Annotated in this window: 42 protein-coding genes and 3 pseudogenes; 23 read left to right on the top strand and 22 right to left on the bottom strand. The window is 72.7% G+C overall.

Translation table 11 applies throughout. From position 1 onward, the window contains the following. Positions 1-71 precede the first annotated feature (71 nt). Both ABZ453_RS04080 and ABZ453_RS04075 read left to right on the top strand, forming a co-directional pair. Positions 72-1,670: a peptide-N4-asparagine amidase gene (locus ABZ453_RS04080; RefSeq protein WP_359011329.1), complete on the top strand. Its 1,599-nt coding sequence runs from the start codon at positions 72-74 to the stop codon at positions 1,668-1,670. 169 nt (positions 1,671-1,839) lie between these two features. Next, positions 1,840-3,189, top strand: coding sequence for a cation:dicarboxylase symporter family transporter (locus tag ABZ453_RS04075; RefSeq protein WP_359011327.1), 1,350 nt, complete (start codon positions 1,840-1,842; stop codon positions 3,187-3,189). A gap of 172 nt (positions 3,190-3,361) precedes the next feature. On the opposite strand, the gene ABZ453_RS04070 is transcribed toward ABZ453_RS04075, so the two are convergent. After that, entirely contained in the window at positions 3,362-3,820 is a 459-nt protein-coding gene (locus ABZ453_RS04070; protein ID WP_359011325.1) for a MarR family transcriptional regulator, read from the bottom strand. 111 nt (positions 3,821-3,931) lie between these two features. Between ABZ453_RS04070 and ABZ453_RS04065 the strand changes: the two genes are divergently transcribed. Together ABZ453_RS04065 and mltG are read left to right on the top strand one after the other, a co-directional pair. Next, positions 3,932-5,734 carry an ABC transporter ATP-binding protein gene (locus tag ABZ453_RS04065; protein ID WP_359011323.1) on the top strand — a complete coding sequence of 601 codons (1,803 nt, stop codon included), beginning with the start codon at positions 3,932-3,934 and terminating at the stop codon, positions 5,732-5,734. A gap of 43 nt (positions 5,735-5,777) precedes the next feature. Further along, positions 5,778-6,635, top strand: a complete 858-nt coding sequence (gene mltG / locus ABZ453_RS04060) for an endolytic transglycosylase MltG (protein ID WP_359011321.1) — start codon at positions 5,778-5,780, stop codon at positions 6,633-6,635. A 12-nt stretch (positions 6,636-6,647) separates the two neighbouring features. Here the strand turns inward: mltG and ABZ453_RS04055 are convergent, their stop codons facing one another. Continuing rightward, complete coding sequence (locus ABZ453_RS04055) at positions 6,648-7,733, bottom strand: NAD(P)-binding domain-containing protein (protein WP_359011319.1); 1,086 nt, start codon at positions 7,731-7,733, stop codon at positions 6,648-6,650. 101 nt (positions 7,734-7,834) lie between these two features. Here ABZ453_RS04055 and ABZ453_RS04050 point away from each other — a divergent pair, with 101 nt between their 5' ends. The 6 genes from ABZ453_RS04050 to ABZ453_RS04025 all read left to right on the top strand — a co-directional run bounded on the left by ABZ453_RS04050 (position 7,835) and on the right by ABZ453_RS04025 (position 16,233). Continuing rightward, positions 7,835-8,263, top strand: coding sequence for a YjbQ family protein (locus ABZ453_RS04050; protein ID WP_359011317.1), 429 nt, complete (start codon positions 7,835-7,837; stop codon positions 8,261-8,263). Positions 8,264-8,288: 25 nt separating this feature from the next. Continuing rightward, a complete protein-coding gene (locus ABZ453_RS04045) occupies positions 8,289-9,224 on the top strand; it encodes a cyclase family protein (protein ID WP_359011315.1) in 936 nt (311 codons plus the stop codon). Between the two features lie 128 nt (positions 9,225-9,352). After that, positions 9,353-12,229, top strand: a complete 2,877-nt coding sequence (locus tag ABZ453_RS04040) for a SpoIIE family protein phosphatase (protein WP_359011313.1) — start codon at positions 9,353-9,355, stop codon at positions 12,227-12,229. 133 nt (positions 12,230-12,362) lie between these two features. Continuing rightward, a complete protein-coding gene (locus ABZ453_RS04035) occupies positions 12,363-13,910 on the top strand; it encodes a sugar ABC transporter ATP-binding protein (protein WP_359011311.1) in 1,548 nt (515 codons plus the stop codon). Continuing rightward, positions 13,907-15,013, top strand: a complete 1,107-nt coding sequence (locus ABZ453_RS04030) for an ABC transporter permease (protein WP_359011309.1) — start codon at positions 13,907-13,909, stop codon at positions 15,011-15,013. The genes ABZ453_RS04035 and ABZ453_RS04030 overlap by 4 nt, the downstream gene beginning before the upstream one ends. A 56-nt stretch (positions 15,014-15,069) precedes the next feature. Beyond that, positions 15,070-16,233 carry a substrate-binding domain-containing protein gene (locus tag ABZ453_RS04025; RefSeq protein ID WP_359011307.1) on the top strand — a complete coding sequence of 388 codons (1,164 nt, stop codon included), beginning with the start codon at positions 15,070-15,072 and terminating at the stop codon, positions 16,231-16,233. An 18-nt stretch (positions 16,234-16,251) separates the two neighbouring features. Here the strand turns inward: ABZ453_RS04025 and ABZ453_RS04020 are convergent, their stop codons facing one another. After that, the gene (locus ABZ453_RS04020; protein WP_359011305.1) at positions 16,252-18,780 is read right to left on the bottom strand and encodes a SpoIIE family protein phosphatase; all 2,529 of its coding nucleotides are present in this window, start codon (positions 18,778-18,780) and stop codon (positions 16,252-16,254) included. Between the two features lie 311 nt (positions 18,781-19,091). On the opposite strand from ABZ453_RS04020, the gene ABZ453_RS04015 reads away from it, so the two are divergent. Beyond that, complete coding sequence (locus tag ABZ453_RS04015; protein WP_359011303.1) at positions 19,092-19,997, top strand: helix-turn-helix transcriptional regulator; 906 nt, start codon at positions 19,092-19,094, stop codon at positions 19,995-19,997. A gap of 20 nt (positions 19,998-20,017) precedes the next feature. On the opposite strand, the gene ABZ453_RS04010 is transcribed toward ABZ453_RS04015, so the two are convergent. After that, entirely contained in the window at positions 20,018-20,833 is an 816-nt protein-coding gene (locus tag ABZ453_RS04010) for an SAM-dependent methyltransferase (RefSeq protein WP_356773429.1), read from the bottom strand. Between the two features lie 258 nt (positions 20,834-21,091). Here ABZ453_RS04010 and ABZ453_RS04005 point away from each other — a divergent pair, with 258 nt between their 5' ends. Next, on the top strand, positions 21,092-22,354 hold the full coding sequence (locus tag ABZ453_RS04005; RefSeq protein WP_359011300.1) for an MFS transporter: 1,263 nt from the start codon (positions 21,092-21,094) through the stop codon (positions 22,352-22,354). An 86-nt stretch (positions 22,355-22,440) separates the two neighbouring features. Next, the gene (locus tag ABZ453_RS04000) at positions 22,441-22,869 is read left to right on the top strand and encodes an OsmC family protein (RefSeq protein ID WP_359011298.1); all 429 of its coding nucleotides are present in this window, start codon (positions 22,441-22,443) and stop codon (positions 22,867-22,869) included. 39 nt (positions 22,870-22,908) lie between these two features. Here ABZ453_RS04000 and ABZ453_RS03995 read toward each other — a convergent pair. Beyond that, a pseudogene (locus tag ABZ453_RS03995) lies at positions 22,909-23,122 on the bottom strand (VOC family protein); the annotation flags it as partial. 109 nt (positions 23,123-23,231) lie between these two features. On the opposite strand from ABZ453_RS03995, the gene ABZ453_RS03990 reads away from it, so the two are divergent. After that, the gene (locus ABZ453_RS03990; RefSeq protein WP_359011296.1) at positions 23,232-24,956 is read left to right on the top strand and encodes a hypothetical protein; all 1,725 of its coding nucleotides are present in this window, start codon (positions 23,232-23,234) and stop codon (positions 24,954-24,956) included. Positions 24,957-25,025: 69 nt separating this feature from the next. Here the strand turns inward: ABZ453_RS03990 and ABZ453_RS03985 are convergent, their stop codons facing one another. The 7 genes and pseudogenes from ABZ453_RS03985 to ABZ453_RS03955 form a co-directional block, all read right to left on the bottom strand. Continuing rightward, complete coding sequence (locus tag ABZ453_RS03985; protein WP_359011294.1) at positions 25,026-25,667, bottom strand: cutinase family protein; 642 nt, start codon at positions 25,665-25,667, stop codon at positions 25,026-25,028. Positions 25,668-25,825: 158 nt separating this feature from the next. Next, a pseudogene (locus ABZ453_RS03980) lies at positions 25,826-27,053 on the bottom strand (helix-turn-helix domain-containing protein); the annotation flags it as partial. A 119-nt stretch (positions 27,054-27,172) separates the two neighbouring features. Then, a complete protein-coding gene (locus ABZ453_RS03975; RefSeq protein WP_359011292.1) occupies positions 27,173-28,120 on the bottom strand; it encodes an alpha/beta hydrolase family protein in 948 nt (315 codons plus the stop codon). A 9-nt stretch (positions 28,121-28,129) separates the two neighbouring features. Then, positions 28,130-32,062, bottom strand: a complete 3,933-nt coding sequence (locus ABZ453_RS03970; RefSeq protein WP_359011290.1) for an acyltransferase domain-containing protein — start codon at positions 32,060-32,062, stop codon at positions 28,130-28,132. Beyond that, positions 32,059-33,801 (bottom strand): fatty acyl-AMP ligase, encoded by a 1,743-nt coding sequence (locus ABZ453_RS03965; RefSeq protein WP_359011288.1) that lies wholly within the window; start codon positions 33,799-33,801, stop codon positions 32,059-32,061. The genes ABZ453_RS03970 and ABZ453_RS03965 overlap by 4 nt, the downstream gene beginning before the upstream one ends. A 122-nt stretch (positions 33,802-33,923) precedes the next feature. After that, complete coding sequence (locus ABZ453_RS03960; protein ID WP_359011755.1) at positions 33,924-35,426, bottom strand: acyl-CoA carboxylase subunit beta; 1,503 nt, start codon at positions 35,424-35,426, stop codon at positions 33,924-33,926. A gap of 224 nt (positions 35,427-35,650) precedes the next feature. Beyond that, positions 35,651-36,172: a CGNR zinc finger domain-containing protein gene (locus tag ABZ453_RS03955; RefSeq protein ID WP_359011286.1), complete on the bottom strand. Its 522-nt coding sequence runs from the start codon at positions 36,170-36,172 to the stop codon at positions 35,651-35,653. A gap of 26 nt (positions 36,173-36,198) precedes the next feature. Here ABZ453_RS03955 and ABZ453_RS03950 point away from each other — a divergent pair, with 26 nt between their 5' ends. Next, complete coding sequence (locus tag ABZ453_RS03950; RefSeq protein WP_359011284.1) at positions 36,199-36,693, top strand: GNAT family N-acetyltransferase; 495 nt, start codon at positions 36,199-36,201, stop codon at positions 36,691-36,693. 147 nt (positions 36,694-36,840) lie between these two features. On the opposite strand, the gene ABZ453_RS03945 is transcribed toward ABZ453_RS03950, so the two are convergent. Then, positions 36,841-37,740: an amidohydrolase gene (locus tag ABZ453_RS03945; protein WP_359011282.1), complete on the bottom strand. Its 900-nt coding sequence runs from the start codon at positions 37,738-37,740 to the stop codon at positions 36,841-36,843. Between the two features lie 112 nt (positions 37,741-37,852). Between ABZ453_RS03945 and ABZ453_RS03940 the strand changes: the two genes are divergently transcribed. Next, complete coding sequence (locus ABZ453_RS03940) at positions 37,853-39,019, top strand: cytochrome P450 (RefSeq protein WP_359011280.1); 1,167 nt, start codon at positions 37,853-37,855, stop codon at positions 39,017-39,019. 52 nt (positions 39,020-39,071) lie between these two features. Beyond that, a complete protein-coding gene (locus tag ABZ453_RS03935; RefSeq protein ID WP_359011278.1) occupies positions 39,072-40,277 on the top strand; it encodes a cysteine desulfurase-like protein in 1,206 nt (401 codons plus the stop codon). 5 nt (positions 40,278-40,282) lie between these two features. Here ABZ453_RS03935 and ABZ453_RS03930 read toward each other — a convergent pair whose 3' ends face one another. Together ABZ453_RS03930 and ABZ453_RS03925 are read right to left on the bottom strand one after the other, a co-directional pair. Next, the gene (locus ABZ453_RS03930; RefSeq protein ID WP_359011276.1) at positions 40,283-41,104 is read right to left on the bottom strand and encodes a DUF1684 domain-containing protein; all 822 of its coding nucleotides are present in this window, start codon (positions 41,102-41,104) and stop codon (positions 40,283-40,285) included. A 96-nt stretch (positions 41,105-41,200) separates the two neighbouring features. After that, positions 41,201-41,809: a nucleoside deaminase gene (locus ABZ453_RS03925; protein ID WP_359011274.1), complete on the bottom strand. Its 609-nt coding sequence runs from the start codon at positions 41,807-41,809 to the stop codon at positions 41,201-41,203. A 184-nt stretch (positions 41,810-41,993) separates the two neighbouring features. Between ABZ453_RS03925 and ABZ453_RS03920 the strand changes: the two genes are divergently transcribed. Then, positions 41,994-45,164 (top strand): amidohydrolase family protein, encoded by a 3,171-nt coding sequence (locus ABZ453_RS03920; RefSeq protein ID WP_359011272.1) that lies wholly within the window; start codon positions 41,994-41,996, stop codon positions 45,162-45,164. 214 nt (positions 45,165-45,378) lie between these two features. Here the strand turns inward: ABZ453_RS03920 and ABZ453_RS03915 are convergent. The 3 genes and pseudogenes from ABZ453_RS03915 to manD all read right to left on the bottom strand — a co-directional run. Beyond that, positions 45,379-45,492 (bottom strand): annotated as a pseudogene (locus ABZ453_RS03915) (L-idonate 5-dehydrogenase); the annotation flags it as partial. A 116-nt stretch (positions 45,493-45,608) separates the two neighbouring features. Further along, on the bottom strand, positions 45,609-46,961 hold the full coding sequence (locus ABZ453_RS03910) for a mannitol dehydrogenase family protein (protein ID WP_359011270.1): 1,353 nt from the start codon (positions 46,959-46,961) through the stop codon (positions 45,609-45,611). Next, positions 46,958-48,166: a D-mannonate dehydratase ManD gene (gene manD, locus ABZ453_RS03905; RefSeq protein WP_359011268.1), complete on the bottom strand. Its 1,209-nt coding sequence runs from the start codon at positions 48,164-48,166 to the stop codon at positions 46,958-46,960. The genes ABZ453_RS03910 and manD overlap by 4 nt, the downstream gene beginning before the upstream one ends. A 111-nt stretch (positions 48,167-48,277) precedes the next feature. Between manD and ABZ453_RS03900 the strand changes: the two genes are divergently transcribed. After that, complete coding sequence (locus ABZ453_RS03900; protein WP_359011266.1) at positions 48,278-48,991, top strand: GntR family transcriptional regulator; 714 nt, start codon at positions 48,278-48,280, stop codon at positions 48,989-48,991. 10 nt (positions 48,992-49,001) lie between these two features. On the opposite strand, the gene ABZ453_RS03895 is transcribed toward ABZ453_RS03900, so the two are convergent. The 3 genes from ABZ453_RS03895 to ABZ453_RS03885 all read right to left on the bottom strand — a co-directional run bounded on the left by ABZ453_RS03895 (position 49,002) and on the right by ABZ453_RS03885 (position 52,953). Further along, the gene (locus ABZ453_RS03895) at positions 49,002-50,261 is read right to left on the bottom strand and encodes a VWA-like domain-containing protein (RefSeq protein ID WP_359011264.1); all 1,260 of its coding nucleotides are present in this window, start codon (positions 50,259-50,261) and stop codon (positions 49,002-49,004) included. After that, a complete protein-coding gene (locus tag ABZ453_RS03890; protein WP_359011262.1) occupies positions 50,258-51,481 on the bottom strand; it encodes an AAA family ATPase in 1,224 nt (407 codons plus the stop codon). The genes ABZ453_RS03895 and ABZ453_RS03890 overlap by 4 nt, the downstream gene beginning before the upstream one ends. A 68-nt stretch (positions 51,482-51,549) precedes the next feature. Continuing rightward, on the bottom strand, positions 51,550-52,953 hold the full coding sequence (locus ABZ453_RS03885; RefSeq protein WP_359011260.1) for a hypothetical protein: 1,404 nt from the start codon (positions 52,951-52,953) through the stop codon (positions 51,550-51,552). Between the two features lie 179 nt (positions 52,954-53,132). Here ABZ453_RS03885 and ABZ453_RS03880 point away from each other — a divergent pair, with 179 nt between their 5' ends. From ABZ453_RS03880 to ABZ453_RS03870, 3 genes are all read left to right on the top strand, one after another. Beyond that, positions 53,133-54,035 carry a TIGR01777 family oxidoreductase gene (locus tag ABZ453_RS03880; protein WP_359011258.1) on the top strand — a complete coding sequence of 301 codons (903 nt, stop codon included), beginning with the start codon at positions 53,133-53,135 and terminating at the stop codon, positions 54,033-54,035. Positions 54,036-54,140: 105 nt separating this feature from the next. Then, positions 54,141-54,350, top strand: a complete 210-nt coding sequence (locus ABZ453_RS03875) for a hypothetical protein (protein WP_359011256.1) — start codon at positions 54,141-54,143, stop codon at positions 54,348-54,350. Between the two features lie 13 nt (positions 54,351-54,363). Then, the gene (locus ABZ453_RS03870) at positions 54,364-55,743 is read left to right on the top strand and encodes a VOC family protein (protein WP_359011254.1); all 1,380 of its coding nucleotides are present in this window, start codon (positions 54,364-54,366) and stop codon (positions 55,741-55,743) included. Between the two features lie 6 nt (positions 55,744-55,749). Here ABZ453_RS03870 and ABZ453_RS03865 read toward each other — a convergent pair whose 3' ends face one another. Continuing rightward, positions 55,750-56,553, bottom strand: coding sequence for an EamA family transporter (locus tag ABZ453_RS03865; protein ID WP_359011753.1), 804 nt, complete (start codon positions 56,551-56,553; stop codon positions 55,750-55,752). Positions 56,554-56,708: 155 nt separating this feature from the next. On the opposite strand from ABZ453_RS03865, the gene ABZ453_RS03860 reads away from it, so the two are divergent. Continuing rightward, positions 56,709-57,566, top strand: a complete 858-nt coding sequence (locus ABZ453_RS03860) for a LysR family transcriptional regulator (RefSeq protein ID WP_359011252.1) — start codon at positions 56,709-56,711, stop codon at positions 57,564-57,566. The last annotated feature ends 105 nt before the right edge of the window (positions 57,567-57,671 follow it).

Genomic DNA, 57,671 nt, shown 5'->3' with positions numbered 1-57,671 from the left:
CGGGGGAGCTCCGGCCCTTCGGGCGGCGGCCTCATTGCCATGAGGGGGTGACTCGCCGTAGAACACCGGCCATGAAGAGACGGATCGTCATGTTCATGCTCGCCTGGGTGACCCTCCTGGCGAGTGTCCTCCTCGGGGCGGGCCCGGCCCAGTCCGCCGACGTACCCGCCGAGTTCGGCACCGACTGGCACGACCCGGTCACCGCGGCCCCGCCCGTGGCGAAGCCGCACGGCACGTCCTGCCAGGTCACCCTCGCCGAGGCGCAGTTCCGGGACTTCACCCCCTACAAGGGCACCTACACCCCGCCGTCGGGGTGCGGCGACCGCTGGAGCAAGGTCGTGCTGCGCCTCGACGGCAAGGTCAAGGGGCGGCAGTACGACCGGCTCGGCTATCTGCACGTCGGCGGCGTCGAGATCCTCCGTACCTCGACCCCCGAGCCCTCGCCCGACGGCATCGCCTGGTCCGTGGAGAAGGACGTCACGCGGTACAGCGACACCTTCCGCCGCAGCCAGGACGTCGAGATGCTCATCGGGAACGTCGTCGACGACACCTACACCGGCGTGATCGACGTCAAGGTCACGCTCACCTTCTACGCCGGGAGACCGACCGCCGCCGCGACCCCCGACAAGGTCCTCACCCTCGGCGACGGCAACACCCTCACCACCCCGCGCAACAGCGAACGCGTCCTCGCCGAGGTCTACGCCACCGGATCGGGCGGCGGCTGCGAGGAGTTCTGGTACCTGGCGGTGCCCGACAAGGCGCCGTACTCCTGCCAGGCCGACGGCGGCCCCTACCGGGAGGTCCAGATCAAGGTCGACGGCCAACTGGCCGGAATCGCCGCGCCGTTCCCGCACGTGTGGACGGGAGGCTGGTCCAACCCCTTCCTCTGGTACGTGATTCCGGGCCCCCGCGCCTTCGACGTCACGCCGATCGAGTACGACCTGACCCCCTTCACCGGCCTTCTCGACGACGGCCGTCCGCACAAGCTCGAGGTCTCGGTCGTGGGCGTGCCCGAGGGGCAGGGCGGCTGGAGCGCACCGGTCAACGTGCTGGTGTGGCAGGACGTCAAGAGGGCGCAGGTGACGGGCAGGCTGATCGAGAGCCGGTCGGGGACTCCCACGAACTCCTCCACCTACACCGCCGGTTCGCCGGAACGGGTGGACACCGTGGCCGGCCACGCGCTGACCGTCTCCGGATATGTCGACACCTCGCACGGCCGGGTGACGACCACCGTCCGCCGCACGCTGGCCAACACCTCCGTGCACCGCTGGACCGACGGCGAGAACGTCGACGGCCTCGACGCCACCTGGACCGACGACGAGTCCGTCACCGTCGACGGGCGCGGACCGGCCCGGACAACGGCCACGCACCGGACGTACACGATGGGCGGCTCGACCACGATCGGCGACGACGCCCGGCTGCGCACCGTGCTGACCCTCGGCGACCGGGCCGCGGTGAGCGAGGCGCGGGGCGGCCGGCGCACCGGCTGGTCGCGGCTGGACGACACGGTCACCGGTGACGCCACGTACACGACCGGGGTTCCGCGCGACCAGCGGCACGCGGTCGGTACGACGAGCGAGCGGTACCGGCTGTACGGGTCCGGAGGGTGCTACGACCGCTCCCTGACGACCGTTCAGGGGGTGCTCACGGGGGACCGCTCGCGCTGCTGAGGCGAGTATGTGCGATGGGTCACATGGGACGGGATTTACATGTGCGCAACACGGAGGTTTCTGGCGGGATCAACGGCGCCCCGAAAGTGATCGTCACGGAAACCGCTTTCCGTATCGCAGAAGTCTCCCCGGCTGCTGCGAGGTTGACGTCCCCCCACAAGGAGTGCCCATGCCGTCGTCCGTCCCGTCCGCCCCGCGACGCGTCGCACACATACTGCGTACCTCTCTGTTCGCGCAGGTCCTCTGCGCGCTCGTGCTCGGAATCGTCGTCGGGAGGCTGTGGCCCGGCTTCGCCGCCGATCTGCAGCCGCTCGGCGACGGTTTCACCCGGCTCATCAAGACGATCATCTCCCCGCTCGTGTTCTGTGTGGTCGTCGTCGGCATCGCCAAGGCCGGTGACCTCAAGGCGTTCGGCCGGATCGGTCTGAAGGCTCTGGTCTGGTTCGAGGTGGCGAGCACGTTCGCCCTGCTCATCGGGCTCCTCGCGGCCAATGTCGTGCGGCCCGGTGCCGGGATGCACGTGGACCCCGCCATGCTCAGTGCGAAGGCGGTCGACGCGAAGACGGGCGGCGGTTCGCTGCCGTCGACCACGGAGTTCGTCCTGAACGCGCTGCCGACCAGTTTCATGGGCGCCTTCGCCGAGAACTCCCTGCTCCAAGTCCTCGTCCTGGCCTGTCTGGTGGGCGCCGCACTGCTGCACCTCGGGCACACGAAGGTGCCGCAGGTGATGCCCGCCGTCGAACAGGCGCAGGAGATCATCTTCACGGTCGTCGGCTTCGTGATGCGGCTGGCCCTGATCGCGGTGTTCGGCGCGATGGCCGTCCTGATCGGCCAGTACGGGCTGGGCGTGATCGAGACGTACGCCAAGCTGATCGTCCTGTGCTACGTCGCCGCCGCGCTGTTCATCGTGCTGCTGGCCGTCGCCCTGCGGATCGTCACCGGGCTGAGCCTGTGGAAGTTCCTGCGCTACATCCGGGAGGAGATGCTGCTCGCCCTCGGTACCGCGTCGACGGAGTCCGTGATGCCGCGCGTGATGCAGAAGCTGCGCGGAGCCGGGGCGCGGGACGACGCGGTGGGGCTGGTGCTGCCCACCGGGTACTCCTTCAACCTGGACGGCGCCTCCCTCTACCTCTCCATCGGCACGCTGTTCATCGCGCAGGCGGTGGGCGTCGACCTCGGTGTGGGGCAGCAGATCACCGTGGTCCTGGTGCTGATGCTGACCAGCAAGGGCATGGCGGGCATCCCCGGCTCCGCCTTCCTCGCGCTGTCCGCGACGGCTTCCTCGCTGGGGGCGATCCCCGCCGGGGCAGTCGCGCTGCTGCTGGGCGTGGACCGGATCATGGACTCGATGCGGGTCGTCACGAACCTGCTCGGCAACTGTGTCGCGGTGTTCGCCGTGTCCCGCTGGGAGGGGGCGCTGGATCTGGAGCGGGCGAGGCGGGTGCTGGGCGGGGAGACGGCAGTGGAGGTGGCCGTGGAGGTGGAGACCCCGCAGCGGCAGGGTTCTGTCGCCCAGTAGCTCGGTGGGTTTCTGATGCGTGGGCGGCTGCGGGTGATGCGTGGCTGGTCGCGCCCACGGACACAGCCCCGCGCCCCTGAAGGTGGGTCCACTGATCCGACCCGAAGGGGCGCGGGGAACTGCGCGAACAGCCCCCACGCCCCCGCAGCCGCCCAACGAACCGCACCGCCCCCTACCCGCAGCGCGTCCCCGGCTCCGTTCCCCCGTCCACCAACGTGTCCAACAACCCGCCCAGAACCTCCCGCTGCTCAGCAGTCAACGGCGCCAGAATCTCCGCAGCGGCCGCGCGTCGAGCGCCCCGAACCTCGCTCAGCGCCTTGCGGCCCTCGTCCGTGAGTTCGATCCGGATCACCCGGCGATTCGTCGGATCCGGTACCCGGCGCACCTTGCCGTTCGCCTCCAGTCCGTCGACCAGGGAGGTCACGGCCCGCGGGACCACTTCCAGGCGCTCGGCGAGATCGGCCATGCGCGGTGGTGAGCCGTAGTGCGCCAGGGTGCGCAACAGCCGGGACTGGGCCGGGGTGACCCCCAGGCCGCACTGCTCGATGTGCCGCTTCTGGATGCGGTGCACACGGCGGGTGAACCGCAGCAACTGCTCGGCGAGCAGGCCGTCTGGATCGGGCGTGGTCATACGGGAACAATATCAGGACGACATTCATTGTGAGTATAGGTAACAATGAGCTAGGCTCCGCCAGTCTTCGCCGTCCCACACTCTTTGTCGTCCCACTCCCGTAGGAGTCCATTGCATCCCGATCGTCAACCCAGTTGGACACCGCCGGCCGACGCCAAGCAGCAGCCCCGGCAGGTGCGCCGCATCCTGAAGCTCTTCCGTCCCTACCGCGGCCGCCTCGCGGTCGTCGGACTGCTGGTCGGTGCCGCGTCCCTGGTGTCCGTGGCCACGCCCTTCCTCCTCAAGGAGACCCTGGACGTCGCCATCCCCCAGGGCCGCACCGGCCTGCTCAGCCTGCTCGCGCTGGGCATGATCGTCAGCGCGGTCCTGACCAGCGTCTTCGGAGTGCTGCAGACCCTGATCTCCACCACCGTCGGCCAGCGCGTCATGCACGACCTGCGCACCGCGGTCTACGGCCGTCTGCAGCGCATGTCGCTGGCGTTCTTCACGCGCACCCGCACCGGTGAGGTCCAGTCCCGCATTGCCAACGACATCGGTGGCATGCAGGCCACCGTCACCTCCACCGCCACCTCCCTGGTCTCCAACCTGACCAGCGTGGTCGCCACCATCGTCGCGATGATCGCCCTCGACTGGCGGCTGACCGTCGTCTCCCTGCTGCTGCTCCCGGTGTTCGTGTGGATCAGCCGCCGCGTCGGCAACGAACGCAAGAAGATCACCACCCAGCGCCAGAAGCAGATGGCCGCGATGGCCGCGACCGTCACCGAGTCGCTGTCCGTCAGCGGGATCCTGCTCGGCCGCACCATGGGCCGTTCCGACTCGCTGACCAAGTCCTTCGCCGAGGAGTCCGAGGGCCTGGTCGACCTCGAGGTGCGCTCCAACATGGCCGGGCGCTGGCGGATGGCCGTCATCACCATCGTCATGGCCGCCATGCCGGCGATCATCTACTGGACCGCGGGCATGGCCCTGCAACTCGGCGGCCCCAAGGTCTCCATCGGCACGATCGTCGCCTTCGTCTCGCTCCAGCAGGGCCTGTTCCGCCCGGCCGTGAGCCTGCTGGCCACCGGTGTCCAGATCCAGACCTCGCTCGCGCTCTTCCAGCGCATCTTCGAGTACCTCGACCTGCCCATCGACATCACCGAGCGGGAGAACCCGGTGCACCTCGACCAGATCAAGGGCGAGGTCCGCTTCGAGGACGTCGAGTTCCGCTACGACGACAAGGGCGGGCCCATCCTCGACGGCATCGACGTCATCGTCCCGGCCGGCAGCAGCCTCGCCGTCGTCGGTCCGACCGGCGCCGGAAAGTCGACGCTCGGCTATCTCGTCCCGCGCCTCTACGACGTCACCGGCGGCCGTGTCACCCTCGACGGCGTCGACGTCCGCGACCTCGACTTCGACACCCTCGCCCGCGCGGTCGGCGTCGTCTCCCAGGAGACGTACCTCTTCCATGCCTCGGTCGCCGAGAACCTGCGCTTCGCCAAGCCGGACGCCACCGACGCGGAACTCGAGGCGGCGGCCAGGGCGGCCCAGATCCACGAGCACATCGCGTCCCTGCCCGACGGCTACGACACGGTCGTCGGTGAGCGCGGCCACCGCTTCTCCGGCGGTGAGAAGCAGCGCCTGGCCATCGCCCGCACCATCCTGCGCGACCCGCCGGTCCTCATCCTCGACGAGGCGACCAGCGCCCTGGACACCCGTACCGAGGCGGCCGTCCAGGACGCCATCGACGCCCTGTCGGCCAACCGCACCACGCTCACCATCGCCCACCGCCTGTCCACCGTCCGGGGTGCCGACCAGATCGTGGTCCTCGACTCCGGGCGGGTGGCCGAGCGGGGCACCCACGAGGAACTCCTGGAGCACGACGGGCGGTACGCGGCCCTCGTACGCCGGGATGCCCAACTGGAACCGACAAGCTGAAAATATGCCGGGTTTGTGGTGATATGCGGGTTACCGTGCCCGCATGGACCAGAACACTCCGCCACGGAGCACTCGGAGCGCGATTCGACTGACGCGCAGGGGCCGGTTCGCCCTCATCGCGACCGGCGCCCTCGTGGCCGGCACCGCCGTGGCGGTGCCGCTGCTGACCCTGGAGAGGGAGCAGCACGCCAGGCCGACATCCCTGGTCATCCCGGAGGGCTGGCGCGCGGGGCAGGTCTACGCCGCCGTCGACAAGGCCCTGGCGCTGCCCGCGGGCAGTACTCGAAGGTCGATCGCCAAGGCCGGCCTGAAGCTGCCGAACGACGCCGACGGCAACCCGGAGGGCTATCTCTTCCCGGCGACGTATCCGCTGGAGAGCAACGGGAAGAAGGCGACTCCCGAGTCGCTGCTGGCGTACATGGTCGACACCGCGAACAAGAAGTTCAACGGCGCCCCGGTCGCGGCCGGCGCCCAGCGCAACGCCATGAACGTGTACCAGGCGGTCACCATCGCGAGCATCGTGCAGGCCGAGGCCGCCACGAAGGCGGACATGGGCAAGGTGGCACGGGTCATCTTCAACCGGCTGGAACACGGGATGCCGCTGCAGATGGACTCCACCGTCAACTACGCCCTCAACCGCGCCTCGCTCAGGACCGGCGCCGGCGACACGCGCATCGACAGCCCCTACAACTCGTACCAGCGCATGGGGCTGCCACCCACGCCGATCGACAACCCGGGCGAGGACGCGATGCGCGCCGCGATCAGCCCGCCGCCCGGGGACTGGCTGTACTTCGTCACCGTGAAGCCGGGCGACACCCGGTTCACCGCCGACTTCGCCCAACACCAGCGCAACGTCGCGGAGTTCAACGCCAACCAGAAGAGCGCGAGCCCGGCCAGGTGACCCGACGGGGCCTCACGCGGCGACCGGCTCGGCCGGCCGCGTGGCCAGCAGACGCCTGATGTCCCGTACGGCCGCCCGGCCGGCCCGGTTGGCGCCGATGGTGCTGGCCGACGGGCCGTAGCCGACCAGATGGATGCGCGGATCGGCGACCGCTCGGGTGCCGTCCACCCGGATCCCGCCGCCGGGCTCACGCAGCCGCAGCGGCGCGAGATGGTCGATGGCCGCCCGGAAGCCGGTGGCCCACAGGATGACGTCGGCGTCGACGCGCCGCCCGTCGTTCCACTCCACGCCGTCGGGGGTGATCCGGTCGAACATGGGCCGCCGGTCGAGGATCCCGTCCTCGATGCCCCGCCGGATCACGTCGTTGAGCGGCAGTCCGGTCACGGTCACGACGCTCTGCGGCGGCAGCCCCTGCCGCACCCGCTCCTCCACCAGCGCGACGGCCGCCCGGCCGTACTCCTCGGTGAAGGGGCCCTCGTGGTAGACGGGCGGGCGCCGGGTGACCCAGGTGGTGGCGGCCGCGTACCGGGCGATCTCCAGCAGGTGCTGCGTACCGGAGGCGCCCCCGCCCACCACGACCACGCGCTGCCCCGCGAACGCCTCGGGCCCGGGGTACCGCGCGGTGTGCAACTGCCGCCCCCGGAAGGTCTCCTGACCGGGATAGCGCGGCCAGAACGGCCGGTCCCAGGTGCCGGTGGCGTTGATCAGCGCCCGGGGCGACCAGGTGCCGTCCGAGGTCTCGACGAGCAGCCGCCCGCCGTCCCCCTCCCGCACCGCACGGACGTCGACGGGCCGCCGTACGCGCAGGCCGAAGGTGCGCTCGTAGGTGGCGAAGTACTCGGCGATCACCTCCGACGAGGGCCGTTCGGGGTCGGCGTCCGTCAGCTCCATGCCGGGCAGGGAGTGCATGCCGTGGACCTTGCCGTACGTCAGTGAGGGCCAGCGGAACTGCCAGGCGCCGCCCGGGCCGGGGGAGTGGTCGAGGACCACGAAGTCACGCTCCGGCTCGAAACCGGTGCGGTGCAGGTGATAGGCGCTGGACAGACCCGCCTGACCGGCGCCTATGACGACTACCTCGACCTCGCGCGTGTTGTTCACGTTTCCACTAACGGCGGCCAGGCCGTGGATCTTCCCATCAGCGTGCGGCGGACGGGTCGTGCCACACGTGTGAGACCCGGCGCAGGGGTCAGGATGGGGTCATGTCAGATGCCTTCACCACCCGAGTCCTGAACGTCACCACCGGCTCCACGGAGAGGGTGGTCGACCTGACCCGCGACTGCGAGGCCTTCCTGCGGGAGGCGGCCGCCGGCCGTGACGGCCTGCTCAACATCTTCGTCCCGCACGCGACCGCCGGAATCGCCGTCATCGAAACGGGGGCGGGCAGCGACGACGACCTCCTCGCCGCCCTCCACACCCTTCTCCCGGCCGACGACCGCTGGCAGCACCGCCACGGCAGCCCCGGGCACGGCCGGGACCACGTGCTGCCGGCTTTCGTGCCTCCGCATGCCACGCTGCCGGTGGTCGGCGGGGAGCTGGAGCTGGGGACATGGCAGTCGGTGTGCCTGGTGGACACGAACAGGGACAATGCTCATCGGAAGGTGCGCCTGTCCTTCCTCGGGGGCTCCTGACCGCCCAGTGATCAAGGAGGGCCGGATGAGTCCGATTTCCGGCGACGGGCCCGCCGTCTCCCGTCGGGAGTTCGACGCGCTCTTCGATGCGGTCCGCACGTGGGGGCGCTGGTCCCCGGCCGACCGCGGCGCCTTCAACCGGGTCACCCCGGACCACGTGCTGCGGGCCGCGGCGCGGGTGCGGACGGGCACGGTCGTCCCGCTGGGGCTGCCCTGGAACACCCGGCCGGGCCCCGACAACCCCAAGCCCGCGCTGCACCACATGACCGATCTCGGTGACGTGGAGGCGCCGGAACCCTCCACCCACAAGGACTTCATCGCCGCCGACTACCACGGCAAGGGCATCAGCCATCTCGACGCCCTGTGCCACATCGCCTACCGGGGGCGGCTCTACGACGGCCGCACGGCGCACGAGGTCGTCGATGCCGCGGGCGCCCGCTTCGGCGCGGTGTCGGCGCTCGGACCCCTCGTCACGAGGGGGGTCCTCCTCGATCTGCCCGCCGTCCTCCAAACCCGTTGGCTGGAGCCGGGGCGAGCGGTGCATGCCGAGGAGATCGTCGCCGCGGAGAAGGCGCTCGGTGTGACGATCGGGGAGGGCGACGCGGTACTGCTGCGCTCCGGACACGTCAGGCGCCGCGAGGAACTCGGTGCCTGGGACCCGGAGACGGCCAGCGCGGGCTTTCATGTGGACGCCCTGCCGCTGCTGGCCGAGCGGGGCATCGCGCTGCTCGGTTCGGACGGCGACAGTGACGTACGGCCCTCCCCTGTGGACGGTGTGCACTCGCCGGTCCATGCCCTGGCCGTCGCCGCCATGGGGGTGCCGCTGCTGGACAACCTCGACCTGGAAGCGCTGTCCGCCGCGACCGCGAAGGCGGGGCGGCATGATTTCCTGCTCGTCGTGGCGCCGCTGAACGTCCCGGGCGGGACGGGCTCGCCCGTCAACCCGGTCGCGGTCCTCTGAACCGATCAGGTCCGGTCGGTGGTTGAAGAGACCTTGCGCACCGTGACTCGCGCTTCCGATGCTCGTATCCTCGTCCATATCCGACATGTCGGAAGATCTGACTGTCGACGGCGCGAGTGAGGCGGAGCGTGGTTCGGGACGGCGGAGATCCGATACCGACAGGGCGTGCGTCAGGCGGCACGGGGCCCGCAGGTTTCCGTGAGCGCTTCCTGCAGGGTGAGCCGGTCGAGACGGGGGTGCGCGCGTCCATCCTGGCTTCCTGGCGGCGCTGCCGGCTGCTGGGGCTGCCGCCGGACCAGACCGACCTTCCTTTCCGGGAGGACTTCGAGCCGGACGGACGGATCGTCCGCGCGGCCGCTCCGGTGCTCGACCGGCTGCAGGCGACGTTCGCCGGCAGCGCGATGAACATCTCCCTCGCCGATGCCGACGGGACGGTGCTTCTGCGCCGTTTCGGAGAGGCGTCGCTGGCCAGAGCCCTTCCGCCGATCCAGACCGTCCCCGGATTCGTGTTCGCCGAGCAGGTCGCCGGCACCAACGGCATCGGTCTCGCCCTGGCGGAGCGCCGGCCCATCCGGGTCTACGGCGCCGAGCACTTCGCCGAGCGCTCCCAGGCAAGTGCCTGTCGCGCGCTGCCCGTCCGCGACCCGCTCAGTGGCCGCATCGAGGGCGTCCTGTGCCTGGGATATCCGCGCAGCGTCGAGAACCCGGCGCTGGACGGCGTGATCCGCAAGGCGGCCGAGACCATCGAGCGGGGGCTGCTGGCGCAGAGTTCCGCGCGTGAGCGTGCTCTGCTGCAGGCGTACCTGGACAGCGGGGCCGAGGCTGCCGCAGGCACACGGCACCGTGTCGGGGTACGGGAACTGGCCGTGGAGATGAGGCCCCGCGACCGGGGGATCGTCATGGAGAAGGCCGCCGAGCTGATCGCCCGGGCGCAGCGGGCCTGCGTCGACGTGCCCCTGCCCGACGGCGGTCGGGTCACGCTCGTGAGCCGGCCGGTGACGAGTGCCTCCGGAGTGGAGGGCTTCGTCATCGAAGCCGTTCTCCCCGGTCCCGCACCGCGCGGGCCCCTCGCCCTCCCGCATCAGATCCGCCAGCCGCTGGGCCTGCCGTTGGAGACTGCCGTCGCGACTTCCCTCCCGCTTTCCGGGGCCGTTCCCGCCGTGGCGCCCGCAGAGCCGTCCGCACCCTCGTCGGCGGGGCTTCTCGCCGGCTCGCTGTACGGCCCTGTCGCCGTGGGCGTCGAGGGCGTCACGGGCCGCGACGGTACGCCGGACGGGAACTCTCGCCCCACACCCCCGGCGAGAGGGCTCGTGATGGTGGGGGAGCCGCACGTGGGGACGTACGCCCTCGCCGCGCGCCGCCGTCTGGAACTGCTGTCCGAGGCCGGTGTCCGTATCGGCACCACGCTGGATGTGCGCGGTACTGCCCGGGAACTCGCCGAGGCGGCGGTGCCCCACCTGGCCGACTTCGTCACCGTCGACCTGCCTGAGGCCGTGCTGCGCGGCGAGGAGTCCGCCGATCCCCGCAGCGACCTGCGCCGGACGGTGGTCCACGGCATCCGCGACGACTGTCCCTTCCAGCCGGTCGGCAAGCAGATCGACTACGGTCCGGCGATGCCGCAGTCGCGCTGTCTGGCGAGCGGCCGGGCCGTACTGGAACCGGACCTGAACGCCGCCGCGGGCTGGTTCACGCAGGACGCGGAGCACTCCGCTCAGCTGCTGAGCCACGTCCACTCGCTCATCGCGGTGCCCCTGGTCGCCCGCGGCGTCGTCCTGGGCGTGGCCGGCATGTACCGCGCGCAGGGCTCGCCACCGTTCGGGGACGACGACCGGTCGCTGGCCCAGGAGCTGGCCGCCCGTGCCGCGCTGTCCATCGACAACGCCCGGCGCTACACCCGCGAACGCACCATGGTCCTGGCCCTGCAGCGCAGCCTGCTCCCGCAGGTGGTGCCGGACCAGGACGCCGTCGAGGTCGCCCACCGCTACCTGCCCGCCGAATCCGACGTCGGAGGGGACTGGTACGACGTCATCCCCCTGTCCGGCACCCGGGTCGGGCTCTTCGTCGGTGACGTCGTCGGCCACGGCATGCTCTCGGCCGCCACCATGGGGCGGCTGCGCACCGCCGCCCGCAGTTTCGCCGAACTCGACTTCCCCCCGGACGAGGTCCTCACCCACCTCGACAAACTCGTGGGGCGCCTGGACCGCGAGGACCCCGGCGCGGTGGACGCGGGCATCATCGGCGCGACCTGTCTCTACGCCGTCTACGACCCGACCACACAGCGGTGCACCATGGCCCGCGCCGGCCATCCCCCGCCCGCTCTGGTCCGGCCCGACGGCACGGTGTGGTTCCCCGACCTGCCCGCCGGACCCCCGCTCGGTCTCGGTGGTCTGCCGTTCGAAGCCACCGAGTTCGACCTCCCCGAGAACAGCCAGGTGGTCCTCTACACCGACGGGCTCATCGAGGACCGGCACCGCGACGTCGACGTGGTCCTCGAAGAGCTGCGCGTCACCCTGGCCCGGACGGCAGGCACGCCCGACGAGACCTGCGAGGCGGTGCTCGGCACCGTGGCTCCCGCCCATCCCTGCGACGACATCGCCCTGCTCGTCGCCCGCACCCACGCCCTGGATCCGCGGCGGATCGCCACCTGGGACCTGCCCGCGGATCCGGCCCGGGTCAGCGACGTCCGTGCCGCCGCCACCCGGCAACTGGCCGACTGGGGACTCGACGAGGCCGCGTTCGCCGCCGAACTGGTGCTCAGCGAGCTGGTCACCAACGCGATCCGGCACGGTGCCGGGCCGATCCGGGTACGCCTGCTCCACGACCGCTCCCTGATCTGCGAGGTCTCCGACACGAGCAACACCGCCCCGCACCTGAGGCAGGCGGCCGGCACCGACGAAGGGGGCCGCGGCCTGTTCCTCGTCGCGCAGCTGACCCAGAGCTGGGGCACGCGCTACACCCGGCAGGGCAAGGTCATCTGGGCCGAATGCGGGCTCGAGGGGCCGTGAGCCCCGCCCGGTGATCGACTGCTCCGTTGGAGTCACAGACAGGGGCAAGATATCGAAAAATATCTGGTATGTGCGGCTAATATCACTGATGCACATCGGGCAGAACACACCAGGTCCAACCCCGGAGAGGTCCGTGCACGAGGCCCACGACACCTCTGCGCCCGCGGTTCCGCCCCACGGGGCGGAACCCCTGGTCCGTGTCCGCGGACTCACCAAGAGCTTCGGGGCGACCCTCGCGCTCGCCGGGGTCGACCTCGATGTCCGCGCCGGCAGCGTCCTCGCCCTCCTCGGTCCCAACGGAGCGGGGAAGTCCACTCTCATCAAGGTGCTCGCCGGCGTCCACCACGCCGACTCGGGGCAGGTCACCGTGGCCGGTCACCCGCTCGGGACTCACGCCGCGTCCCGGCGCATGTCCTTCATCCACCAGGACCTCGGCCTGGTGGACTGGATGACGGTGGCCGAGAACATCGCCCTGACCGCCGGCTACCCGCGCCGCGCCGGACTGATCTCCTGGCGGCGCACCCGGGAACACTCTGCCGAGGCCCTGCGGGTCGTCGCCGGGCATCTCGATCCCGACGCGCCGATCGCCGGCCTCGCCCCGGCCGAGCGGTCACTCGTCGCCGTGGCACGAGCCCTGGCGGCACGGGCGGAACTCATCGTCCTCGACGAGCCGACCGCCCGTCTGCCCGCCGCGGACTGCGCCCGGCTGTTCCACGTCCTGCACACCCTGCGCGAGCGGGGCCACGCCATCCTCTACGTCACCCATCGCCTGGACGAGGTGTACGAGGTCGCCGACACCGTCGCCGTACTGCGCGACGGACGCCTGATCAGCCACGGCTCGTCGGCGAGCCACGGTCCCGCCCGCCTGGTGCGCGACATCACCGGCGGGGAACCGACCGACCACCGGCCCTTCACCGCCACGCCCGGCGGCCCGGCCGTGCTGACCCTGGAGGGAGTGCGCACCGCCGCCACGGGACCGGTCACGCTGGAGCTCGGACAGGGGGAAGTGCTCGGCCTGGTGGGACTCACGGGCGCCGGACACATGGACCTCGCCCGAGCTCTCGCGGGCAGCCGCCCCCTCCTCGCCGGACGGGCCCTCCTCGGCGGTCGCCCCTACCGTCCCCGTACGGTCGCCGAGGCCGTCGGGCACGGTGTCGCCCTCGTGCCCGGCGACAGACAGCGGGAGGGCTGCCTCGCCGGGCTGACCGTACGGGAGAACCTCCTGGCCAATCCTCGCGCGGGAGGCCTGTCGGCGCCGCGCTGGATCAGCCCCCGCCGCGAACGCGCCGAGGCCGGCGCGCTGATCGAGCGGTTCTCGGTGCGTCCCCGTGACAGCGAGGCCACCATCGCCACCCTTTCCGGGGGGAACCAGCAGAAGGTCATGATCGGCCGGTGGCTGCGGCTGGGCCTGCGCCTGCTGATCCTCGAGGACCCGACGGCGAGCGTGGACATCGGTGCCAAAGCCGCGATCCACCGCCTGCTCGACGAGGCACGCGCGGCCGGTCTCGGGGTCCTCCTCGTCTCCAGCGACTTCGAGGAGGTCGCCGGCGTGTGCCGACGCGCCCTGGTCTTCGTCCGCGGATCCATGACGGCCGAGCTGACCGGTCCGGCCCTCACGGTCACCGAGCTCACCAGGACGGCTTCGGCCCTGCCCTCCTCCGGAACCACGGCGACCTCGTGACCGGCGCCCCCATTCCCTCCGCGCCCCCGCCACGGCGGCGTCGCCCGGGTCCACCGAGGCGACCGGCCCGACCGTACGGACGCAGCGGGCAACTCATCGGCGCCTACGGCCTCCTGGCCCTCACCGCCCTGCTCTTCCTGATCTTCTCCCTCACCCTGCCCCGCACCTTTCCCACGCGGGACACCGTCGACTCGATCCTGTCCAACCAGTCGATCCCGGCCGTCCTCGCGCTCGCCGCCATGATCCCCATCGTGACCGGCGCGTTCGACCTCTCCATCGGCTACGGTCTCGGCCTGGCGCACGTCATGGTGATGCAACTCGTCGTGGGGGACGGGTGGCCCTGGCCGCTCGCCTGCCTCACGGTGATCGCCGGAGGCGGCGTCGTGGGCGTCCTCAACGGTGTCGTCGTCGAATTCGGACGGATCGACTCGTTCATCGCCACCCTCGGGACCGGCAGCATGATGTACGCGGTGACCGGCTGGATCACCGGCGGCAGCCGGATCGTGCCCGGCCCGCAGGGACTTCCGCCCGCCTTCACCGACCTCTACGACTCCAGGTTCCTCGGCCTGCCGGTTCCCGCCTTCTACGTGCTCGCCCTCACGGCCGCCCTCTGGCTGGTCCTGGAACGGCTGCCGCTCGGCAGGTACCTGTACGTCGTCGGGTCGAACCCGCGCGCCGCCGACCTGGTCGGCATCCCGACCCGCAGGTACACCGTGTACGCCTTCGCCGCGTCGGGACTGATCGTCGGCTTCGACGGCGTGCTGCTCGCGGCCCAGCAGGAGATCGGCAATCCCAGCGTCGGCCTCGACTACCTGCTGCCCGCGTTCGTCGGCGCCCTCCTCGGCTCCACCGCCATCAAACCCGGCCGCCCCAACGCCCTGGGCACCCTCGTCGCCGTCGCCGTCCTCGCCGTAGGCCTCACCGGCATCGCCCAGATGGGCGGTGATTTCTGGACGGTCCCGCTGTTCTACGGCGGCACTCTGCTCCTCGCCGTCGGGCTGGCCGGCTACTCCGCCCGTCGCCGGCTGCGCACCGGCGCGGTCGTCGCCCGCGACTCGCCGGCCGTGACACAGGAAGACGGCACACGGGGCAGCCCTCCATGACCCATGCCTCGGGCACCGCCGTCGTGCCCGGGCGGAATCCTCGGCAAGGAACTTCTGTGCACCGCAACCGCACCACCACCCCCGCCGTCTGCAACGCGCGGTCCACCGGCATCGCATTGGCGGCCGCGGTCGTCGTGCTGGCCGGCTGTGAACGCGGCTCGTCGAGCGGCCCGGAGCACTCCGCCTCGGGCCCGAGCGGCTGCCCCACGGTCCAGGCCAGGGCCCAGGCGGCCGTCAGCCGGGCGGAGCGGACCGACATCCCCTGGAACGGACCGACGCGCGGCCCCACCGCCGTGGGCGGCAGGACCATCGTCTACGTCGCCCAGACCATGACCAATCCCGGAGTCGCGGGCGCCGCGGAGGGTGTGCGGGAAGCCGCACGGGTCATCGGCTGGGACGTCCGGGTGATCGATGGCGGCGGCACCCCCGCCGGTATCCAGGCGGCGATGAGCGAGGCCGTCGACGTCAGGCCCTCGGGCATCGTCATCGGAGGCTTCGACCCCGGCTCGACCTCGCAGCAGGTGGCGCGCGCGAACGCGGCAGGCATCCCGCTCATCGGCTGGCACGCGGTCGCCTCCCCCGGCCCCAGCCGGCGCCCCCGGCTCTTCACCAACGTCACCACCAAGGTGGAGGAGGTCGCCAGAGCCAGCGGGCAGTGGGTCATCTCCAGCTCTCACGGCACCGCCGGGGCCGTGGTCTTCACCGACGCCTCGATTCCCTTCGCCAAGTACAAGTCCGACCTGATCAGGAAGGAGCTGGCCACCTGCGCGGGCGTGCGGCTGCTGGCGTACGAGAACATCCCGCTCCCGGACGCGAGCAGCCGCACGCCCCGGGAGATCTCCTCACTCCTCTCCCGCTTCCAGGGCAGCTGGACCCACTCGGTCGCCATCAACGACCTGTACTTCGCCGACGCCGCCCCGGCGTTCCGCGCGGCCGGCAAGAACGGCGCAGGACCGCCCTTCAACATCGGCGCGGGCGACGGCGACCCCTCCGCCTTCGTGCGCATCAACAGCCGGCAGTACCAGGCGGCCACCGTGCCCGAGCCGCTGTCCCTGCAGGGCTGGCAGATCGTCGACGAGTTCAACCGCGCCTTCTCGGGCCGACCGGCCAGCGGTTACGTCGCCCCCGTCCACATCAGCACGGCCGACAACAGTCAGGGCGCCACGAGCTGGGATCCGGTGGGATACCGGGAGGCGTACCGGAAGATCTGGGGCAGATGACGGTGGCGGCGGGACCGGTCAACGCGGCGGTGCGTACTCGGTGAGCAGGAGTGCGATGTCGTCCGCCCGGTCGGGGAGGACCTGGCAGACATCCCGCAGCAGCCCGTCCGCCAGATCGTCCAGGCGGCCCCCGCCCAGTCGGGCCAGCGACGCCCGCAGCCGCTCGACGTCGGAGCCGATGTCCGAGTCGCGCCTCTCGATCAACCCGTCCGTGTACAGGGCGAGGACCGACCCGGGAGCCAGACGCAGCTCCGACTCCGGAAAGTGTGCCGCCGCGTCGATGCCGAGCAGGGGGCCGCCGGGCACGTCCAGGATCCTGGTGTGCCCGTCGGACAGGCGCAGCAGGGGCGGGAGATGGCCCGCGCGGACGATGCGCACGGTCCCCGAGCGGGGATGGAGCCGGGCGTAGCAGCAGCTGGCGAGGAGCGCCGGGTCGAGGTCCATGTGGAGCCGGTTGGTGCCGGCGACGACCTCGGCCGGTCGGTGACCGGCGGCGACGAAGGCCCGCATGGCGCTGCGCAGTTGGCCCATGGCGGCCGCGGCGGGGACGTTGTGCCCCTCGACGTCCCCGACGATCAGTGAGACGTCGTCGCCGGTCGGGATGACGTCGTACCAGTCGCCGCCGATCTCCATACCCCGGGTGCCCGGAAGATAGCGCCCGGTGACGCGCAACCCTGGCACGGAGGGCAGCCGGTGCGGCAGCAGCGCGTCCTGCAGACCGCGGGCGAGGGCGAATTCGGCGTCGTAGAGCCTGGCGCGTTCCAGGGCCTGGCCGATCAGGCCGCCCAGGGCGGTGAGGACGCCGCGCTCCTCGTCGGGGAACCGGTGGACGTCGTCGAAGCCGAGCATGCAGCCGCCCACCGGACGGTTGGAGGCGATCAACGGCAGGAACGCCCAGGAGTTGGTGTGACCCACCATGATCCCGGGGTACATGGCCCGCAGCTGCTCCCGTGACTCGACGAAGAGCGGGGCGCCGGAGGTCAGCGCGTCCGTCACGGGCAGTCGGGCGTGCAGCGGGGTGCCTTCGAACCGGGCGAGGAAGCGTTTCGAGTAGCCGCGCTGGGCGAGCAGGTGCAGGCGCTGCTCCTCCACCACGGCTATCGCCAGCTTCTGGCCGCCGAAAGCGGGCAGCAGCTGATCGGCGACGGCATCGAACACCTCGTGCGCGGTGACCGCCTCGGTGAGGGCACTGCCCAGCGAGAGCACCCGGTAGAGGGCACCCACGCGGGAGACCGCGGGCGGAGCGGCCGGCGAGATGGGCGGTACCTCCTCGGCGACCGGTGTACCGGGTCCGGTGCCGGCCGGTACGGGCTGTCGCACGCGTGAGGCCCATCCCGTCATGCCCTGGGCGCCGGGGTGGAGGGAGAAGACCAGCCACTCGTCCGGTGGGCGGCGGACCAGGAAGGAGACCGGCTGCTGGGAGACGACGGCGGCCCGGTAGCGGTCCTCGTACACGGGATCGGCCAGCCAGGGCAGGACGTCCCAGAGGCGCCGGCCGAGGAGTTCGTCCTGGCGGACCCGCAGCAGATCCTCCAGGCTGTGGTTGGCGTAGGCGATGCGCCCGTCGGGAGAGAGCGCGAAGAAACCGTCCGCGAGCCGCTCGATCGCCGCGACGGCGGCCAGGCCGCTCCCGGAGTCGAGCACGGCGCCGACCAGGTGGCACGGGGCCCCCGGGTCGTCGGGGCTCTCCGGCACCCGGCCCCACAGCTCGACGACGCGGTGCCCACCACGGCCGTCGAGGATGCGCAGTCCGTGCGCCAGTACGTGCCCCTCCTCGACCGCGGCACGGGCGGCGGACCGAAAACCGGGCAGATCCGCCGGCTCGACACGGGCCGCCAGCGTGGCCGCCCGTCCGTCGAACTCGCGGGGCTCGATCCCGAGCATCGCGCACAGCTCGTCGTCGGCGGTGAGGGCACCGGTGCCGAGATTCCAGTCGAACAGGCCCACGCGGATCATCGGGGAGGACGGCAGCGGGACCACTACCGGGGCGGTCCCCTCGTCGTACTCACCGAGGTCGCCGCGGGCCCGCAGCCCGGCGAGGGCGGTGCCCAGCCGGTCGGCGGTGGAGCGCAGCTGTCGGCGCTGCGCCCTCGACAGGCCCGTTCCGTCCCGCCTGGCCGTCCACACCACGGCGATGGCGCCGAACGTGCGCCCGCCCGCCCGTACGGGGACCGACGCGGAGCCGAACGGGTAGGGCAGGGCGATCGAGAGCTGGGGGAAGCGCCGCATCGTCTCCTCCGCGCCGGCCAGGTGGACCATGCGCCCGGAGCGGTACGCCTCCGCCACCGGTATACGGCTGCTCACCGGGATCCGACGCCACCCGGTGAGCAGGGAGGGCGGTGACCCGCAGGACGCGGCCACCACGAGCGAGCGATGGTCGCCGGAGAGCAGGAACACGCTTCCGGTATGTGCTCCGGTGACCTCCACGGCATGGATCACGGCCCTGACCAACGCGTCGTCGCGTTCGGGCGCTTCGCCGACACCCGCGGCGCCGAGCGGGTACGAGCTCGATGCCATACCGTTGGCCGACACGCTGCCCTCGATCATCCATGGAGTGCTTGTCCCATTTTAGGGTCATTCGCACCTTGGTGGGGGTCGACGCCGGGGCCGGGTTCACGCGTGAGCCGCGCGGTGGCCGTCATCAGGGGAGGCCGTCCACGATGGGGGGCGCCGTTGGTGCGAGTCGGACCGGGGCGCCCGCGGTGGAGGGACATGGCACCCCCCGTGAGGATCACACACGGACGACGTGGGAGTCGCCGTGAACGTTTGCCGGAACCGGGCCATGTGGGTTCGGTGGAGCCGGGTCCTGGCGTCAACCGGGCCTTACGATGGTGGAGTTCACCGCGAGGAGCATGCCCATGGGTGTCGAAGAGACCGCAAGCACACCGTCCGTCACGGGGGTTCAGGGTGGTCCGTCCGCCGGCCCCATGGTGCCGAGACTGCTCCTGGGGGCGCGGCTGCGGAGGCTGCGGGAGGGGCGGGGTGTCTCCCGTGAGGAGGCGGGGCGGGTCATCCGCGGCTCCCGGTCGAAGATCAGCCGGATGGAGGCCGGGCGGCACGGGTTCAAGCTGCGTGACGTGGCCGATCTGCTCACCCTCTACGGCGTCACGGACGAGGCGGAGCGCGCCACCCTGCTGACGCTGGCCGAGGCGGCCAACACCCCCGCGTGGTGGCAGGACTACCACGACGTGGTGCCCGCCTGGTCGCAGGCCCACCTCGCGGCGGAACAGGCGGCGGCCCTCATCCGCTGCTACGAAGTCCAGCGCGTCCCGGCCCTGTTGCAGACCCGCGACTACGCCCGCGCCGCCATCCGGCTCGCCCACGCGGACGCCTCCGAGGACGAGATCGACCGGCGGCTCGCCTTACGGATGACCCGGCAGCGAATCCTCGACGGCCGGTCGGCGACCCGGCTCTGGGCCGTCATCGACGAGGCGGCGCTGCGCCGCCCGGTGGGCGGCCTGCCCACGATGCGCGCCCAGCTCAGGCATCTCATCGAGATGTGCCGGCATCCGCGGGTCTCCGTCCAGGTCCTGCCGTTCCTCGCCGGTGGTCACTCCGCGGAGAGCGGCCCCATGACCATCGTGCGGCTGCCCGGCAGCGAGTTGCCCGACGTGGTCCACCTCGAACGACTCGCCACCGCGCTCTATCCCGACCGGCCCGCCGACGTCGAGTGCTACTGGGACGCCATGAACCGCCTGGTGGTGGAGGCCGAATCGCCGGACGAGACCCCGACGATCCTCCACCGCATCCTCCAGGAGACCTGACCCGGCGGGCGCCTCGGACGTCAGGGCTTGCGGGCGACACCGCCGTACTGGTGCACCTCCGCGGGCAGACCCCAGGCGCCGTCGTCGGGGCGCCAGCGCGAACACGAGGTCACGCCCGGTTCGAGCAGTTCCAGGCCGTCGAAGTAGCGGGCGATCTGCTCGGGGCTGCGGAGGATGTAGGGGATCGATCCGCCCTCGTTGTACTGCTGGATCGCCTCGAGGTAGGCCTTGCTGGTGTCGGTGCTGTCGTACTGCACCAGGAAGCTGCCCGACGGCAGCCCGGCCACCAGCCGGCGGACGATCGAGCACGCCTCGTCGTGGTCCTCGATATGGCCCAGGATGCCCATCAGCATGAGGGCGACCGGCTTGTCGAAGTCCAGCGTCTTCGCGGCCTCCCGCAGGATCGTCTCCGGATCGCGCAGGTCGGCGTCGACGTAGTTGGTGACGCCCTCCGGGGTGCTGGTGAGCAGGGCCCGCGCGTGGGCCAGGACCAACGGGTCGTTGTCGACATAGACGATCCGGGACTCCGGGGCCACCCGCTGGGCGATCTGGTGGGTGTTGTCCACGTTGGGCAGCCCGGTTCCTATGTCCAGGAACTGGCGGACGCCCTCCTCGCCGGCCAGGTGGCGGACGGCGCGGGCGAGGAAGTAACGGGCGGCGCGGGCACCGGTCTCGATACCGGGGAAGATCTCCCGGAACGCGTCACCGGCCACCCGGTCGACTTCGTAGTTGTCCTTCCCTCCCAGCCAGTAGTTCCAGATCCGGGCCGACTGCGGCACAGAGGTGTCGATCTTGGGCAACGGCTCTCGCTCGGAGTTCTCCGCCTGATCAGCCATGGACGCTCCTGTGGGTACGGGATGGTGGAACCACGGATGGTCGAACGCCGGTCGTCGACGTCCACGTTATTCTCCCAGGCGCGGATCATGTGACTCGTCGGGCCCAATCACCTTGAGTTGTTTGTTTGTTGACGTCGGATCAGTCCAGTGGGCGCGGTGGTGTCCGAGGCGGTCGTGGCGCTTGTTTTGCCGGTTCTTGCATTGCCCACCCATTCGCCCCCACCTAGCCTGGCCCGCGGAGCCGTGGGAAGGACCGGCATGCTGAAGACCGTCCGGGAACAGGCAACAGGTCTCACCAGGGATCAGCGCAACGCCTTCGTCGCCGCCTACCTGGGCTGGGCGATGGACGCCTTCGACTACTTCCTGGTGGTCCTCGTCTACAGCGAGATCGCCGACGATTTCGACGTCTCCCTCACCGACATGGCGTTCCTGACCACCGCCACGCTGGTGATGCGGCCGGTCGGTGCCTTCCTCTTCGGTCTGTGGGCCGACCGCCGGGGCCGCCGGCTGCCGCTCATGGTCGACGTCGTCTTCTACTCGATCGTCGGCTTCGCCTGCGCCTTCGCCCCCAACTACACCGTGCTGCTGGTGCTGCGCCTGCTGTACGGCATCGGCATGGGCGGCGAGTGGGGTCTGGGCGCGGCGCTCGCCATGGAGAAGATCCCGGCGGAGCGGCGCGGATTCTGGTCGGGGCTGCTGCAGAGCGGCTACTCGCTGGGCTATCTGCTCGCCGCCGTGGCTTTCCTCGGTGTCGAACCCGCCTTCGGCTGGCGGGGGTTGTTCGCCTTCAGCCTGGTGCCCGCCCTGGTCGCCCTGTGGGTGCGCACCCGGGTGGAGGAGAGCGAGGTGTGGGAGAAGAGCGTCGCCGTCAACCGCACCCCCGCCCACCAGGTCTTCAGGAACCCGGCGGTGCTGAAGCGCTTCGTGTACCTGGTCGCGCTGATGACCGCCTTCAACTGGATGTCGCACGGCACCCAGGACGTCTACCCGACCTTCGTGAAGAAGGGCCTCGGCCTGTCCGCGGACACCTCCATCGCCATCGCGATCGTCTACAACGTCGGCGCCATCATCGGGGGCGCCCTGCTCGGCGCCCTGTCCGAACAGCTGGGACGCCGCCGTACGATCATGATCGCGGCAACCGGGGGCCTGGTCGTCGTGCCCTTCTTCGTGCTGTCCACCACCGTCGGCTGGCTGATGCTCTCCTCCTTCCTGATGCAGGTCTGCGTCCAGGGGGCCTGGGGCGTCATCCCCGCGCATCTGACCGAGATGAGCCCCGACGCGATCCGCGGCTTCTACCCCGGCGTCACCTACCAGCTCGGCAACCTCATCGCCGCCCTCAACCTGCCGATCCAGGAGGCCATCGCCGAGCGGCACGGCTATCCGTCGGCGATGGCCTGGACCGTGGTCCCCGCGCTGGCCGCGGTGGTCGTGCTGAGCGCCGTCGGCAAGGAGGCCAAGGGCATCCGCTTCGGGACCACGGGCACGCACGCCCCGAGCGCCGCGGCGGCCGACGGTGTGTAGCCGTCGGACGCCGTGGCTGTTTGAACCGGGCCGGTCGCTGCGGAGAGCATGACGGGGTCGAAAGACTCCGAGAGATTGGTTGGTCCATGAGCGAGGGCTCTCTGCGCGCCGTCACCGTCGAGCGCACCGGTCCGGGCCGGTTCACCGCGACGAACGCCCACGGCGCCGCGATCGACTTCGGTACCGGAGACGGTACGGACTTCACCCCCGTCGAACTGCTGCTCGCCGCGCTCGGCGGCTGCACCGCGGTCGACGTGGACGTCGCCACCAGCCGGCACGCGGAGCCCGAGGCGTTCACGGTCACCGTGAGCGGCAACAAGGTCAGCGACGAGCTGGGCAACCGGATGACCGACCTCGAGGTCAGATTCTCGGTCACCTTCCCCGAAGGCGCCTCCGGCGACCGGGCCCGCGCGATCCTGCCCCGGGCGGTCGGCGTCTCCCACGACCGACTGTGCACCGTCAGCCGCACCGTCGAGATCGGCACTCCGGTCATGGCGGTGGTCGAGGACGCCTAGCCGCGTCCGGGCCGGAGGGGGCCCGGTCTGTCCGGAGTTGTTGCGGCAGAGGCAGAAGGGGTGGCCGACGGGGTCGGTGCAGACGGGAAAGCCGTAGCCGTCAGGGCCGATGCAGTCGGTGGAACCGCTCGGGGTGCTCGCTGTCGGACCCCTGCGGGGCGCGGTCGTCCTCCACCTGGATGGAGGCCGGTTCGATCTCGCCGAGCCGGACACCGGCCCAGTGCTCGGTGCTGCCCTCCTTGACCGGGAGCCCTTCAGGACGGCCCCGGCTCGCTGCGTGCCGGTGACAAGCGTGTCGTCGAGTGCTGCGTTGTTGTGAGCACTTGCGGATCGCGCGGGTGTCGCGGTCCTACGGTCCGGCTATGAACACGAGTCGGAGAACAGGAAGGACATGGCGCGGCGCCGCGCTGGCGACGCTGCTGACCGCGGGCGCGCTCACCGCCGCGGCCCCGCAGGCCCAGGGGGACGGCGCGGCCCGGACCGAGACGGCCGTGGCGTCGACGCACCCGGCCGACGGTGTCGTGGAGACGGTGGTGCGGGTGAAGGTGCCGCTGCCGCAGTCGTTCGGGGCCCGCCCGGAGGCCTGCGACTGGTTGTCGTACCTGCGCTACCGCTCCGCCGACGGGCCGAGCCGGCCGGCCGACGCGGACCGGATCCTGGTCGCCCAGCCGGGCATTCTGGAGGGCGCCGGAGCGTTCGACAGCGTCGCCCGCGACACCGTCGCTCGGGCCGCGGAAGAGGGCCGGCACATCGAGTTCTGGGCCCTGGACCGCCGCTCGAACTGTCTGGAGGACCGGACGGGCATCGCCTCCGGCGACGAGCACACGGCCGTCGACTACTACTACCGCGGCAAGCAGGTCGCCGGCCGCACCTTCGCCGGGTACGCCGGCAACGGGCAGCTCGGCTGGCTGGCCAGGCTCGGCATCCGGCAGACCGTGCGGGACGAGTACGACCTGCTCACCGCCGAGTTGCCCGACCGGACGCTGCGGGGACGCAAGGTGCTGTGCGGCGGGCACTCCCTGGGCGGAGTGATCACGGGCTACTTCGCGGCCGCCGACTTCGACGGCGATCCGGCGACCACGGCGGACGCCGGACAGAACCAGTGCGCCGGGTACTTCGCCCTCGACACGACGATCTCCACATCCCTCGCCGACCTCAGCGGCAGCGTGCCGGGCGACACCAACCTGCCCGACGTCGGCATCGGTTACACCGCCGTGCAGGCCGGGCTCGACAGTGGGGTGCTGCCCCGCTCGCTGTCCGCGCCCGTGCTCCTCAACCCCGAGACCATGACCCTGCTCGGCATCGCCGGACTGGGCGCAGTCAAGGCCCCCCGCGCGGAGGCGGACCTGCCCTCCTACCTGCCGTCCAACGTCAACATCGAAGCCACCAACCGCTTCCTGTTCTCCAAGGACACCGCCACCTTCCTCACCGGCTCACCGGCCGTGAAGGACTTCCGGCTCACCAACGACGCCGTGCTCGGCGCGCTGCTGGACGACAACTCCGTACCGCTGGCGTTCCTGCAGAGCAGCGTCGGCTTCTTCGACGGCGGGCCGATCACGGACAAGAACTTCCCGGCAGCCAACGGCACTTCGTCGCAGCCGCAGCTGTTCGGCGTCGAGTACAAGGCCATTCCCGCCGACCCGCACGGACCGCTGTACACCTGGCGGGATTACGACCGTGTCGGCGCCGCCGACGACCCCGGACACCGCTCCGCCGACGGCACCCCCTTCACCAGTGCCTCCAAGGAGGTCACCGACATCCGGGAGCTGGCCCGCAGTCTGGCCGAGCAGCCGCTGGACTTCACCGAGCAGTACTTCCCCACCAAGCTGGTCACCGACATCGAGCTCGCCGGCTCCCCCCAGATCAAACAACTCGTCGCGCACCCCGACGGGTTGACGGCGAACCCGACGCTCACCGTGCTCGCCGGCGACGGGCTCCTCGCGGGCCGCGTCCCGGCCGGCCTGCACCCGGTGGTCGCCCCCGGCTACCAGCACCTCGACGTGCTGACCGCGGCGCCCGTGCAGAACGACGGCAGGCCCGAAGTGGTGTCCACCAGCCTCGCGGGCTTCGCCGCGGAGCCCCGGTAGAGATCCCCCCACAGCCGATCGGACCGGGAGGAGAACCTCCCGGGCCGATCGGCGCTTGGCCGCCCTCGCTCAGACCTTGCCCGCGGCGAAGTTGGCCGCCGCGTCCGCGTCGGCGGTGTAGCCGAGGTGGGCCAGCACGTCGCCGCCGCCGTTCTCACAGATGGGGTCGCCCTTGGCGCAGAAGTCGATGGTGCGGCTCTGGTAGGTGCCGGTGACGCTCTTGCCGAGGGCCCGGATCGGGTTGCCGAACAGAAGCACCGCGGCGACTCGCGGTTCGACCGCCGCGGGGAGGGTCGCCACGATGGGGCTGCCGACCACCGCTCCGGCGCTGCTGATGCCGATCGAGTTGTCGACGACGTTCGCGCCCTGCGAATAGCCGACAAGAACGAATCGCTGATTCGGGCAAGCGGCGGCCTGCGCGTCGACGTGGTTCACCAGATCGGCGTTTCCCTGGGCGGCCGATGTCAGAGAAAGATCGGCCGGGTAATTCACCGCGTAGCTGGATAGGCTTTTGCCTGTCAGTTTCTTCTGCAGCGCGGAGTACACCGGGTCGCCGACGATCAGGCCGAGCGTGCCCGGTTCGAAGGTGCCGCGAGCCGCCACGACGTCGATGTCCGAGCAGGTGGCTGCGGAAGCAGCGGGTTGCGAGAGAGTGGCCAGTCCGGCCCCGCCGGCCAACGAGAGCGCGGCGAGACACAAGCGAATACGCATGGGGATCCTTTGCGGGTCGGGCGCGTGCAGCGCCTGGGGAAAAGGACGATCCCGAAGGTATTCGCGTTCTCTGACGAGGTGTTATGGACGGTAATTCAGGAATGCGCGCTGTTTTTGTTCTGAGGTGAGTCCACCGGGGAAAGCCGGGAGCCGGTGGCCGCCGAACGCAGGGCGAGGATCAGATTCAGGCGGGTGTCGGGGTCGTGCAGGGCGTCCCCGAAGAGCTTCTCCAACTGGCGCAGACGGTAGCGGACCGTCTGAGGATGGACGTGGAGGCGGGCGGCCACGTCCGGGACGTTGCTGCCGCTGAGGAGCCAGGCCAGCAAGGTCTCGGCGAGACGCGGGCGCTGCCCCACGGACGCGGCCTCCAGCGGGGCCAGGGCCTGCGCCTCCAGCTGGGCGAGCAGCGGCTCGTCGGCGTGCAGCAGCAGCGTCGAGAGATGGTCGGCGCAGCGCACCACGCCCTGCCGGGGCAGCACCCCGCGGCCCATCAGCCCCAGCGCCCGTGTCGCTGCGGCCCATCAGCCCCAGCGCCCGTGTCGCCCAGCGCAGCGACTGCGCGGCCTCGGTCACCGCGACCGTCGGCCCGATCGCCGCCGGGCGTCCGCGCAGGCCCAGGACGAAGGACCGGCCGCCGAACCGGCCGGAGCCCTCCGGGTCGGGCACGAGCACCCGTGGCGGCCGGGCCTCCACGTCCACCAGCGCCCCCGGCATCGCCGGCGGCTGATCCGCCGGGTACGGCTCCGTCGTGGCCGCGAGCGCCACCACCGCGACCCGCGCGGGCACCCGCCAGCGTGCCCCGTGTGCCAGGTCCTGCACGGCCTCCAGGGCCACCGGCCCCTCGCCCAGCAGCAGGTCGAGCAGCCGCCTGCGCCGCCGCTCCAGCTCGTGCGTGTTGCGCAACTGCGCCTCGGAGTACCCGGCGGCGGCCGCCTCGGCGACCTCGTGCACGGTACGGAACGCCAGCTCGCCCAGTGCGGCCACCACCGTCGAGTCCAGCCCGAGCTCCTCCGCCGTACGTCCCATCAGCCGCCAGGCGTGCAGGCCGCCGACCCGTAACGCGGACTGCAGCGCGTCCAGGCTGCGGCCCTCCAGCGCCTCCCCGCGGCCGAGTTCGTAGTACGTCGCCGCGATCGCCGCTCCCTGTCCGCGCGGGTCGGCGATGTGGTCGACGAAGAGGGTCAGGGCCTGCACGACCCCGGCGCGGAGGTTCTCCCGGTAGGTACCGTCGGCGGGACGCGCGTACTCGGGGACCTGTCTGCGGACCTCCTCCTCCACCTCGTCGGCCACGCGCTCCAGCTGGGCGCGCAGCAACTCGGCCAGTTCGGGCGGAACCTGGGCGGTGGCGGGGTCGGTGGGAACGCCGCGGGGTGTGGGGACGGCCACGACGGACACTCCTTTCACCCGGAGACGGCTCACCCACGGGCCGTTGCCCGTGGGACGAGGGGGGCGCCCGTTGGACGGGTGTCCCCTGCGCTCCGTTCCGTGCCCCGGCTGCGCCGACATCACTCCGGAAGTCCCAGCGCACCGGCGAGCATCGGCCACGAGGCGGCGAACTCCGCCTTCCAGTAGGCCCAGCTGTGCCCTCCTCCCGCGTAGTAGTGCGTGGTGACCGGGATGCCCAGCAGAGCGAGGGCGTTGGTGAACAGGTGCGCCGAGGGCCACAGCAGACTCTCCAGTGCCTGGGGCAGCCAGTCACCCACGCCCCCGCCCGCGACACCGCTGCCCTGCGACACGTACAGCGGTGTGCCGCGCAGCCCGGTGGCGCGGGCGCGCGGATTGAAGTCGCGCCAGACCAGCGCGTCGAGGATCGGATTGCCCCACAGCGAGCCCGGCGTCAGGTTCTCGCGGGCCACGATCGCGTCCACCAGGGGCGGCACACCGATCGCCGTGGTGTCCAGGATGCCGCTGTAGGAGGCGGCCGCCTTGAACGCGCCGGGCTGCCGGGCCGCGTGCGCCATCGCCCCGTAACCCCCGGTGGAGACCCCCGCGACGGCCCGCACGCCGGACGCCCGGTAGTCGCGGGCCAGCATGGCCGGAACCTCCTGCACCTGGAAGGTCTCGTAGTCCGGACCGCTGCGCCAGACGCTCGGGATGCCGGTGGGGCCCGCGTCCGGCATGGCCACGATCAGCCCACGGCCCTCGGTGAACGCCACGATGTCCGTCTCCCGCGTCCAGGACGTGTAGTCGTCGTGGGCGCCGTGCAGGAGGTACAGGACGGGGTAGGTCCGGGCGGTCTGCGTGGCGAAGTCCGACGGCAGGATCAGCCGGACCGGCGCGCTGCGGCCGAGCGCGGCGGAGGACACGGACACGTCGAAGGTGCGCGGCCCCACCTGGGTCGCGGCCCGGGCGCGTCCGGTGGTGGCCGTGACGCCGAACAGGGCGGCCAGTCCCGTGACGGCCGCTGCCCTGGTGACGGCACGGCGGGACATTACGGCGGGGTGGTGCGGCATGGCGGCTCCTCAGTCCGGTTGGGCGCTTCTCGCAAGGACCTGCCGCAGATGTGCGGCGATCTCGTCGACGTGCGGCGGGTCGAGCAGCGACAGATGGTGTCCCGGGACCTCCACCACCGTCAGGTCCGGGCACACCGCGTCCCAGCCGAGGGCGGCGTCCTCCCGTTCGTAGGCGGGGTCGCGCACGGTGTGCGGGGCGGGCTCGGTGGCCCGGTACAGCACCACCGGCCCGTCGTAGGAACCGGGGCGGTGGGCCTCGCCGACCCTGAGGTCGAGATAGGAGGCGCGCTGGTGCTCCAGCGCGGCGGCCGGCACGTCGGCGGCCTCCCGCAGCGCCCGCAGCACCGTGTCGATGCGCTCGCCGTCGTCGTCCATCGCCACCAACTCGTCGTAGGGCAACGGGAGTCGGATCCCGTAGGTGTCGGCGACGTGCCGGGTGAATCCGGTGAGGTGCGCGCGGATCCGGTCGGCCGGTGTGACGCCGGGGCGGGGGAGCGGCCGTACGGAGTCGATGAGCGCGACGAGCTCCACCTCCCGTCCGTCGGCGGTGAGTTGGCGTGCCGTCTCCTGGGCGAGGAAGCCGCCGAAGGACCAACCGGCCAGCACACAGGGGCCGCTTGAGTGCTGGGCGGTGATCGTCTCTGCGTAACGGCGGGCCTTCTCCTGGACGGTACGGGCGTCCTCGATCCGCTCCAGCGCGTGCACCGGGCGGTCGTCCCCGAGCCGTTCGGCGAGTGCCCGGTAGACGCCGGTGGGGGCGCCGGCCGCGGGGAACAGGAACAGGGGGGACCCGCCGGGCACGGACTGCCGGACGCGGTCGGCCACGTCCGCGACCGTGACGGCTCCCAGCAGGTCACGCAGCGACAGTTCGACCCGGAACTCCCGCTCCAGGGCGGTGCGGATGCGCACGGCCATCAGGGAGTCCAGGCCGAGGTCGGCGAGAGCCGTGGCCGGGGTGATGCGGGCTGCGGGATGGCCGGTGACGGCGGCGATGTGCCGGCCCAGTCGCGCGGCGACGGAGGAGGACGCGTCCCCCGGGGGCGCGGTGGGCTCGGCCCATCGGTCGCTCGCCGGCGCCGTGGCGGGTGTCCGGCCGTCCGTCCACCAGTACCGGGCGTGCCGCCAGCGCGGCGCGGGCAGGTCGACGACCCGGCCGGACGGCGGGGGCAGGGGCAGGCCCGCGGCGTAGAGCGCGCCCAACTCCTGCAGAAACGCGGCGGATCCGTCCGCGTCGCGCCGCAGGGTGCCGACGACGAGGGCGTCCGGCACGTTGTCCGTGACGGACCGCGCCAGCACCGGGTGCGGTGAGACCTCGACGAACATGCCGTGGCCGTCGGCCGCGGCGGCCGCGAGCGCCCGGTCCAGACGCACGGGCCGACGCAGGTTGGCGGCCCAGTGTGCCGCGTCGAAGGCGCAGTCGCCGCGCGGGTCGTCAAGGACGGTGGAGTACACCGGGATGCGAGGAGGCCGGCCGCGGACGTCGGACAGGGCGTCGGACAGGTCCGGCAGCAGTGGATCGACCTGGGGTGAGTGCCCGGCGCCGACCACCCGCATGGACCGGGCGGCCCGCCCCTGCTTCTCCAGCCATCCCACCAGCCGGGCGACCGCTGGATCCTCGCCGGTGACCACCTTCTGCCGGGGCGAGGAGTGGACGGCGATCTGTACTCCCGGGAAGTCCCGCTCCAACAGGGCGAGTTCGTCGTCCTCGAGATCGACGACGGCCATCGCGCCGCCCTGCAGCCTGCTCAGGAGCCGCGCCCGTACGGCGATCACCCGGGCCGCGTCCGGCACGTCCAGCGCGCCGGCGCAGACGGCGGCGGCCACCTCGCCCATGGAGTGGCCGATGACCGCGACCGGTTCCACCCCGTGGGAACGCCACAGTTCGGCGAGGGCCAACTGGAGCGCGAACAGGGCTGGTTGGGCGACCTCCAGGCGGTCGAGACCCTCTCCGGAGGTCAACTGGTCGCGGAGGGAGAACCCGAACTCGCCGGCCGACTGCGCGTCGAGTTTCTCGACGGCCGCCGCGAAGGCCGGTTCCTCGCCCAGCAGCCGGCGCCCCATGCCGGCCCACTGGCTGCCGTACCCGGAGAACACCCACACGGGACCCCGCCCGAGGCGGTCGCGGTCACCGGTGATCAGCAGCTCATGCCCCTGCCCGTGGGCCAACGCGTCCAGTGTGTCCGTCAGTTCGTCCCGGTCGTGTGCGGTGACGGCGGCCCGTACGGGACCGCGCCCCACCCGTCCCGCCAGGGTGCGCGCCACATCGGCCGGGCGCGCTCTGCCGCCCTCCGGCGAACGGAGCCACGCGGCGAGCCGGCCCGCCGTGTCGCGGACCCGCTCGGTGTCGGCGTCGGACAGCAGGTACAGATGGGCGGCGGACTCCTGGGCCGGGAGGGAGTCGACCGGCCACTCCTCCAGCACCGCGTGGGCGTTGGTGCCCCCGAAGCCGAAACCGGAGACTCCTGCCGTCGCGGTGCCGCCGTAGCGCGGCCACGGCTCGGGCTCGGTCACCACGCGCAGCCGGGGGTCCGTGAGCGCGCTGCCGTCGGAGCAGTGCAGCGAGGGCGGGATGCTGTCGTGGTACAGGGCGAGGACCGTCTTCACCACTCCCGCGATGCCCGCCGCGGACTCCAGATGACCGAGGTTGCCCTTGACCGAACCGAGCAGCAACGGCTGGTCGGGATCCCGGTCCGCGCCCAGCACGGCGCCCAGCGCCCCCGCCTCGATCGGGTCGCCGAGCGGAGTGCCGGTGCCGTGCGCCTCCACGTAGTCGATCCCGGCCGGTACCAGGTCGGCTCGCCCGTAGGCCGTCGCCAACAGGGCTTGCTGGGCAGCCGGGTTGGGTGCCAGCAGCCCGTTGGAGCGGCCGTCGGAGTTCACGGCCGTGGCCCGGACGACGGCCAGGACCCGGTCGCCGTCCCGTTCGGCGTCGGACAGCCGCTTCAGGAGGACGGCAGCGCAGCCCTCGCCCCGCCCGATGCCGTCGGCCGACGGGGAGAACGGCTTGCAGCGGCCGTCCGGCGCCAGCGCGCCCGCCCGCTCGAACGCGACGCCGACGACAGGTGACAGCAAGACGTTGACCCCGGCGGCGATCGCCGTCTCGCACTCACCGGTGCGCAGGCTGACACAGGCGTGATGCAGGGCGACCAGGGAGGACGAACACGCCGTGTCCACCGCCATGGTGGGACCGCGGGTGTCCAGGACGTACGCCAGCCGTCCCGCCGTCACGCTCAGGGCCGCGCCCGCCGGGGCCCAGGGATCGACGGCGGCCGGGTCGGCGCCCGTGAGCCTGCCGTACTCGGGGACCGAGACGCCGACGAAGACGCCCGTGGCCGTGCCGGCCAGGGAGGACGCCGGGACGGCGGCATGGTCGAGGGTCTCGTGGACGACCTCCAGCAGGATCCGCTGCTGGGGGTCCATCACCGCGGCCTCGCGCGGTGTGATCCGGAAGAAGTCGGCATCGAACCCGGCGATGTCGTCGAGGTAGCCACCGTAGGCGGGCGCGTCGGCGGGCGGGAAGGCCGTGAAGTCCCGCCAGCGGTCCTCGGGGACGCGGCCGATGGCGTCCACGCCGTCGCACAGCAGCCGCCAGTAGTCGGCCGGGCCGCGCACTCCGCCGGGCAGCCGGCAGCCGACCCCGATGACCGCGACCGGTTCGTCCAGCGCCGGGGAGGGGGTCACCACCGGCGTCTCCGGTGGGGCGGTTCGGTACAGGTGGGCCACCAGATCGTCCCCGGTCGGAGCCTCCCACAGCAGGGTCGGCGGCAGTTCACGGCCCACCAGCCGGGACAGCTCCCCGGCCAGCACCACGGCGTCCCGCGAAGCCATGCCGAGGTCGGTCAGCGGCCGGTCCATCGGGACGTCGGCGACGGCGCTGCCGGTCCAGGCGGCCACCCGTTCCGCGATCAGGCGGCGCAGCGCGGCCTCGTCGGCGGCGCTCACCGAGCGGTCCCGGCCGCGTAGGCGCCCTCCAGATACCGGGTCCGGGTCAGCGCCCGCGACACCTTGCCGCTGGACGTCCGGGGCACCGTGCCCGGCGCGACCAGCACGACGTCCGCCAGCCGCAGTCCGTGCCGTGAGGAGACCGCCGAACGCACGGCCCGCACCAGGCCCGGCAGGTCGATGTCGGCGAGGCTCGTGGTCCGTGCGTGCTCGGCGACGACGACCACCCCCTCACCCGCCCCGCCGGGCACGCCGAAGGCGGCGAGCCGGTCGCGCCGCACCGCGGGATGCGTGTCCTGGACGGTGGCCTCCACGTCCTGCGGGTAGTGGTTGCGGCCGTCGACGACGATCAGGTCCTTCAGCCGCCCCGTGACGATCAACTGGCCGTCCAGCACGGTCCCCAGGTCGCCGGTGCGCAGCCAGCGGCCCGGTGTCTCCCCGGAGAGGGCGGCACCGAAGACGCGCCGGGACTGCGGCTCGTTGTTCCAGTAACCGCGCCCCACGTTGGGACCCCGCACCCAGATCTCGCCGACCTCCCCCTCGGACAGCACGGCACGCGAGACCGGGTCCACGATCCGCACCCGCTGCCCCGCCGGGGTGCCGCAGCCGGCCAGCAGCACGGCTCTGGGGTCGTCCGGCCGGGCGGGCAGCGCCTTCCCCGTGGCCAGCGCGTCCCGGTCGAGGGCGAATCGGGCGAGCGGCTCGCCGGGCCGGGCGGCGCTGACGAAGACGGTCGCCTCGGCCAGCCCGTACGACGGACAGTGGACGTCGGCGTCCAGCCCCTGGGCGGCGAAGGCCGCGTGGAAGCGGTCGGCGGTGCCGGGCCGCACCGGTTCGCTGCCGTTGATCAGCGCGGTGATGCCGTCCAGCCGCAGGTCCGCCTTCTGCGCGTCGGTGACGGCGGAGGCGCAGTAGTCGTAGGCGAAGTTGGGCGCGGCGCTCACCGCGCGCGGATGAGCGGTCAACAGCCTGAGCCAGCGCGCCGGTTCGTGCAGGAAGGCGGCCGGGTCCATCAGGACCGAGAGCAGGCCCCGAGCGACGGGGGCCGCGAGGCTCAGCACCAGGCCCATGTCGTGGTAGAGCGGCAGCCAGCCCACGCAGGTCACCGGGTGCGTGTCGGCGCCGTAGGCGCTCAGGGCCTGGTGGGCGTTGGCGACGACGTTGGCGTGGGTGATCTCCACGCCGGCCGGGGTACGGGTGGAGCCGGAGGTGTACTGCAGGTACGCGGTCGCCTCCGGGTCCGGCTCCGGTGCCCGCCAGTCCTGGGCGGTGCCGTCGGGGACCTGGTCGGCCGCGATGACCGGCACCTCCGCGCGCTCGCAGAAGTCCCTCACCTCCGCGAAGACCCGGCTCGTGGTCAGCACGGCTGCGGGCCGGGCGTCGGCCAGGACCGCCACGAGCCGGTCACCGTGCCCGGGAAGGCCCGGCGGATACAACGGTACGGCGACCAGCCCGGCGGTGAGCGTGGCGAGGAACCCGGCGATGTAGTCCGTGCCCTGCGGGCACAGCAGCGCGACCCGTTCACCGGGGCCGGCCTCCTGGGCGAGCCGGGCGGCGAGCGCCCGGACGCGGGCTTCCAGACGGCGCCAGGTCAGGGTCCGGTGCACGCCGCGCGACCCGGGGGCGGGGTGCTCGACGAAGGTGAACGCCCTGCGGTCGGGGGTGGTTTCGGCCCAGTGCCGCACGTACTCGGGCAGAGTCCGGTACGCGGGCGCGAGCGGGGGGCGGCGGCTGTCCATCGGGCGTGGCTCCTCACATCGCGGTAGTGGGGGGCGGAGCGGGGTGGTGCGAAGGACCCGGAGAGTTCTCGCGCGCACGCGGCCGATTCGGAGCGGTCAGAGCCCCGGCGCGGCCAGTGCGGTCAGAGCGGGATGTTGCCGTGCCTGCGCTGGGGCATCGGGGCGCGCTTGCCGCGCAGGGTGCGCAGGGCGCGGCAGATGTGGGCGCGGGTCTCGTGCGGGGCGATCACCGCGTCGACGTAGCCGCGTTCGGCGGCCGGGTAGGGGGTCCCGTAGGTGGATTCGTACGCGGCGACGAGACGGGCGCGCAGGGCCTCGGGGTCGGCGGCGGCGGCCAGTTCGCGCCGGTGCAGCACGCCGACGGCGCCCTCCGCGCCCATGACGGCGATACGGGCCGTCGGCCAGGCGAGGTTGACGTCGGCGCCGAGGTGCTTGGAGCCCATCACGGCGTATCCGCCGCCGTACGCCTTGCGCACGACCACGGTGACCTTCGGGACGGTCGCCTCGGCGTAGGCGTACAGGAGTTTGGCGCCCCGCCGGATGATGCCGGCCCGCTCCTGGCCGACGCCGGAGAGATAGCCGGGGACGTCGGCGAAGGTCAGCAGGGGGATGCCGAACGCGTCGCAGAACCGTACGAAACGCGCCGCCTTCTCGGAGGCGTCGATGTCCAGGACACCGGCGGAGTGCAGCGGCTGGTTGGCGACGATCCCGACGGTGGCGCCCTCGACCCGGCCCAGCGCGCAGACGATGTTGGGCGCGAACAGCTCCTGGACGTACAGGAGTTCACCGTCGTCGACGACCGCGTGCAGGATCTCGCGCATGTCGTAGGCCTGGCCCGTGCGGTCCGGGACCACCTCGTCGAGGAGGCCGCCGTCGGCGACGGCGCCGGGCGCGTACTCCGGGGGCCGCTCGAGGTTGTTGGCGGGCAGGTACGACAGCAGGTCGCGCACGGTGTCGAGGGCGTCCTCCTCGTCGGCGGCGAGGAAGTGGGCGTTGCCGTTGACGGTGTTGCTGGCCCGCGCGCCGCCCAGCTCCTCGGCGGTGGTGCGCTCGCCCGTGACCGCCTCGATGACGTCCGGGCCGGTGACGAACATGTGCGAGGCACCGTCCACCATCACGGTGAAGTCGGTGATGGCGGGCGAGTAGGCGGCGCCGCCCGCGCACGGGCCGAGGATGACCGAGATCTGTGGGATCACGCCGGAGGCCTGCACATTGCGGCGCACCAGCTCGGCGTAGAGCGCGAGCGAGGCGACGCCCTCCTGGATACGGGCGCCGCCGGAGTCGTTGAGGCCGACGACCGGGCAGCCGGTCTTCAGCGCGAGGTCCATCAGGGCCACCACCTTCTCGCCGAAGGCCTCGCCCATGCTGCCGCCGAAGACCGTGGAGTCCTGGGCGAACACGCATACGGTCCGTCCGTCGACCGTGCCGCACCCGGTGACGACCCCGTCTCCGTAGGGGCGCTGCGCGCCGTCGCCGGTGGGCCGGGCCCGGACGAAGAGGCCGGTCTCGGTGAAGGAGCCCTCGTCGAGCAGCCGTCCGATCCGCTCCCGCGCGCCGAGCGCGCCCCGTCTTCTCGGCACACCGGTGATCACCGCCTGGGCCCGGCGGTCCTCCAGGTCCGCGATGCGCCGGGCGGTGCGGTCCGCCGTGGGTGCCGTCGGCGCGGTCGCCGTCGCCGGTGCCGTCCTGCTCGCTCGGGATGTCGTCGCCTCTCGCGTCACAGCCACCTCCGAAGTTGCTTTCGAATATGGCAGCGAAATGGGTGCGGGATTGGACGATCCCTGTTCTGTTTGCGGGAGTTGAGTCCCCGGGGAGGGAAGGTTCGTCCTGAGGTGACAACGCGTCGGCGTCAGGCGGTCGTACGGGCCCGATGACGGCGTACCGCGTCGCGGTTGGCACAGCGCTGGGAGCAGTAGCGCTGCCGGCCGGTGCGGGAGGTGTCGGCGAAGATCGTGGCGCACCCGGCCACGGCGCAGCGGCGCAGCCGGTGCATGCCGCGGCCTGCCAGATGCAGGGCGGTGCCGACGGAGATCAGGGACAACAGCAGTGATCCGAGGGAAAGTTCGGGGTCGCGGTAGTGCACGTGCCAGCCGCTCCCGGCGTGGTTGGTCAGCCGCGGATACGCGGCGGCCCTCGCCAGCATGGCGTTGAGCAGTTCGGCGCGCTCGCCCTCGTCCTCGGCGTCGACGACCTTCTCCCAGGCGTCCAGCGCCTCCTCCGCTCGGGCCAGGTCGTGCGGGGTGACCGGGCGCTCCAGTACCAGCCCGGCGGCCCGGCAGCGGTCCGCGAGCTCCTCGGCGTCGGCGGGGCGCCGGTTGGCGAGATCCGCGGCGAGCTTCACGGCATCCTCGCCGTAAGGGTTGAGATGCATAAGACCATTACAGCAGTCTGGTCGGCATGGGACAACGCCCCGACAACGCATCGGCCGTACGGCAGGCCGTGGAGTACGACCTCGTGGAGCTGCTGCGGCTGCGCGCCCTGCTCTTCGAGGACCTCGGCGGAGACTTCTTCAACCCGGCCTCGGCGGACGGCGGTTGGCTGGACGCCCTGGCCGTGGTCCTCAAGGAACAGTTGACCGACGACACCGTGCGCGTCCTCGTGGTGGACGGCGACGACGGCGGGCTCGCGGCCTGCGGGATCGGCACGATCGAACAACGACTGCCCGGCCCGCACCTGACCAACGGCCGCATCGGCCACGTCGTCGGCGTGATCACCGACCCGTCCCACCGGCGCCGCGGGCACAGCCGAGCGATCATGCGCGCCCTGCAGGACTGGTTCCGCGACCGCGAAGCCTCCCGCGTCGACCTGTACGCCTCCCGGGAAGGCGAACCCCTCTACCGAGAGCTGGGCTTCACCGACCATCCCGACCCGGCCCTGTACTGGCGCCCATGAGTCCGGCTCGCGGGGTGTACATCGGCATCCTGCCGGTCCAGGCGACAGCGACCGCCTGGCGGCGCCGCTCGCCGTGCGCCGGGCCGAGCGGCGGATGTCGGGGGGCGCGGCCGGGTGGTGGAAGGTTCGGTGACGTGCTGAGCCCCGTCAGTCGCCTCCCTTGAGCAGGCGTCGGGGGTTGTCGACCCTGAAGGCGTATGCCGCGGCTCCGCCCAGGCCGAAGCCGGGGTGGTGCGGGGGCTCGGCGTAGGGGCGGTCCGAGCCCTGGACGACCGCGTCCACGCCCAGGGCGCGGACGACGGATTCGACCGCGCGGGGGCCGTAGGAGGACGTCTCGACGAACACCTTCGGGTCGACCCCGTTCTCCCCGTCGCCGCGGGCGGCGAAGCGTTCGCCATGGAGCGGGGCGAGGCCGGCGAGGAGGGCGAAGCAGACGCGGAGGCGAGGGTGGCGGGGGCGGCCGAAGGCGCGGAAGGCGAACCAGGCGGCATGCATCTGCTGGACGTAGGGGACCATGGCCGGCCACCACCCGGGGCCGGCGGATCCGCCGGGCGCGGGGCCGGGGTGCACGAAGAGGGGCAGGTCACGCTCCTGAAGCAGGTCGAGCAGCGGGGCGCAGCGCGCGTAGCCGGCCGCGTCGGCGAGGGCGTCGGCCGGGAGCTGGAGGCCGACGAAGCCCTGGTCGAGGTCCTTGGCGGTGACGGCCGCGTCGACGTCCCGTACGCAGGCCGCGGCCCACGCGCCGAACGGCTCGGGCAGCGCGGCCGCGCCCTCGTGATAGGCGTCGAGCAGGGGCCGTGCCGCGGCCGCCGGCAGCCACTCCACACCGATCGGCGTGGACAGGGAGACCAGCGCCCGGCCGAGGCCGTCGGCGGCGGCCAGCTCAGCACGCCGGGCGATGTCGTGGTCGCCCGGCCGGACCGCGAAGGGCGGCTCGCCCTCCAGATGGAGAGTCCAGCCGTCCAGGTAAGGCGGCTCGCGACGCGCGCGCAGGGCCGCCACCAGCGACGGGGTCCACAGATGCTGGTGCACGTCCACAGTGGTCATGACGCTCCTCCCGCCAAGGCCCAGTGTCCTCCTGACCTGGCCGCTGGGACCGCTCGGCCCCGTTGTTAGGCTGAGCCGTGATCGGTTTCCCACCGCCCGGCCGGAACGCGCGATGAGCGCCGTCGATACCTTCCCCCTCGGCGCCTCCACCACGCTCGCCGAACTCGCCGACGATCCGCATCCGCGCCTCGCGCTGCTGCGGGCGCACGAGCCGGTGTCCTGGCTGCCCGAACTGGACGGCTGGCTGGTGACCCGCCGCGACCTCGCCCTGAGCGTCATGCGGGACGGCACGACCTTCACCGTCGACGACCCCCGCTTCTCCACCGCCCGGGTCGTCGGCCCCAGCATGCTCTCCCTGGACGGCGCCGACCACACTCGCCACCGCGACCCCTTCGCCGCTCCCTTCCGCCCCCGGGCGGTGCGCGACGGCTTCGCCGCCTTCATCGAGGAGGAGACCGACCGGCTGATCACCTCCCTCGCACCCGCGGGCGCCGGGGAACTGCGCCGCGCCTTCGCCGGACCTCTCGCGGTGGCCGTCGTGACCCAGGCCCTCGGACTGGCCGGTACGACCACGGAAACAGTCCTGACCTGGTACGACACCATTGTGCGGGCGGTCTCGGACATCACCGCCGGACTGGACCCGGGCACCTCCGGCGACCAGGCCTACGCCCAGCTGCGGGGCGCCGTCGAGGCCACCGTCGCCGACCCGGACACGTCCTCGCTGCTCGCTGCCGCCGCCGGACGGCTGACGGTGCCCGAGGTGGCCTCCAACGCGGCCGTGCTGATGTTCGGCGGCATCGAGACCACCGAGGCGATGATCACCAACGCGCTGCTCCACCTGCTCGGCGACCCCGGTCAACTCGCCCTGGTGAAGGACGACTTCGACCTGTTGGACGGCGCGATGGAGGAGTCGCTGCGCCTGGAGCCCGGCGCGGCGGTCGTGGACCGCTACGCCACCCGCGACACCGTCCTCGGCCCGGCCGCCATCCGCCGCGGCGACCTGGTCACCGTCTCCCTGGCCGGCGCCAACCGCGACCCGGCCGTCTTCCCCGACCCCGACCGCTTCGACATCCGCCGCCCAGATGCCCGCCTGCAACTGGCCTTCGCCCACGGACCCCACCACTGCCTCGCCGCCCACCTCGCCCGCCTGGAGACCCGCATCGCCCTCCAGCGCCTGCTGGAACGCCTCCCCGCCCTCCGCCTCGACCCGGACCGCCCCGCGAGCCCCCACGGCCTGGTCTTCCGCAAGCCGCCCGCCCTGCACGTGCTGTGGTCGTGACACGCTGAGGCGACCGCGGCACGCACCCACCCGGAACCGACAGGAGCTCCCCGTGACGTTCGACATCACCGCCCTCCGCTCCCAGTTCCCGGCCCTGGCCGCCGGCGTCGCCCACTTCGACGGACCCGGCGGCACCCAGACCCCCGAGCCGGTCATCCGGGCGATCGCCGACGCCCTCGCGAACCCCCTGTCCAACCGCGGCCACACCGCGCCCGGCGAGCGCAACGCCGAGACCATCGTCACCGAGGCCCGCCGGGCCCTGGCCGACCTGCTGGGGGCGCGGCCGTCCGGCATCGTCTTCGGCCGCAGCGCCACACAGCTGACGTACGACTTCTCCCGGACCCTCGCCAAGACCTGGGCGCCCGGCGACGAGGTCGTCGTCACCCGGCTCGACCACGACGCCAACATCCGCCCCTGGGTGCAGGCCGCGGCCCAGGCCGGCGCCACCGTGCGCTGGGCCGACTTCGACCCGGCCACCGGTGAGCTGACCGTCGACGACGTCCGGGCCGTGCTGTCCGGGCGCACCCGGCTGGTCGCCGTCACCGCCGCCTCCAACCTGATCGGCACCCGCCCGGCGATCCCCGAGATCGCCCGACTGGCGCACGAGGCCGGTGCGTTGGCCTACGTCGACGGCGTCCACCACACCGCCCACTCCCTGGTGGACCTGGAGTCGCTCGGCGCCGACTTCTACGTCTGCTCGCCCTACAAGTTCCTCGGCCCGCACCACGGAGTCCTCGCCGCCCGGCCGGAGTTGCTCGAGACCCTGTGGCCGGACAAGCTGCTGCCGTCCACCGACGCGGTCCCCGAGCGCTTCGAACTGGGCACCCTGCCCTACGAGTTCCTGGCCGGCACCCGGGCGGCGGTCGACTTCCTCGCCGGCCTCGACACCGCTGCCGCGGGAGGCCGACGCGAGCGCCTGGCCGCCGCCTGCACCGCCCTGGAGGCGCACGAACACGTCCTGCGCACACAGATCGACAAGGGCCTCGCCGCCCTCGACGGCGTCGTCGTGCACTCCAGGGCCGCCGACCGCACCCCCACCGTGCTGCTGACCTTCGAACAGCACAGCACGGTGGACGCCTACGCCTTCCTCGCCGAGCGCGGCGTCCACGCCCCCTCCGGTTCCTTCTACGCCATAGAGGCCTCTCGCCGCCTGGGCCTCGGCGACACCGGCGGCCTGCGCGTGGGGCTCGCGCCGTACAACAGCGCGGAGGACGTCGACCGGCTGCTGACCGGGCTGTCCGACTTCCTCGCGCGGTAGTCCCGTCAGGGCTGCCCGCCACGCTCCAACGGGATCCTCTCGCCGGCCTCGACCGCGACCGGCAGACGGTTCTCGGCCGGCGGCAGCGGGCAGGTGGCCAGGTCCGTGTAGGCGCAGGGCAGGTTGGCGGCGCGGTTGAAGTCGACCGTCACCCCGCCCCCGGCGTCGGGAGCGGCGATCTGCAGGGCGCGGTTGGCCGCGTACGTGGTCACGCCGGAGGTCTCGTCGGTGAACAGCACCATCAGCGCGCCGGGCTCCCCGCCATTGAAGGCGGTGAGCCGGTACGCGGTGCCGTCCAGCTCGAACTCGACCCGCCCGGGGGAGTCGTACACGTGCTCGAGACCCTCGACGGCGGCGCCCACGGTCACCGGGCGCGGCGCGTCGAAGGGCAGGAAGCGGCCGGTGAGGGCCCAGCGCGGGTCGGGCTCGTAGGCGGGCGTGAAGGTGAAGGCCGTACGCAGCGCGTTCTCGGGGTGACGGGGCCGCAGGATGTCGTGGCCGCCGCGCTTGGCGACCTCGATCACCGCGTCGCCCCAGCCGACGTAGACGCTCGCGCGCTCGGCGAGTACGCCGAAGTCGTGACGGCCGCGCACGACCTGCCCGTCCACCGTCACCTCCTCGCCCTCGTCGAGTTCGACGACCACGCCGTCGCCCGTGCCGGCCCAGGCGCCCGGCGCGTCCTCGAAGCGGGTGGGCTCCTCGGTCAGCCAGCGGAGGCTGGTGATCGCGAGGAAGCCGTGCGGGGCGGAGAGCACGGCCTCCTTCCGCCGGTGCCACTCCTCCCACTCCTGGACGAAGCTCACGCGGTCGACGTCTTGGACGGTCATGATGGTTCCCTCTCGCTGCACGGGCTCGTGCCGGGTGCAACCGTCGCGCTGAGGCAAGGTCATCCTGGCTGATGTTGCAATCGTATGAAATGGGCGTCAGTCGGATCCCCCGCGGGCGTTGTAGAGCGTGATCTCACCGGCGTCGATGGCCTCGCGGTAGCCGCGGAACACCGCGATCGCCTCCTCGCGGAGCACATCTCCCGTGACCTTGATGCCGCGCGCCTCGAACTGCTCGGCCCAGTCGTCGGGCAGGGGGCCCTCGTCGAAGGTGGTGAGCCGCTCCAGTTCCTCTCCGGCACCGGCCACCACCAGCCCCCGCACCCCGGACCACAGTGCGGCCCCGTAACACTGCACGCACGGACGCCAGTTGACGACCAGCTCATGGGCCGGCAGGCCCTCGGCGCCGAGATCCCAGCCGCCGATCGCGGTCTGGGCCAGCGCGAGCGCGAGGACCTCGGCGTGGGCGCTGGAGATGTCGGAGGCGAGGACGACGTTCACCCCGACCGAGACGATCCGGCCGGTGTCCTCCTCGGCCACGAGCGCCGCGAACGGGCCGCCGTCGCCCGCACGCCAGTTGCGGTCGGCCAGCCGGTGCACGAGCCGCATGCGATCCTCACGACCGGGGACGGCGGCGGGCACGTCCGCCAGCTCGTCCTCGATCCAGGCCGGCAGCGAGAGGCGGTACTCGCCGGCGATGTAAATCATGCTGTGACTTTCTGTCCGGGGCGGTCGGTACCGCCGTGACGACGGGACACAGGGTGCCGGGTCCCCATCTCCGACCGTTCGAGGCGCCGGCCGTGGATCAGTGGCGCGATCACCGTCACCCTGCGCGGTCGACCTCGTACCGTTTGTTGCGTCCGAGGTGGCGGTTACGACAGGGTGTTCTGTCATGGACCGTGACTGGAGCCCCACCTTCCGTCCGACCCGCCGTCAACTCCTCGCCGCCGCAGGCGCCGTGCCCCTCGTGGGCGTGGCCCCCGCGGCGGTGGCACGACAGCGCACCGGCGCCCCCTCCCTGACCTTCACCCGGGCCACCAACGGCTCGGCGACCCTCGCCGGCGACCATCTGGTCGCCGAAGTGCAGGGCACCCTGTGGTCCCTGCCCCGCACCGGCGGTACGGCCCGCCCGCTGACCCCGGCCGACCTGGAGCCCAACCGGCCCATCCACGCACCGGACGGCGAGCTCATCGCCTTCTGCGCCTACCGGGACGGCGGATTCCACCTCTGGACCGTCCGCCCCGACGGCTCCGACCTGCGGCGCCGCACCGAAGGGCCCTGGGACGACCGCGGCCCGGCCTGGTCGCCCGACGGCACCCGGCTCGCCTTCTCCTCCGAACGCGGCGGCGACCCGGTCGCCGGCAGCCCGTACCGCATCCACGTCCTCGACCTGCGCACCGGCCGCATCACCCGCGTCACCGGCCTGACCGGCCAGGACGGCCCCCTCCAGGACGGAGCGTGGGAGGACTTCGACCCCACCTGGACACCGGACGGCACCCACATCCTGTTCGTCCGCGCGAAGACCGTCACCACCTCCCTGGGGCTCACCGTGGAGGCCCGGACCATCGCCGTCGTCCGGGCCGACGGCCAGGACGCGGTCGCCGTCCGGTACACCGAGCCCGAGGCCGCCCAGGTCATGACCCCCGCCGTGGCCCTGGACGGCCGCCTCGCCCACCTGCGCACGACCGCCGCCCCGAACGCCTCCTGCACCCTCGTCGTCGACGGCCACCCGGTCGCGCTCACCGGCGACCTCGCGCCGGTGCCCCCGCGCTGGACGCCCCGGGGCGAGCTGCTCCTCACCGTCGACGGCGCCTTCACCCTCGTACGACCGGACAGCCCGGCGCACCCGGAGATCCTGCCCTTCGAGGGCACCCTGCCGGTGCGGCGGCCGCGGTACCGGACGAAGGAGTACGACCTGGGGGAGGGGCGGGCCCGTCCCGTGCGCGGCATTCATCTGCCGGCGCTCTCGCCCGACGGCCGGCAGATCGCCTTCGCCGCCCTCAACTCGCTCTGGCTGGCGGCGAGTTCGGGCGGGCGTCCGCCGCGGCGACTGCACACGGCCTCCTCCACCCGCTATCTGCTGGCCCCTTCGTGGGCGCCGGACGGGCAGTCGCTCGTGTACGCCGACGACCGCGACGGGCTGCTCGGCGTCCACCGCCACGATCTGGCCACCGGCGAGGAGACCGCGCTCGCGACCGGGGGCCGGGTGCATCCGGCGCTGTCGCCCGACGGGCAGCGGCTCGCCTGCCTCGACATGACCGGCCGGCTCCTCGTCCGCGACCTGACCTCCGGCGAGGAACGCGTCCTGGCCGCGCCGCTGGGCGCCGGCGGACTGCCCGGCCGCCCCAGCTGGTCGCCGGACGGCCGCCACGTCGCCCTGTGCGACCGCAACCGGCTCAACTCCCGTTTCCGGGAGGGCTACAACCTCCTCCGGATCGTCGACACCACTGACGGTGCGGACCGTTTGCACGCGGTGGCGCCCCACACCTCCGTCTCCGACCGCTACGACTCCGGGCCGGTCTGGTCGCCCGACGGGCGCTGGATGGCCGTGATCGTGGAGTCAGCGCTGTGCCTGCTGCCCGTCGACCCCGACGGCACCCCGAGCGGCGAACCCCGCACCCTCACCACCGAACCGGCCGACCACCCCTCCTGGTCAGCCGATTCCACCACCCTGCTCTACCTCTCCGCCGGACGCCTCCGTCTCATCGGTGTCGACGGCGGCCCCGCCCGCACCGTCCGTGTCCCCCTGGACGCGCCAAGACCCACACCCGCGGACCTCGTGGTGCATGCCGGGCGCCTGTGGGACGGCACCGGCGAGACGACCCGCGAGGACGTGGACATCGTGGTGAGCGGCGGACGTATCGCCGCGGTCGAGCCGCACCGGTCAGGACGACGGGCGGCGCTGCGCCGGGTCGACGCCTCCGGCCGCACCGTGATTCCCGGCCTGTGGGACACCCACACCCACCCCTGGCAGAGCACCTACGGCGGCCGCCAGACCGTCGGCCAGCTCACCTACGGCATCACCACGGCCGTCTCACTGGGCGGCTTCGCCTACGAACAGGCCCGGCTGCGCGAGGCGGTGGCCACCGGACAGCTCGCCGGACCCCGACTGCTGACCACCGGCGAACTCCTCGACGGGGCGCGTGTCGCCTACAGCATGGGCCGCGCCCACCGGACCAGGCACGGACTGCTGCGCTCGCTGGAGCGGGGTGAGGCGCTGGACTGGGACTTCGTGAAGACGTATGTGCGGGCGCCGGCCTGGGTGATGGCGGAAGCGGCCCGTTTCGCCCACGAGCGGCTCGGTGTCCGCGCGGGAAGTCATCTGCTCTCGCCCGGCGTCGAGGTCGGCCAGGACCTGACGACTCATCTGCAGGCCACCCAGCGCGCCGAGTTCGGACATGCCGTCACCGCGACGGGCCGCGTCCACCAGGACGTCGTGGAGATCTACACCGCGCGCGGAGTGCGCTTCTCGATGATCGCCACCCCCTTCACCGCCGTCCCCCTGCTCGGCGCGGACCCCGCCCTCGCCGACGATCCCCGGGTCACGGTGGTGATGCCGCCGTGGGACTCGGCGACCGTCAAGCAGTCGGCCGGTGTCGCGCCCACCGCGGCCCAACTCGCCACCCTGCGCACGGAGACCGACGTCTACCGGCGGATCCTGGCCGCCGGCGGACTCGTCGCGCTCGGCACGGACCAGCCGCTCGTCCCCGTCGGCCTCTCCCTCCACCTCGGCCTGCGCGCCCTGCACCGCGGCGGCCTCTCCCCGGCCCAGGCCCTGCGCACGGCGACCGTCCTGCCCGCCCGGCTCTTCGGCCTCGACCGGGACCTCGGCACCGTGGAGGAGGGCAGGCTGGCGGACCTGACGGTCGTCGACGGCGACCCGTTCACGGACTTCGACACCCTCGTACGTACCGTCGCGGTACTGAGGGGCGGAGTGCCCTACACCACCGAGGAGTTGACCGCCGCCTTCGAGCCGGCCGCCCGGAGCACGGCCGAAGCCGAGGAGGACTGGCTCGCGATGGGGAGGCTGATGCGCAGGGACGCCTGCTGCGACGCCCACTGACCCGCAAACCTCAGGGGGCCGCCCGAGCGGGGAGCACGGAAAGGAGGTGGGTGATCAACGGCGTCAGGTCCAGGCCGTCCCGCAGGGTGCGCGGCGCGTCGTCGATATCCTCCACGAAACGGTAGGGGCCGACCCAGGTGATCTCCCGGGTGACCAGATCACCGTGGGCGGCGGGCGCCAGGTCGGCGGCGATGACCCGGGCCCCGCGATGCCGGGCGGCGACGAGGGAGCCCATCGGACCGCAGCCGTTGACCAGCACGGTACGTCCCCGCAGGTCGCGCACGCGGCCCACGGCGTGCAGCGCGACGGCCGAGGACACGGCCAGCGCCCCTGCTGGGGGTCCACGCCGTCCTGGGGAAGGCCGCCGTCGCCGACGAATCAGGCGGGTGCACGGTGCCCTTCACCGTGAACTCCGTTGTTCGGGGACTGGGGTGGAGCGGGGGATCAGAGCTCGACGCGGCCGGCACGCAGGGCGGGGAGCCGGTCGGTGATCGCGGTGGTGAGGGTGTCGTCGTCCGCCAGGTCCCCGGCTCCGGCGGCCCGCAACAGGGCCGGCAGCGGTGCCGGTGCGGCATGCGACGCCCAGGCGGCGAGGGCGAGTTCGAGGACCGGTGTCCGGGCGCCGCGGGCGCGCAGCTCGCGCAGTGCGGGCAGCCAGCGCTCCCTGACCTTCAGCGGGCCGTCGGTGGCGATCTGCCGCAGCAGGTGTCGCATGGCGGGGTTGCGGAACCGCAGGACGAGATCGTCGGCGTAGGCGAGCGGATCCGGACCGCCGGCGGGGAGCGTCGGGGCGATTTCGGCGCACAGGGCCCGCACCAGACGCTCGCCCCAGTCGGTGGCCATGGTCTCGGCGACGGTGGTCAGCCCGGCGGCGGCACCCAGGTAGGCCAGAGCCGAGTGGGAGCCGTTCAGCATGCGCAGTTTGGTGAGTTGATACGGCGTCACGTCGGGAACGAACAGGGCGCCGTCCCGCTCCCAGGGCGGCCGGGGCGCGGCGAAGGAATCCTCCAGGACCCACTGCCGGTACGGCTCCGCGGTGACGGCCAGGGCGTCGGTCATCCCGAGCGCTTCCCGGGCCGCCGCCAGATCGGCCTCCCCGGTCGCGGGCACGATCCGGTCCACGACCGTCGCGGGGAAGGCGACGGCCTCGGCCATCCGGTCCAGGATCGCCGCGCGGTCGGGCCAGCTCGACGCCCGCACGAAGTCGTGCACGACCCGCGCCGACGCGGCCCCGTTGTCCGCCATGTTGTCGCAGGACACGACACTGATCGGCGCGGCGCCTGCCCGCATCCGCGCCGCCAGTCCGGCGGCCAGCCGTCCCACCACCGTGGTGAGCGGCCCCGCGGGGTCCGCCGCGAGGTCGGCGGCGACGGCGTCCGTGTCCAGCCCGCCGGTCAGCGGCGACCGGTAATAGCCCTTCTCGGTCACCGTCAGCGTCACGACCGTCACCTCGGGGTCGGTGAACAGGGCGTCGACGGCCTTGGCGTCCGGGCCCATGGCCAGCGCGCCGACGATCGAGCCGACGATCCGCGTGTGGTTGCCCTCCGGCCGCCGTTCGGTGAGGGAGTACAGGCAGTCCTGCTCCCGCAGGGCGGCTGCCACGTCCGTCGAGTGGGGTGCCACGGCGGTGATGCCCCAGGGTTCGCCGGCATGCTCGGTGTAGACGGCCTGGTGTGCGCGATGGAAGGCGCCGAGGCCGAAGTGGACGAGGCGGGTGCGCAGATGCGCCGGGTCGACCGAGGGGCGCAGCTCGGCGGGGAGGCGGGAGACCGTCGTACGGTTCAGTGGGGCGCTCACCAGTCGTGCACCGAGCCGTCGAGGCGGCGCGCGACCGGGAGACAGCGCCGCTGGTAGGGGAAGCGCCCGGCGGCCTCGTCGTCGTACTCGACGCCCAGACCCGGCTCCTCGGAGGGATGCAGCATGCCGTCGGCGAAGGCGACGCCCGTGTGGAACACCTCGGCGGTCTCGGCGGGGTGCCCCATGTGTTCCTGGATGCCGAAGTTCGGTACGGCGAGGTCCAGATGGACGGCGGCGGCGATGCTGACCGGGGAGAGGTCGGTCGCCCCGTGGGAGCCGGTGCGCACCTGGTGGAGGGCGGCGAGGTCGAAGATGCGGCGCAGGTGCGTGATGCCGCCCGCGTGCACGACGGTCGTGCGGACGTAGTCGATGAGCTGCTGGGTGATGAGGTGCTGGACGTCCCAGATCGAGTTCATCACCTCGCCCACCGCGATCGGTGTGGTGGTGTGCTCGCGGATGAGGCGGAAGGACTCCTGGTTCTCGGCCGGGGTCGGGTCCTCCATCCAGAACAGCCGGCACGCCTCGACACTCCTGCCGAAGCGTGCCGCCTCGATCGGGGTCAGCCGGTGGTGCACGTCGTGCAGGAGGTGGAAGCCGAAGCCGAACCGTTCGCGCACGGCCTCCAGATAGGAGGGCGCGAAACCGAGGTAGGCCTCGGTGTCCCAGGGCTGCTCCTCGGGCAGGTCGGTGGCGGCGGGCTCGTACACCGCGCCCTTGCGCACGCCGTACGTCCCCCCGACCCCCGGCACGGCGGCCTGTGCGCGGACGGCCCGGTAGCCCAGCTCCAGATAGCGCTGGACGTCGTCCAGCAGGGAGGGCACGTCGGTGCCGCTGGCGTGGGAGTAGACGAGGACGCCGTCGCGGGAGCGACCGCCGAGCAGCTGGTAGACGGGCAGCCCGGCCACCTTGCCCTTGATGTCCCACAGGGCGGTGTCCACGGCGGAGATCGCGGTCATGGTCACCGGGCCGCGCCGCCAGTAGGCGCCCTTGTAGAGGTACTGCCACATGTCCTCGATGCGGGCCGGGTCCCGGCCGATCAGCAGCGGGACCACGTGGTCGCTCAGATAGCTCGCGACGGCCAGCTCGCGTCCGTTGAGGGTCGCGTCGCCGAGTCCGGTCACCCCGTCGCTGGTGGTGACGCGCAACGTGACGAAGGCGCGCCCGGGGGACGCGACGAGCACCGCGGCCCGCTCGATCGTGCTCACTTGCGGCTCCCGTCTTGTCGTACAGTGCTTGTATACAAGCATCTGTCGCGCAGGCGGGCAATACCGCTTCCGCCGCGCTTCAGGGTCCGGAGCGCTACGTAGGATGTGCACATGGCCCAATCGAACGGGCGGCGGACGAGTCGGCGCGACATCTATCTCAGGCTGCGTCAGATGGTCCTGACCCTTGACCTCGCCCCGGGCGCCGCCCTCTCGGAGAACGAGCTCGCCGCGTCCCTCGGCGTCAGCCGCACCCCGGTGCGGGAGAGCCTGATCCTGCTGGCCCAGGAGGGACTGGTGCAGGTCTTCCCGAAGATCGGGTCGTTCGTGTCCCGGGTGGACCCGGGACAGGTCGCCGACGCGCAGTTCCTGCGGGAGGCCGTGGAACTCGCCTCTCTGGAGGACCTGCCCGAGCGGCTCGACGCCGAGGTCGCGGAGGAGCTGTGGGACAACCTCCGGCGGCAGCGCGGCACGGGCCTGGACCTGGAGGAGTTCTTCGCCCTGGACGAGGCCTTCCACCAGGGCCTGATGCGGCTGAGCGGGCACGGCAACGTGTGGACCACGGTCGCCGCCGCCAAGGGCCACCTCGACCGGGCCCGGCGGCTCGGCCTGCACGAGAACGAGTCGCCGGCCGTCTTCGCCGACCAGCACCACGAGATCCTCGCCGCCGTCGTCGTCGGTGACATCGCCCTCGCCCGCACCGCCATGCGCGCCCATCTGCGGGCCGTCTTCGACGACATCGAGCGCATCCGCGCGCATTCACCCGAACTCTTCGCCACCGGCACCCCGACCGTCCCGGTGCGCCGCAACGTAGTCGTCTGGGAGTGACCCCTCCCGCTCAGTGCCCGATCTCCACCACCCGGGCCCAGGCGGGCGGCGCGAGAGGTACGTAGTCCGGGTCCTCCTCGTCCCACGAGCCACCCGACCGGGAGAACAGCCCCACCACGGTCCGGCAGGCCGGCCGGGCCTCGGGCCACGGTGTCTGCCCGTCGGTCAGGGCCACGACGACATCGGGGCGCGGACGCGTCCGCAGCGCCGTGGCGAAGCCGGTGCGCAGATCCGTGCCCCCGCCGCCGAGCAGCGGGATGCCCTCGCCGCGGCACAGGGGGTGCGCGATCCGGGCCGCCGCGTCGCACGGCACCACCGTGACCAGGTCGCGCCGGCCGCCCACGGCACGGGAGATCGCGGCCACCTCCAGCAGGGCGCTGCCCAGTTCGGCGTCGCTGACCGAACCGGACGTGTCGATGATCACCGACACCCGGGGCGGCCGGCGCCGGAGACTCGGCAGCACCACCCCGGGCACCCCCGCCGAGCGCCGCGCCGGTCGGCCGTAGGAGTAGTCCTCGCCGGCACCGGCCCCGGACGCCGCCGACCGCACCGCGGCACCCAGCAACTCCCGCCACGGCTGCGGCGGATGGAACGCCTCCTCGGCCCACCGCCGCCAGCCCTCCGGCGCGTGGCCAGGGCGGCCCTTGATCCCCTGCGCCACCCGATAGCGCACCCCGTCCTGTTCCTGCCGGCTCAGCGCGTGCGCCCCGTCGGGGCCCAGCTCCCACTCCCGCTCCAGCCCGTCGGCGCCGCTGCCGCAGTCCAGCCAGGCCATCTCCTGCAACCGCGGACCGAGCCGGAACAGGCGCAGGTAGTCCTCCATGAGCTGTCCGGCGGGCAGCTGCAACAGCCCCGGGTGGGCGGCGCCCCGGGGCCAGGCCAGCCCGTCGCCGTAGATGTCGTCGTTGATCTCGAAGTCCGCGGCGATGTTCATGCGCAGTCGCTCGCCCGGTCCGGACAGCCCGAGCTGCTTCGCGACCCGGTCGCTGCGTCCGTGATGGTCGCGCAGCAGGTGCGACACCTCGTGCACCCACACCCCGGCCAGCTCCTCCACCGGCATCCGGTCCACGAACGCCGGTGAGACATAGCACCGCCAGTACCGGTCCACCGACATCGTCGGCACCTGCGGAGACTCCACGGTGTGCAGCGCGAACAGGGCCGTCGCCAGATAGGGGCGGGCGCGGGCGGCCTGCAGCCGGGCCGCGTAGAGCTTGTCGACATCCAGCGCCCCCGACTCAGGACCCGGCGGCCCCGGCGCCTCGGTGGTCATCGCCGCCCCGGCTTCGCCGCCGCCGTCCGCGCCGCCGCCCGGTCCGCCCGCCGGGAGAGGGCCACCACCCCGGCCAACTGCTCGATCGACTCGGGCACTTCCCAGTCCTGCTGCCGCAGCGAGGCGAGCGTGGTCGCGGGGACGACGACCAGGTCGGGCGCGCCGGTCTCCATGGCCCGTACGAGCAGCGCCCACGCGGCGTCCCAGCGGGACCGGTTCGGCCGGGCGCGCACCGCGGCCACCACTCCGTCCAGTGCGGCCTGACGCAGGTCGCCCCGCTCGGGCAGGACGGCCCCCGCCGGGTCCGCGAGCAGCATCTCCGGATCGGGGAGGTCCATACGGTCCACGCTCGCCAGCAGCTCCAGCCCCGGCCCGTCACCCACGGTTCCGCGGACCAGAAGGGACAGCACGTCCCGCGAGGAACCGGCGGCGGTCGCGAACGCGATCAGCCGCAGCGTCATCTCCCAGCTGCGCGGCGACGGCCAGGCACCGCCCCGCCGGGTCTCGCTGCCCGGCAACTGGTGTACCAGCTTGGGCCGGGCGGCCAGCAGCCCGCACACCGCGCGCCGGGCGAAGTCCACGGCGTCGGCCAGCAGTTCGGGATCGAGCCGCGGCAGCGTCGCCACGGGCCAGGTGCCGCCCAGGCCGCGCACGACGACCTCGTGGTCGTGGGTCCACTGCAGATGCACGAACCGGTTGGCCAGCGGCGGGCTCAGCTCCCAGCCGTCGGCGGCCGAGGAACGTGGGTTGGCGGCGGCCACGATCCGTACGCCGGGCGGCAGTTGGAGCGCCCCGATGCGCCGCTCCAGCACCAGCCGGAGCAGCGCGGCCTGCACGGCGGGCGGCGCGGTGGACAGCTCGTCCAGGAACAGCAGTCCGCGCCCGGCCCGTACCAGCCGCACGGCCCAGTCCGGCGGAGCCATCGGCACGCCCTGCTCGGCGGGATCGTCGCCGACGATGGGCAGTCCGGAGAAGTCGGAGGGCTCGTGCACGCTGGCGATCACCGTGGTGAGCGGGAGGTCCAGGGCGGCGGCGAGCTGGGTCAGGGCGGCGGTCTTGCCGATCCCCGGCTCACCCCACAGCAGGACCGGCAGATCGGCGGCGACGGCCAGGGTCAGGGCCTCCAGCTGGATGTCGGGCCGGGGTTCGGTGGTGTTCGCGCGCAGGAGCGTCAACAGCTCGTCGGCGACGTCGAGTTGACCGGTGGTGGAAGACGGCATGGATGATCACCTTTTCAAGTCGGGTCGGCATCGTGGAAGGGCTCGGCGAAGACCGGGACGGTGTCCCGTCAGCGGAGCAGGCAGTCGCGCGGGTGCGAGCGATAGGCGCCCGGGCGGCGCACACGCGGGCGCACCCGTCCGGGTGGCGGGCCGATGAGCCCCGCCCGGTAGAGGCCGTACGTGATCCGCCGCCGCGCCGCGTCCTCCAGCGCGTCCCGCAGGGCGCCCTCGCGCAGCACCGCGTCCGGGCCCAACAGGCCCTCCACGACGGCCAGCGCGCCGGCGGTGTCACCGTGGTCGAGGCGTTCGCGGACGCCGGCGAGACAGTCGGGGCGGCGGTGGGCCCGGTCGATGGCCTGGAGGCAGGGCAGGGGCGTGCCGGTCAGCGCGGCCAGCAGCTCCTCGCGGCGGATCTCGGCCGGGTCGTGGTCCAGCGGCGCCAGCACGCCGTCGACGAGGCCGATACGATGCCGGGCTCCCCGGCACTCCACGACGTGCGCCCGGCCGGTCCGCTCATCGTCAGCGGCCGGGGTGACGGGTGCCCGCTCCGGTACGAGCGTCCGGGCGACGAGCGGATGCAGGCGATCGGCGTCGATCGCACCGGCTCGGACCAGTTCGAGGTCGGGCAGCACCCAGGTCGCGGCGTCGGGCAGGACCGGCAGCCCCGAACCACCGCCTTCGGTCACCGCCGCGACACGCCAACCGGAAGGCCCGGCACCGTCCGCGTCCGCGACGACGCGCAGCACCAGCCGGCACCGACGCGCGATCCGCACCAGGACGGCCCCGGCCCCCGGGGCCCCGCCCCGGCCGTCGGCCAGGAGCAGCGCCCCCGCTTCCGCCGCCCACCGGTCGACGGCGCACGGGTGCTCGAGCGCCACCGCCCGCAGGGCATCCGGACATGGCCGCCCGTCATGGTGGCGATCCGCACCGCACCGCGCCCGCAACTCGCCCGCACTGCGCGCATCCCACAGATGGCGATGCAGGTCCAGACGGAACCGCGGGCTGGGGTGAGGATGTGGATGACGGCAGGCGTCGGCGTCCGGCCGGGAACCGTCCCACAGGCCGAGGCTGATCCGCTGTCCGGCGTCCGCCCAGGCGGGCGGGGTCCGGACCACGAGATGCAGGGGACGGGGGCGGCCCGAGACCTCGTAGCGGGCCAGCGCGATCGTCAGCGCCGGGCGCAGCAGTCCGTCCGGGGCGATCCTCGGCATGTGCCAGCGCAGCAGGTCGGGTGCCAGATGCCGTAGATCCGCGCGGAGTCGGGCCGCGAGGTCACGGCCGTGGGCACGGGCCACGGAACGCAGGTCGAGGTCGACGTCGACGCGCGCGGCGGCGCACGCGCCGGCCCAGTCCCCGGCGAGGCGGCGGGCGGTCGCGGTCTCGATCATGGCGGGCGGCACGGCGAACTCGCGCACGCGCAGCCACAGGGAGAGGCGGGAATCCCCGTTCGCGAAGTGGGGGTGAGTGGCCATCAGCACTCACCTGACGCGGACGGGACCCCCAATCTGTCAGCAGAAGGAGTCATCGCCGGGAGCGTAGCCTCCGGCCGTCGTGACCCGCCAACGCTTTTCCGTGTGTGTGCGTTAGGCTGATCTTATTGCTTGAAATATCAAACAGATGGGTGCCGCGCGCCCGGATCGAGGTCGGTTCCATGCATGTCGTCATCAGCGGTTCATCGGGGTTGATCGGCGGTGCCCTCGCCGCGTCGCTGATCGCCGACGGTCACCGGGTGACCCGGCTGGTCCGCCGGGAGCCGCAGATCCGGGCCGACGGGAGCGAGGAGGCGCGCTGGGAGCCGCGGGCCGGTGGCGTGGATCCGGCGGTGCTGGACGGGGCCGACGCCGTCGTCGGACTGGCCGGAGCGGGGGTCGGCGACCGGCGCTGGACGGCCGCGTACAAGGCACGGATCCGGGAGAGCCGGGTACGCGGCGCCGGCGCCCTCGCCACGGCGATCGGCGACTGCGCGAAGCCCCCGGCGGTGTTCGTGTCGGGCTCCGCGGTCGGTTACTACGGCGAGACCGGCCAGGACGTCGTGGACGAGTCCGCGCTGCCGGGGCAGGACTTCCTGGCCGGTGTGTGCCAGGAGTGGGAGGCGGCGGCCGGCGGTGCACGGGCGGCCGGGACGCGGGTGGTGACGACCCGGTTCGGGATCGTCGTGTCGGCGAAGGGCGGTGCGATGGGACGGCTGCTGCCCCTGGCCCGGGCGGGACTCGGCGGCCGGCTGGGCGACGGACACCAGTACTGGAGCCATATCTCGCTGCCCGACACGGTCCGTGCCCTGCGGCACCTCATCGACAGCGAGACGGTCGCCGGCCCGGTCAACATGACCACCCCGCACCCCGCGACCAACCGCGAGATCACCGCCGCCATCGGCAGGGCGCTGCACCGCCCCACGATCCTGCCCGTCCCCGCCTTCGCCCTCCGCCTGGCCCTGGGCGAGTTCGCCGACGGCATCCTGATGAGCCAGCGGGTGCTGCCGGCACGCCTCCTGGAATCCGGGTTCACCTTCGAACACCCGACGTTCGAGGAGGCCGTGACGGCGGCGGTGCGCTGAGGCTTCCGCCAGGGGGTGCCCGCCCGCCGCTTGGTGACGCAGCTCCCTGGGCTGCCGCCGAATGCGGTGGCCGTCCCCCCGCGCGGGGCCCTAACCTCGGCGTTCGTGAACGACGACGGACCGGACGACACCAAGACCGGCGCGCGCGTGCCCTGCCGCCGGGGCGGGAAGCGCGAACGCGTCGAGCGGGACATCGACGACGTGGGCCGCGACGACTTCCTCGTCCATCGAGGACGGCGCCACGACGTCGCCGTGCTGTCCCTGCTCCGGCCCGAGTGGGAGGCACTGGAGCGACCGCGGGCCTGGGACCTGTGAGAGGAGCCCGCCGATGATCAGCCAGTGGCGGCTGCGCGCCGCCTTCGCCGCCCGGCTCTCCGAGATGTACGGCCGTGAGGTGCCCGCCTACACCACGCTGGTGGACGTCTCCCGCGAGGTGAACGAGGACGTCCTGCGCGCCCGGGGCGCCGACGCCGAACGCCTCGGCTCCATCGGCCGCGTCACCGCGGAACGCCACGGCGCCATCCGCGTCGGCACCCCCGCCGAACTCGCCCAGGTCGCCCGGATCTTCGGCGCTCTCGGCATGCACCCGGTCGGCTTCTACGACCTGCGCGATGCGGCCGCCAGCGCGGTGCCCGTCGTGTCGACCGCGTTCCGGCCCGTCGACGGCGAGGAGTTGGCCCGCAACCCCTTCCGCGTCTTCACCTCCCTGCTCACCCCGGCCGACCCGCGCTTCTTCGACACCGGTCTGCGCGCCCGCCTGGAGACCTTCCTCGCCGGCCGCGAACTGTTCCCGCCGGAGCTGCTCACCCTGGCCGACCGCGCGGAGGCGGAGCACGGACTGCCCGACGAGGCCGCCGAACGCTTTCTCCAACTCGCCGTATCCGCTTTCGAGTTGTCGGCCGACCCGATCGACAGGGCGTGGTACGAGACGCTGGAGCGGGTCTCCGCCGTCGCCGCCGACATCGGCGGTGTGCGCAGCACCCACATCAACCACCTCACCCCGCGGGTCCTGGACATCGACGAGCTGTACCGCCGGATGACCGAGCACGGCATCGAGATGATCGACACCGTCCAGGGCCCGCCCGCCTGGCGGGGCCCCGACGTCCTGCTGCGCCAGACCTCCTTCCGGGCCCTGGCCGAACACCGCGCCCTGCGCCTCCCGGACGGCACCGTCACCCAAGGAGCCCTGCGGGTCCGCTTCGGCGAGGTCGAGGCGCGCGGCATCGCCCTGACCCGCGAGGGCCGCTCCCTCTACGACAGCCTGCTCGGCCGCATCGACGAGCGGCTCGCCCGGGACCCCGGGGCACAGCGCTCCGAAGTGGCCCGCGCCGTCTGGGAGAAACACCTGCCTGCCACCGAACAGGAGCTGGCCGAGCGGAAGTTGGCGTACTTCACCTACGAAGTCGTGGACGAACGGCCCCGCGACGGCCGCCGCCCGCCCGCCGACCTCGCGGCCCTGGTCTCCGGCGGCTGGCTGCGCGCCACACCCATCGTCTACGAGGACTTCCTGCCCCGCTCCGCCGCCGGGATCTTCCAGTCCAACCTCAGCGGCGAGGGCTCCCGGGACAACGCGCGGGAGGGCATCGCCTACGACGCCGCCTGGTTGTCCGGTGCCGTCGGCCGCGAGGTCCTGGACCCCTTCAGCCTCTACGAACAGCAGCAGAACCGGTCCGTAGACCGGGTCAGCCGCGAACTGGGTCTCCGCTGAGGCGGCTCACCGGCTTCTGGAGAGGATGCTCAGCGCGTTCGCGGCGACGACCGCGCCGATGCCCGCCCACTCCGCCCACCCCGGACGCTGCCCGAGACCGACCAGGCCGACGACGGCGGCCAGGACCGGGTTGACGCTCATGAACAGGCCGAACGCCTGCGCCGGGACCCGGCGGAGGGTGAACAGGTCCGCCAGATAGGGCACCGCCGAGGACAGCACCCCGGCCGCCACGGCGCACCCCACCGCCGAGGCCGTCGGCGGCTGCCGCAGCACCAGCACCACACCGACCGGCAGGAACAGCACGGCGGACACGCCGGCCGCCGCAGCGGACCCCTGGGCGCCGGGGAGACGTCGGCCGACGGTGCGGTTGAGCAGGATGTACGAGGCCCAGCAGACGGCGGCGAGGAGACCGAGCCCGAGGCCGACGTAGTCCGTCGAGGGCCGCGGGCGCATCAGCGTGACGGCCCCGGCCGCCGCGATCACCGCGCAGCAGGCGTCCACCCGGCGCCGCGCGGCGGCCAGCGCGACGGTGAGCGGGCCGAGGAACTCCAGCGTCACCGCGAGCCCGAGGCCGACCCGGTCGATGGCGGTGTACAGCGACAGGTTCATCGTACCGAACACCACGGCCAGCAGCAGTACCGGCTGCCACTGCCGCCAGGTGAAGGTCCGCGGGCGGGGCCGGCCGACGGCCAGGAGGACGAGCGCGGCGACGTACTGCCGGACGGCCACCACCCCGAGCGGACCGAGCACCGGGAAGGCGAGGGAGCCGATCGCCGCACCGGTCTGGTTGGACAGACCGCTGCCGGCCATGGTGACGACGCCCGCGAACCGCCGCGCGGAAGGGCGGGCCGGGGCGGAGGCCGTGCGGGCCGGTGGGAGCGTGCGTACGGGTCGCATGGGCCGATGATGGGACGAGCCGGTGCATGCGCAAAATGCGTGCGGTGCCCGATCCATACGCTGGAGTCATGGATGTGGAGCTGAGGCAGTTGCGGTGCCTCGTCGCGATCGTCGACGAGGGCACCTTCACCGACGCGGCCATCGCCCTGGACGTCTCCCAGGCGGCCGTGTCCCGCACGCTGGCCTCGCTGGAACGGGCCCTGGGGGTACGGCTGCTCCGGCGCACCTCGCGCGAAGTGACGCCCACCGCAGCCGGGTTGAGGGTGCTGGCGCACGCCCGGCGGGTGCTCGGCGAGGTCTGCGAACTCGTCCGCGCCGCCACCTCGGACCACACCAGCCTGCGGATCGGTTACGCCTGGTCGGCGGTCGGCCGGCACACCGCGGCCTTCCAACGCCGCTGGGCCGCGGCCCACCCCGAGACCGACCTGCACCTGGTCCGGGTCAACACCGCGACGGCCGGACTGGCCGAGGGCAGCTGCGAACTCGCCGTCGTACGCAGGCCGTTGGGCGACGACCGGCGCTTCGACACCGCCATCGTGGGCCTGGAGCGACGGCTGTGCGCCCTGGCCGCGGACGACCCGCTCGCCCGGCGCCGTTCAGTGCGGCTCGCCGACCTCAGCGATCGCACGCTGCTCGTCGACCGGCGTACCGGCACGACCACCGCAGACCTGTGGCCGCCCGACGCCCGTCCGGCCACCGAGGAGACCCACGACGTCGACGACTGGCTCAACGTCATCGCCGGGGGCCGGCGCATCGGCATGACGGCCGAGTCCACCGCCCACCAGTACCCCCGCCCCGGCGTGGTCTACCGGCCCGTCCGTGACGCCGAGCCCATCGCCGTACGCCTGGCCTGGTGGCACGACGACGCCCACCCGGCGACTCCGGCGGCCGTCGAACTGCTCACGGAGCTGTACCGGGACGGCTGAGCGCCGGCGGGGGCGGGGGGGGGGGGCCCGGCCGGCCGCCCGTACCGGGCGGGGAAGCCGTGGGGCCCAACCCCGGCCGGGAAAGCCCCGGGCCCGCCACGCGCC

This window comes from Streptomyces sp. NPDC005799, assembly GCF_040630525.1.
GTDB lineage: Bacteria > Actinomycetota > Actinomycetes > Streptomycetales > Streptomycetaceae > Streptomyces > Streptomyces griseorubiginosus_B.
This window is presented reverse-complemented; position numbering and strand designations above follow the sequence as displayed.

Bases quoted from the DNA above. Each gene is read 5' to 3' on its own strand.
- ABZ453_RS04080 (WP_359011329.1), top strand. From the start codon at position 72: ATGAAGAGACGGATCGTCATGTTCATGCTCGCCTGGGTGACCCTCCTG.
- ABZ453_RS04075 (WP_359011327.1), top strand. From the start codon at position 1,840: ATGCCGTCGTCCGTCCCGTCCGCCCCGCGACGCGTCGCACACATACTG.
- ABZ453_RS04070 (WP_359011325.1), bottom strand. From the start codon at position 3,820: ATGACCACGCCCGATCCAGACGGCCTGCTCGCCGAGCAGTTGCTGCGG.
- mltG (WP_359011321.1), top strand. From the start codon at position 5,778: ATGGACCAGAACACTCCGCCACGGAGCACTCGGAGCGCGATTCGACTG.
- ABZ453_RS04050 (WP_359011317.1), top strand. From the start codon at position 7,835: ATGTCAGATGCCTTCACCACCCGAGTCCTGAACGTCACCACCGGCTCC.
- ABZ453_RS04045 (WP_359011315.1), top strand. From the start codon at position 8,289: ATGAGTCCGATTTCCGGCGACGGGCCCGCCGTCTCCCGTCGGGAGTTC.
- ABZ453_RS04020 (WP_359011305.1), bottom strand. From the start codon at position 18,780: ATGATCGAGGGCAGCGTGTCGGCCAACGGTATGGCATCGAGCTCGTAC.
- ABZ453_RS04015 (WP_359011303.1), top strand. From the start codon at position 19,092: ATGGGTGTCGAAGAGACCGCAAGCACACCGTCCGTCACGGGGGTTCAG.
- ABZ453_RS04010 (WP_356773429.1), bottom strand. From the start codon at position 20,833: ATGGCTGATCAGGCGGAGAACTCCGAGCGAGAGCCGTTGCCCAAGATC.
- ABZ453_RS04005 (WP_359011300.1), top strand. From the start codon at position 21,092: ATGCTGAAGACCGTCCGGGAACAGGCAACAGGTCTCACCAGGGATCAG.
- ABZ453_RS04000 (WP_359011298.1), top strand. From the start codon at position 22,441: ATGAGCGAGGGCTCTCTGCGCGCCGTCACCGTCGAGCGCACCGGTCCG.
- ABZ453_RS03990 (WP_359011296.1), top strand. From the start codon at position 23,232: ATGAACACGAGTCGGAGAACAGGAAGGACATGGCGCGGCGCCGCGCTG.
- ABZ453_RS03985 (WP_359011294.1), bottom strand. From the start codon at position 25,667: ATGCGTATTCGCTTGTGTCTCGCCGCGCTCTCGTTGGCCGGCGGGGCC.
- ABZ453_RS03975 (WP_359011292.1), bottom strand. From the start codon at position 28,120: ATGCCGCACCACCCCGCCGTAATGTCCCGCCGTGCCGTCACCAGGGCA.
- ABZ453_RS03965 (WP_359011288.1), bottom strand. From the start codon at position 33,801: ATGGACAGCCGCCGCCCCCCGCTCGCGCCCGCGTACCGGACTCTGCCC.
- ABZ453_RS03955 (WP_359011286.1), bottom strand. From the start codon at position 36,172: ATGCATCTCAACCCTTACGGCGAGGATGCCGTGAAGCTCGCCGCGGAT.
- ABZ453_RS03950 (WP_359011284.1), top strand. From the start codon at position 36,199: ATGGGACAACGCCCCGACAACGCATCGGCCGTACGGCAGGCCGTGGAG.
- ABZ453_RS03945 (WP_359011282.1), bottom strand. From the start codon at position 37,740: ATGACCACTGTGGACGTGCACCAGCATCTGTGGACCCCGTCGCTGGTG.
- ABZ453_RS03940 (WP_359011280.1), top strand. From the start codon at position 37,853: ATGAGCGCCGTCGATACCTTCCCCCTCGGCGCCTCCACCACGCTCGCC.
- ABZ453_RS03930 (WP_359011276.1), bottom strand. From the start codon at position 41,104: ATGACCGTCCAAGACGTCGACCGCGTGAGCTTCGTCCAGGAGTGGGAG.
- ABZ453_RS03925 (WP_359011274.1), bottom strand. From the start codon at position 41,809: ATGATTTACATCGCCGGCGAGTACCGCCTCTCGCTGCCGGCCTGGATC.
- ABZ453_RS03920 (WP_359011272.1), top strand. From the start codon at position 41,994: ATGGACCGTGACTGGAGCCCCACCTTCCGTCCGACCCGCCGTCAACTC.
- ABZ453_RS03900 (WP_359011266.1), top strand. From the start codon at position 48,278: ATGGCCCAATCGAACGGGCGGCGGACGAGTCGGCGCGACATCTATCTC.
- ABZ453_RS03895 (WP_359011264.1), bottom strand. From the start codon at position 50,261: ATGACCACCGAGGCGCCGGGGCCGCCGGGTCCTGAGTCGGGGGCGCTG.
- ABZ453_RS03890 (WP_359011262.1), bottom strand. From the start codon at position 51,481: ATGCCGTCTTCCACCACCGGTCAACTCGACGTCGCCGACGAGCTGTTG.
- ABZ453_RS03885 (WP_359011260.1), bottom strand. From the start codon at position 52,953: ATGGCCACTCACCCCCACTTCGCGAACGGGGATTCCCGCCTCTCCCTG.
- ABZ453_RS03880 (WP_359011258.1), top strand. From the start codon at position 53,133: ATGCATGTCGTCATCAGCGGTTCATCGGGGTTGATCGGCGGTGCCCTC.
- ABZ453_RS03870 (WP_359011254.1), top strand. From the start codon at position 54,364: ATGATCAGCCAGTGGCGGCTGCGCGCCGCCTTCGCCGCCCGGCTCTCC.
- ABZ453_RS03865 (WP_359011753.1), bottom strand. From the start codon at position 56,553: ATGGCCGGCAGCGGTCTGTCCAACCAGACCGGTGCGGCGATCGGCTCC.
- ABZ453_RS03860 (WP_359011252.1), top strand. From the start codon at position 56,709: ATGGATGTGGAGCTGAGGCAGTTGCGGTGCCTCGTCGCGATCGTCGAC.